The organism is Bacillus sp. EKM202B (assembly GCF_011066025.1).
Lineage (GTDB): Bacteria > Bacillota > Bacilli > Bacillales > Bacillaceae_G > Bacillus_A > Bacillus_A toyonensis.
This window is the reverse complement of record NZ_JAAMNK010000004.1, coordinates 57672-115342: the sequence shown is the minus strand read 5'-3', so window position 1 is coordinate 115342 and position 57671 is coordinate 57672. Positions and strand designations below refer to the sequence as shown.

Genomic DNA, 57671 nt, shown 5'->3' with positions numbered 1-57671 from the left:
ACGTCAGATGAATTATTAAGATTATTCCTTGATGAAATCGAACTATACTTCCAAAACTATTACGGTACAGGTGCAGATATGGTTGCGAAGAAAGAGAAAGAAATGTTTATTAAACAATTGTGGGATCGTTCGTATGCGAAAGGGTATGTGGATCCAAATAGCGCTCCTTATAAAAAGTGGCAAAATTTATTAAGTGTTCAAGATGAAGAAGAAACGCCAAAAACGAATGTATAATGAATGAAAAGGGAATCCTTAAAAGTGGCAATACAACTTTAGAAAAGAGGGATTCTGATGCCGTTTTTAGGAAGTGTATATCAAATATTTGGATTGTATCCAGAACTTTATTATGGAATGATTTCAGCTGATATAGAAGAAGAAGCTCAGAAAGAGAATCTTGAAAATAGTAGTGCAGAAGCTGAAATGAAAGAATAAAAAAAGTGCAGATGAAAATCTGCACTTTTTTATTCGCTTAAAAAGGTTGCATAACTTCAAATGAATTATTATTTAAAGATAGTATTTTGATTAAAGGTATGATGATTTCATTTGAATTCTATGTAATGAAAATTGTATGAAAATCAGTGAGGGAAAATGAATATGAACATGAAAACAGAAAAAAACAATGTTTTCGAGAAAATAATTATGTTTAAAAATAACATTTGATACATAATTAACCGTCTTTGTTTAATTAATTATATTGTTGACAATATAATTAATTGTATGATAAATTCAATCAGCATTCTTAGAGATGTATTTTCGCAATAATTATTTTTAAAATTTACTATGAGTTAAAAAGATTGATTTTTCTGTTTTTAAGATTGCTAAGTCTATAAGAGAAAAGGAGTAAATTGTGTATAATTTTATTTTCTAAACAGAACAGTAATAAAGATTGTAATTAGTAAGAGATAAACTTGAAAAAGAGGTTTCAATGAATGAATCTTTTAATAAAGAAAACAATGGATGAAGAAAAGAAAAAAGTATTGAATCAAACTTTAGGAGCGATTGATTTAACTCTTTTAGGAATTGGAGCGATTATTGGTACAGGGATTTTTGTATTAACTGGTATCGTAGCGGCGAAACATGCTGGTCCAGCGATTGTATTATCATTTATATTAGCGGCCATTGTATGTGCATGTGTAGCTTTCTGTTATGCTGAATTTGCATCTGCAGTCCCAGTTTCAGGAAGTGTATATTCGTATACATATATGACATTAGGTGAGATTTTTGCATTTATAGTTGGTTGGTGTGTGATGTTGGAGTACTTATTAGCAACTTCTGCGGTGGCAGCAGGATGGTCAGCTTATTTTCAGTCATTGCTACTAGGGTTTAATATTCACATCCCTACAATCTTTGCATCAGCACCTGGCATGGGGAAGGGTGGAATTATTGATTTACCAGCAGTTCTGATTATTTTAGTTGTAACATTTTTATTAAGTCGTGGTGTAAAAGAAAGTGCCCGAATTAATAATATAATGGTTATTATTAAACTGGCTGTTATTGTAGGATTTATTATTGTAGGGACACAATATGTAAAACCAGAAAATTGGCAACCATTTCTACCGTTTGGTTTTCACGGTGTGGTAGGAGGAGCAGCCACTGTATTCTTTGCTTTTTTAGGATTTGATGCAGTTGCAACAGCTGCAGAGGAAGTGAAGCGTCCACAGCGTAACGTACCGATTGGGCTACTTGTTTCTTTATTCATTTGTACCGTTCTATATGTAGGAGTTTCATTCGTGTTGACTGGAATGGTTCCGTTTACGGAATTGAATGTTGCTGATCCAGTTGCATATGCGTTGCGCACTGTAGGAGAAGATAGAATTGCTGGCTTGTTATCGGTGGGGGCAATAGCGGGGCTAACGACAGTTCTGTTAGTAGCTATGTTTGCATTTGTTCGTGTATCTTACTCGATGAGTCGAGATGGGTTGTTACCAAACAGACTTTCCAGTGTTCATAAACGTTTACAAACGCCATTTTTTAATACATGGGTTACAGGTATACTAGCAGCTTTATTAGCGGGATTAGTGGATTTGAACTTATTGGCTAATTTAGTGAATATGGGAACGATAACAGCATTTGTTTTTGTATCTATAGCTGTCATTGTACTAAGAAAGACACATCCTAATATGAAAAGACCATTCCGTGCTCCCCTAGTACCTTTTTTACCTATCGTTTCAATAGTAAGTTGTATATATTTAGCTTTGAACCTTTCTAAGCTTACTTTAATTAGTTTTGTGGCATGGATTATAATCGGTGTTTTTATATATTTTATATACGCAAAAAAACATAGTAATGTTAGAAACGGAAATAGAGTATAGTCTGTTGAAATAATACTTGTCATGTAAATGAAAACACGCTATCTGTTCTTTATACTTATAAGAACAGATAGCGTGTTTTTTATTTAATAATCCCATTTTCTAAAATTTTGATAGTCGGTGTTACTTTTGCGCTAGCTTTGGAAAAGGAATTAGGCCAATCGTCTTCAACCTTCTTCCATTCTTTATATTGAAAAGCCCTCGCATAATCACCAAATCCGAATGGATCCAGTTGCTGTTTTTGAATTTTGTGAATTAATTCGTTTAAATCTTTGTTTAGTTGTTTTGCGATAAATGAAGTTAATTTCTTTTTATCTTTATCTAAATCCATATTGAATGTAATCTCAGATATAGCAATTTTTAAATTCATTTTAATATTAAATTTGAAACGGTTATCGCTATAGCCTGAACGAATGTTACGATTCATGCTAAGAACATTTATAGTTACGAAATCGTTGCCTTCTGTATCTTTTAAATTACTATTACTTTCAACTCGAGTAGAAGGGATCTTCATTGTAAGAGAAACTGGTGTATTAGCCTTCTTTTGTAATAGAAGAAGAAGTGCGCTTTCATAACGATTTCACTGCAGCCTGTCCAATTACAATTCCTCCTACGACGCCGATCGTTTGTCCAACGGGACCCGGAAGCCGAACCGCAGCTTCACGGAGCATTTCAAGTACTAATTCCATCAAAAGTGCTTCTAATATAGGTGGAAAAGGAATTTTAGCACGAGACTCGCCGATTGTTAACAATAATTTAAGCGGAATCACTTCATAATGAAAGGAAATCATAGCAATATAAAGAGCAGGAGCAAAAATTGCAATAAATAACCCTGTGAAACGAAGGAGACGTATAAAAGATGGAATCATTGGCCTGAAGCTGTAATCATCTATTGTTTGAAAAAAAGCTGAAAAGGTCATAGGTCCAATTAATACGCCGGGTGAGCGATCTACAACAACAGCGATTCGCCCATTCAAAATGTGATGGGCCGTCGTATCAGGACGTTCGGTTATTGATAATTGTGGAAAGAGCGTGTATGAATTATCTTCAACAAAACCTTCTAATTCACCGGTAGTAAGAATAGCATCCACTTTTATTGATTCAATGCGGCATGTCATTTCTTGTATGACATCTTCGTTTGCGATGTCTGCTAGGTAAAGTAAAAAAACTTTAGAACTTGCTCGCTCGCCAACGGTGAATTCCTTCACCTTTAATTCGCGATTTGGGATATATCGGCGAATAAGAGCGAAACTGTCGCTCGCTACTTCATTAAATCCTTCATGTGAGCTTTTTATTGATGTCTCTGTTGTAGGTTCTTCAATGCTTCTTTTTGGTGCCGCTTGCGTATCTAGTTCTAAAGCTGATAGTTGCCCATCTATAAATAAAATACTTTTACCATGTAAAAGGGATTGTTCAATGTCTGTCCACTTCTGAACCTTTTTTATATTTCCGATAGAAACGGAAGATTCCCAAAAATCGTCCTCATTCCACTCTTTAAATAAAAGAGGACGAAGAATATCTACATTAATAACAGTTTTATCTACAAGTCCTTCCATATATATAAGAGCAACCTCTTGGCCGTTTTTTAACGGAAAAGTACGTGTAATTAATTCTGGAATACCACTAAATAACTTGGACAAGTGTTTTAAATTAAGTGGAAGAGAAGAAGAAATAGGCTTATGTAATGTATGATCAGCTTGCTCTTGTGCAGAAAAAGATTTTTCACCGCGTATCCATTTGTTAAAAGACCCCATTTGTTCACTTTCTCCTTGTTATGTTTTATCCCGGATTAACGGGCTGCCCGTAAAAGCCCGATTGGTTAAGGCTGATTAAAGTTTCACTTTATATGGGTTATTATGGATAGTTGCATGCAGACATATGCGTAGTTTAAATTACATATTGTATATTTTTAACTTTAACGCTATAATAATAGTGTTAAAGATGGAATCGTGATATGACCTGTTATGAATCTATCGTTTTATTTATGAATAAATGGATTGGTATTTTAGCAAGATGTGCTAATACACTACTCCACCATGATGATAACGTGCCCAAAATGTGGTGCGTATATTTTCGTGGTGGAGTTTTTTTATTCTCAAAAAGGGGGAAAGACCATGAATGACAACATGGTTCATATTACAATTGACGGAAAAAAGTATACAGCGGAGCCCGGTTCAACGATATTAGGCATCATTAATGACAACGGGATTGAACATCCGCAAATTTGTTATGTACCAGAAGTAGACCCTATTCAAACGTGTGACACTTGTATTGTAGAAGTTGATGGAAAGTTGATGAGATCTTGTTCGACAGTGGCGACGGAAGGTATGGACATTGAACTCGGTTCTGGTCGTGCGAAAGAAGCACAAACAGAGGCGATGGATCGATTATTAGAAAACCATTTATTATATTGTACGGTATGTGACAACAATAATGGGAACTGTAAACTGCATAATACTGCAGAATTAATGGAGATTGAACATCAAAAATATCCTTACGAACCAAAAATAGATGTAAGTGAAGTTGATATGACTCATCCGTTTTATCGCTACGACCCTAATCAATGTATCGCATGTGGTCAATGTGTAGAGGTGTGCCAAAACTTACAAGTAAATGAAACGATATCTATCGACTGGGAAGCCGAGCGTCCTCGTGTTATTTGGGATAATGGTGTAGATATCAATGATTCTTCATGCGTGAGCTGTGGGCAATGTGTAACGATTTGTCCTTGTAATGCTTTAATGGAGAAATCAATGCTTGGTGAAGCTGGATTTATGACGGGATTAAAGCCGGATATTCTTGAACCGATGGTAGATTTAATTAAAGAAGTTGAGCCTGGATATAGCGGTATTTTTGCGGTATCAGAAGTGGAAGCGGCCATGCGTGAGACTCGTACGAAGAAAACGAAAACAGTATGTACATTTTGCGGTGTCGGTTGTTCATTTGAAGTGTGGACGAAAGGGCGTAAAATCCTTAAAGTACAACCATCTTCAGATGCGCCAGTTAACGCAATTTCAACTTGTGTAAAAGGGAAATTTGGTTGGGACTTCGTAAATTCTAAAGAACGAATTACGAAACCATTAATTCGTAAAAATGGAACGTTTGTTGAATCTACATGGGAAGAAGCACTGAATGTAGTTGCAAATAAATTAGGCGCTATTAAAGAAGAGTACGGCAAAGGTTCTATCGGATTTATCTCTTCCTCTAAAATTACGAATGAAGACAATTATGCCATTCAAAAATTAGCTCGGCAAGTATTTGGAACGAATAATATTGATAATTGCTCACGTTATTGCCAATCACCAGCAACGGATGGTTTATTCCGTACAATTGGTATGGGCGGTGATGCAGGAACGATTAAAGATATTGCGCAATCTGGTCTTGTTATTATTGTAGGATGTAATCCGACAGAAGGTCATCCTGTTTTAGCTACACGTATTAAACGGGCACATAAATTACACGGACAAAAGTTAATTGTAGCGGATCTTCGTAAAACAGAAATGGCAGAGCGATCAGATGTCTTTATTAGTCCAAAACAAGGAACAGACCAAGTATGGTTAATGGCTGTTGCGAAATATATGATTGATCAAGGTTGGCATGATCAGGAGTTTATTAATGAAAATGTAAACTTCTTTGAAGATTTTAAAGAGAGCTTAAAAGAATATACACTTGAATATGCAGAAGAAGTAACAGGTATTTCAACAGAAACACTTATCCAAATGGCTGAAATGATTCGTGATGCAGATGGTACATGTATCCTTTGGGGTATGGGGGTAACGCAAAATACAGGTGGTTCTGATACTTCCGCTGCAATTTCAAACTTACTTCTTGCAACAGGGAATTATCGTCGTTCAGGTGCAGGTGCCTACCCACTTCGAGGTCATAATAACGTACAAGGTGCTTGTGATATGGGAACTTTACCAGGATGGCTTCCTGGATATCAGCACGTTACGAACGATATGGAACGTACGAAATTTGAAATGGCTTACGGAGTGGAAATTGATAGTGAACCAGGTCTTAATAATATTGAAATGCTTCACGCAATTGAAGAAGGAAAGATGAAAGCTATGTATCTTGTCGGAGAGGATATGGCTCTTGTAGACTCGAATGCAAATCATGTACATGAAGTGTTATCAAGCCTTGATTTCTTCGTTGTACAAGATGTTTTCCTTTCTAAAACTGCTCAATACGCAGATGTTGTATTACCGGCAGCACCATCTCTTGAGAAAGAAGGTACTTTCACAAATACAGAGAGACGTGTGCAAAGATTGTATCAAGTTCTTCCTACGCTTGGTGATGCGAAGCCAGACTGGTGGATCGTGCAGGAGATTGCGAATAAATTAGGTGCAAACTGGAATTATAGTCACCCAAGTGAAATTTTTGCTGAAATGGCAAGCTTATCACCGCTATTCTCACAAGCAAACTATGAAGTACTTGAAGGATGGAATAGTTTCCATTGGGGAAGTTTTGATGGAACGAATACACCGCTACTTTTCCAAGATGGATTTAATTTCCCAGATAAAAAAGCGCGTTTTGCGATTGCTGACTGGGTACGTCCAGCTGAATTCCCAGCGGAGTTCGACCTTCACATTAACAACGGTCGTATGTTAGAACATTTCCATGAAGGAAATATGACAAATAAATCAACAGGTATTCAAACGAAAGTACCTGGCGTTTTTGTTGAAGTTTCTCCAGAACTTGCAAAAGAACGTGGCGTGAAAACAGGTTCATTAGTGCGCCTTGTTTCTCCTTTTGGAGCACTAAAATTACGGGCACTTGTAACGGATCGTGTAAAAGCGAATGAGTTATATGTACCGATGAACTCTACAGATAATGAATCGGCAATTAATTTCTTAACAGGCCCTGCTGTTGACGTACGTACGAATACACCTGCTTATAAACAGACGAAAGTGCGCATGGAAGTGTTAGAAGTTAATGGCGAAAATCCGATGCCAAAAGCGAACCCGCGTAATAAAAAACGTCATCCTCAAGCTGGTATTGAGGTAGATCGTAAGTGGGCACGTCCAGGGTATGTACATTTAACGGATAAGTAGGGAGGAGAAAAAATATGGCTGCACCTATTAAAACGATTCAAAAACATGAATTAACTGAGGAAGAAATAAAACAGCAAAAGTTAGAGGATTTAAAGGAGCTTCTAGCTAATAATGAAGAAGCTTTAAATCAAATGTTTCATATTGTCGGGGAATTAAATGATATTGGCATGCTAGAAGCAGCAAATTCTATGCTGAAAGCGAAAGAACCAATCGCAAAGATCGTTCTCGGTCAAGTAACTCGTAAACCTGTTACAAATTTAATTAATAATATGATGGGTGCTGCAGGTGCTTTAACAGAACTTGACCCAGAACTTACGAAAAAACTTATAGGTAGTTTATTAGTAGGACTGGAAGAAGGTAATGAGCATCTAGAAAGTAATAAAAAAGTGGGGATATTCGATCTTATGAAAGTATTAAAAGATCCAAATATTAACCGTGCTATCGGGTTTGGTCTTCATTTCCTAAAAGGTATGGGTAAAGGATTAAAAGACGAATAAACTTCATGAAGTTAACCTTTTCGTCCAAATATTTGTACGAAATAGTTTGGGCGAAAAGATCATTTTGGTAAAATATATAATAAAGTAAAATGAGGCTTTTAGGAGGTATGATTTTATGACGAAAAAGGTACATGAATTTAATGATATGATACGAAAACTCCGAAAGGAACTATTCGGAAAAGGACCAGAACGAATTCATACTGTATTTGCTGAAAATATGGCGATTGCAACACTGTATGGGAACTTAACACCTACTGAGAAATTCATTTCAAGTACGATGGATGGCGCGGAAATGGTTCATATGGCTAGAACGAAAATGATTCAAGAAGTTTACGCTGCGAATTCTCGTGAACATTTGGAGGAACTTGTTGGAGCGAAATTAGTGAACTTATTTTCAGATATGAAAGTAGAAGAAGATATTGCTGTTTCGGTATTTGTTTTTGATAAAAATATAACGTGAGAGAAGGATGCTGATCGTGAAACCGATACAGGTAGAAAGAGAAGTTTTCCGTTATGAACAAGGGGTGTTTAAGCATATAGAGGACAGCATTGTAACAGAGTTTCCAGTCACAATTAAAATGAACGGACAGGAGTTTGTTACAATGGTTAGTACTCCAGAATATATAGAAGATATGGTAATAGGCTTCTTAGCATCTGAAGGAATTATTCGGAAGTATGAAGATATTGATCACATATGGGTACAGGAGAAAGAAGGATTTGTACATGTGACGACAACAAAAATAAACCCGTATTACGAACAAATGCAAAATAAACGTTATATTACTTCGTGCTGTGGTATGAGTAGGCAAGGGTTTGTTTTTGCAAATGATGCAATAAGCGTAAAGAAAATGAATGGTGTCCATGTAAAGGTTGCTGTCGAAGATTGTTTTCGTTTAATGAATGAAATGCAGCAATCTGCGGATGCATTTCGACATACTGGCGGAGTGCATAACGCAGCTTTATGTGATGTAAATGGTATTATTTTAGGCCGAATGGATATTGGTAGGCATAATGCGCTAGATAAAATTTACGGTTATTGTTTAAAAAATAATATTTCTATAAAAGATAAAATCATTGTTTTTAGTGGTCGTATTTCTTCAGAAATATTATTGAAAGTTGCAAAAATCGGCTGTGAAATTATACTGTCAAAATCAGCGCCAACTGAATTAGCTTTGCAGTTAGCGGAAGAGTTAGGGATTACTACGATAGGGTTTATTCGTAATCAGTCTTTAAATATATATACGCATCCAGAACGTGTTTTAAATATAAAATAAGTAAAAGTGAGGCAAGGAAGATGAAATCAATTACATTAGACAAATTGCATCGTCCGTTAAAGGATTTACGTATTTCAGTTACTGATCGCTGTAATTTTCGCTGTCGATATTGTATGCCAGAAGAAATATTTGGTCCTGATTATTCGTTTTTGTCTAATGATAAAATTTTATCTTTTGATGAGATTGAAAGGATAACACGTATTTTCGTTTCTTTAGGTGTGAGAAAGTTACGGATTACAGGCGGAGAGCCGTTACTTCGAAGAGGGCTTCCAGAGCTTATTGAGCGGCTTAATAAAATAGATGGTGTGGAGGATATCGGTTTAACAACAAATGGATCGTTACTTAAAAAGTTTGCACCTGATTTATATAAAGCGGGGTTATCACGTGCGACAGTTAGTCTGGATTCATTAGAAGAAGAGCGCTTTTTCTATTTAAATGGTAATAGAAGCAAAGTGCAAAGGGTTCTTGAAGGTATACAGGCTGCGGCTGAAGTTGGTATGAAAATTAAAATAAACATGGTCGTTCAAAAGGGGAAAAACGAACAGGACATCTTGCAGATGGCGCAATACTTTAAGGAAAATAAGCATATTCTTCGTTTTATTGAGTATATGGACGTTGGAAATTATAACGGTTGGGAGTTAGGTGAAGTTATTTCCAAACAAGAAATAGTAAATACAATTCGTGAGGTTATGCCGTTAGAACGGATAGAAGCAAATTATCCAGGTGAAGTAGCTACTAGGTACCGTTATATAGGCAGTGATGAGGAAATAGGTATCATTTCATCTGTAACTGATTCTTTCTGCTCATCATGTACGAGAGCTCGCATTTCTGCAGAAGGAAAATTGTATACTTGTTTATTTGCTTCTAAAGGAAATGATTTGAGAGCATTGCTTCGATCGGGGGATACGGATGAGGAAATTACAGCTGTAATTCACGACATTTGGAATAATCGAGAAGATCGATATTCAGACGAACGCTTAAGTCATACTAATAAGAAAACAATGCCTAAAATTGAAATGTCACATATCGGTGGTTAATATATAAGGCTGACATAATAGTGGAAAATGGAAAGTGTGCAAGAGATGTGGACTTTCTATTTCATAGTAAAAGTGATGATTGATCTCTCTGTAAAAGATGTGCAGAGACATTAAGCAGCATTCAAAAACCTTTATTTTCAGGAGGTTTTTTGAAGCTGCTTTTTTATTTGGAGAAAATGGAGGAATTGGTAATGGCATTTCATAAACCGGAACAAATTGCTGAACTCGTAATCGAGGCCGGTGTTCAAAAAGTAAGCCAGACGCTGCCAGCAATGCTTATTCTCGGTTTTTTAGGAGGAGCATTTATATCATTAGGATTTTTACTTAACATTCGAGTATTAGGTAATTTGCCGGAGCATTGGGGAAGTTTAGTGAATGTTTTAGGAGGAGCAGTGTTTCCTATTGGGCTTATGCTCGTAGTGTTAGCAGGAGGAGAATTGATTACAGGAAATATGATGTCACTGTCTATGGCGCTTTATGCAAAGAAAATTACATTGATAAGTGTACTGAATAATTGGGCTTGGATTACTGTAATGAACTTTGTTGGTGCAATTTTCGTTGCGTATTGCTTTGGACATCTTGGCGGATTAACAGAGGGAGATTATTTAAATAAAACGTTAGCGATAGCGGAAGGGAAGTTACACGAATCGTTTGGGAGAACTTTAATTTTGGCGATTGGTTGTAATTGGCTCGTTTGTCTTGCGCTTTGGCTTGCTTACGGCACGAGTGATTTTGTCGGAAAGATAATTGGGATTTGGATTCCAATTATGGCATTTGTAGTGATTGGATTTCAACAAGTAGTAGCAAATATGTTTGTCATATCAGCGGTTATTTTTGCAGGTCATCTGACGTGGCTGGACCTCGCTAAAAACTTTGTTCCTGTTTTTATCGGAAATGTCATTGGAGGAGCTGGATTTGTAGGGTTTGCTTACTTTGCTTGTTATCAAAAACAAGACTCTAATGTGAAATAGATTTCTTGAAAGGAAGGGTATGCAATGGAGGAGCGGTATTCTCGGCAACAGTTGTTCAAACCAATCGGGAGTAAAGGGCAAGAAAAAATTCGGAATAAGCATGTGTTAATTGTAGGAGCAGGTGCATTAGGAAGTACAAGTGCAGAAAGTCTCGTGCGTGCAGGTATTGGTAAGTTGACAATTATTGATCGTGATTACGTAGAGTGGAGTAATTTACAAAGACAACAACTTTACTCTGAAGAAGATGCAAGAGGGAAAATCCCGAAAGCAATTGCTGCTAAAAAACGGTTGGAACAAATTAATTCAGAAGTACAAATACATGCTTTCATAATGGATGCAAGTGTAGAAAACATGGAAGGGCCATTAGAAAATGTCGATGTAATCATTGATGCTACAGATAATTTTGATATTCGATTTATCATAAATGATTTATCACAAAAACATAATATTCCGTGGGTATATGGATCTTGTGTTGGATCGTACGGTATGAGTTATACGATTATTCCGCAAAAAATGCCGTGTTTACATTGTGTACTGAAGAATGTTCCTGTTATAGGTGTGACGTGCGACACGGCTGGGATTATTAGTCCAGCTGTTCAAATCGTTGCGGCATATCAAGTGGCAGAAGCACTCAAAATTTTAGTGGAAGATTACTCAGTAATTAGAAAGACGTTTTTCATGTTTGATATATGGAGTAATCAAAATCATTTTATAAAACTAGGAAAAATAAAAACGGACGATTGTCCATCGTGCGGTTTAAATCGAGCTTATCCTTATTTATCATACGAAAACCAAACGAAGGTAGCTGTTTTATGCGGAAGAAATACAGTTCAAATAAGATCAATAGAAAATAGGCAATACAATTTTGATGACGTAGAAAAAGTATTAAAAAAACTTGGGGAAGTAGAGCGGAATCCATATTTACTATCTTGTCAATTAGAGGATTATCGCGTCGTTATTTTTCAAGATGGTCGTGTGTTCATTCATGGTACAAACGAAATTCCAAAAGCGAAACAACTATATTATCGCTTATTCGGTTAATAGAAAGGATTGTCAATAATGGGAAGAAGAGTGCCAATTACGGTTGCAGAAGCTATTCGAAAAGTGATGGGATTTGCTAACAATGGCTTAAAAGAGCTACTACCTATTGAATTAGCTTACGGACGTATATTAGCGGAGGATTTAGTAGCTAATCATGACGTACCTTCATTCAATCGTTCACCGTATGATGGGTTTGCTATTAGAGCAGAAGATACGAATTTAGCAAGTTATGAAACGCCAATTGTATTTGAAGTAGTTGGTGAAATTGGTGCAGGATCACTATTCGATGAGAAAGTAGGTTCGTTTCAAGCAGTTCGAATTATGACAGGAGCACAAATTCCAAATGATTGTGATGCGGTTGTTATGTTAGAACTGACTCGTCAATATGAGGATAATGGGAACGATTATATGGAAGTGAAACGCTCATTCAAAACGGGTGATAATATTTCTTTTCAAGGTGAAGATGCTCGTAAAGGAACGGTGCTTGCAAAGAAAGGATCGTACATTAATCCAGGTATTTCAGCTCTTCTTGCTACATTCGGTTATAGTGAAGTGCCAGTTGCGAAAAAGCCAGTAATTGGACTATTAGCGACTGGTAGTGAATTACTTGATGTAAATGAGTCGTTAGAGCCAGGAAAAATTCGAAATAGTAATACGTACATGATACTGTCTCAAATTCGAAGAGTGGGCGGAAGAGTAAAATACTTTGGGAAGTTTAGTGATGATTTTGATACGTGTTTTACAGCTGTGAAAGATGCGTTAAGTCAAGTAGATATGCTCATTACAACGGGCGGTGTATCAGTAGGAGATTACGATTATTTACCAGCTATATATGGAAGGTTAGGTGCATCCGTTCTTTTCAATAAGGTTGCAATGCGACCAGGAAGTGTAACGACTGTAGCACAATTAAATGGCAAGCTATTATTTGGTTTATCAGGAAATCCATCAGCTTGTTACGTAGGGTTTGAATTATTCGTAAGACCGTGTATTCGGACGTATATGTTTAGTGAAAAAGTACATTTAAAAAGAGAAAAAGCGTTATTAGGAGAAGATTTTCTAAAACCGAATCCATTTACAAGATTTGTACGAGCAAAATTGCAATATGATGAGGGGAAATTAATCGCTTATCCATCAGGGTTTGATAAATCTAGCTCAGTTTCTTCATTGGCAGAATCCAACGCGTTTATCGTATTGCCGGGCGGGACGAGAGGATATAAAAAAGATATGTTTGTCGATGTTCTTTTATTAGAAGATAACGAAGGTAGTGAATGGCCTTGGACATTTCATAAAGTGAGAGGTGGTTTTAATGGGACAAGTGCTATTTGAGATTGTAGAAAAACCAATTTTAGTGGAAGAAGTAACGAATAAAGTCGCAAGAAGAGAAGCGGGTGCGATTACAACATTTATTGGTACGGTGAGAGAATTAACAAAAGGAAAACGAACGCTACATTTAAAGTATGAAGCATATAAACCGATGGCAGTAAAACAACTTACGAGAATTGGTGAGGAAATTAACGGGAAATGGCCGGATGCACAAGTAGCCATTACGCACCGTGTAGGGCGGCTGGAAATAATGGATATTGCGGTAGTTATTGCAGTTTCATCACCGCATCGTAAAGTAGCTTATGAAGCGAATGAGTACGCGATTGAACGCATAAAACGCATCGTTCCAATTTGGAAAAAAGAATTTTGGGAAGATGGAACGATGTGGATTGGAGATCAACTTGAAAATACATCATATCCAGAAGGAAAACCGAAGAAGAAAGAATGAGAAAATGATTACAATTTTACTGTTTGCAAATTTGCGTGAGGAAGTCGGATCGGATCAATTAATAATTTCAGAAAAAAAAGAAATGACTGTTGGACAATTAAATGAATGGTTGAAAGATAGTTATCATTTGCAATCTTTGGATACAGTAATGGTTGCAATTAATGAAGAGTTTGTAACGAATGAAGAGATGATAAAAGCTGGAGATATCGTCGCATTAATCCCGCCTGTAAGTGGGGGATAATAATGCTTTCTCGCAACGATGACTATTAAAGACATTAAAAAATAGATGGAAACTTTCATCAGTTGAAGTAATAAGAAGATGCTATATATAAATTAGAATAAGAGAAGGGATGAGCTCTATGCTTACTCAAGAACAAATAATGAACGCATTACAACATGTAGAGGATCCAGAGTTACACAAAAGTGTTGTAGAATTAAATATGGTTAGAAATGTACAAATACATGGAACAGAGGTTAAGCTTGAAGTAGTGTTAACCATTCAAGGTTGTCCGTTAAAGGCGAAAATTCAACAAGATGTGGAAGAGTCCCTTCACGCAATTGGTGCATCTAAAGTGGATGTAACATTTGGTTCGATGACACAAGAAGAAAGAGCTATGCTAACAGAAAAATTAAAGAAAAATAGTAGAACAGAAACAGGTATGCCAAGCATGCTCCGTCATGATTCAGGTGTACATTTTATTACTGTAACGAGTGGGAAAGGCGGAGTCGGAAAATCAACGGTGACAATTAATCTTGCTACTGCCTTAGCTAGAATGGGTAAAAAGGTTGGGATTTTAGATGCAGACATATATGGTTTTAGCATTCCGGCTATGATGGAAACGAATCAAAAACCAACAATGATTGATCAAACAGCAATTCCAGTCGTTAGTCATGGTGTTAAAATTATGTCAATGGGATTTTTTACAGAAGGAAATAATCCAGTCATGTGGCGTGGACCGATGTTAAATAAATGGATTCAAAACTTCCTTGCGAATACACACTGGGGAGATTTAGATTATTTACTTCTCGATTTACCACCTGGTACAGGAGATGTTGCCATTGATGTTGCAGCGATGATCCCACAAGCGAAAGAAATTATCGTTACAACGCCGCACAATGTAGCTTCATTTGTAGCTTCTAGAGTAGGCGTAATGGCAAAACATACAAAACACGAGATTGTAGGAATTGTGGAAAATATGGCTTATTACGAAGAGCAAGATGGATTTAAAAATTATCTCTTCGGAAAAGGGGGCGGCGAAATGTTAGCAGAACAATTGCAAACGGAAGTAATTGCACAAATACCTTTTGCAAAACGTGAAGAAAATAGCGATTCATCTGTATATGATGAAGACTCTCTCGTTGGAGAAGTATTTACTGCATTAGCAGAAGATATTATTTATAGAGGATAGAGGAGGAAGTTTAATATGGCATGTAATATTGATCATTCTATTGAAGATGTAATGAATAAGCTTGAAAGTCAAAAGGATTTTTTATCTGAAATTCTTTTCAAAGATTTGAATGGATTTTTGCAAAATAAACATTCACAGGAAATATTAAACGACATCTTTCATTTATTAAAAAAGTATGACTTAGTCAGTGAAGAAGAACGAGAGAAGAGAAATGCACAATTATTGCACATTATGAATTAAATACTCTCTGGCTTTAGAGTTTTTTCAGAAGGGGTGAATGTGATGGATATGAAAAAGATGATTGAAACGATAGAAACAACAAAAGTGACTGACGTAGAATTATCGATTTCTACTTTACATCAAATGCTTGTGAAACTGTATAGCGAAAAAAATGTTACAAATTATACAGAGCTCTTAAAATATATTTTGTCTTTATCTATAAATCTTAAGTTAAATCTTGTGTTGAAATATTTGGGTGTGCGTCCGATCGTTGCTTCTGATGAACGTATGCAATTTCAAGAGATATTTAAATGTTTAGCTAAGCAAGATGATAATGGGGAATGGTTTTTGAATTTCGTTTCTTTATATGTAGGGTTAATTGTTGTTCTTCATTTTGATGAGAAAGAGATTGAGAGAAGTTTTTTTGATGATGTGGTTGTGGTGGGTGAAGGGAGTGAAATATAAAGTTCTGTTCATAACATCTTTCTTTTTAATAGCTGTAATCGCGCTTTATATTGATTATATAAATGTAAAGATAATCAATTAAAATAAAGGAATGAAACTAATTTGCTAAAAAGTGTTCTTCAGTTGTTTCTATCGTTTTTTCATGTTACCATTAAGCGAATTTTTCATAGGGAGAGAAAGCGATGAAATGGATTTATTTTATTATTATTAATGTTATAGCTTTTAGCCTTATGGGGCTTGATAAACGAAAAGCAAAGAAGAAACAGTGGAGAACGCCAGAAAGCACGTTGTTTTTATCAGCGGCAGCTGGAGGAGCGGTTGGAGCTTGGATCGGTATGTATATGTTTCACCATAAAACGCATAAAAAGAAATTTGTTTTCGGCATACCGTTACTTGTTGTAATAACGGTATGTTTATTTTTCGCTATATGAGAAATGTCGAAAGAATTACAGATTGATTATTGGTAAAGTGAGCATAAGAAACCGTATAATGGAGAAAAAATGAGAAGAGGAGAAAAAGGAAGATGGGGAGTCAATCAGCACAGCAAAAAAAAGGGATTATATATGCGGCTGGTGCTTATACGATGTGGGGAATCCTACCGATTTATTGGAAATGGGTTGAGGAAGTTCCAGCAGATGAAATATTAGCACACCGCATTGTTTGGGCGTTCGTTTTTATGTTAATCGTATTAGCTGTTACGAAGAGGTTTCGCCAGTTTATTGGGGAATTTGTGAATCTTTTTAAACGACCTAAATTATTAATGTCATTAACAATTGCTTCAATTTTGATTAGCGGAAACTGGTTTGTCTACATATGGGCCGTTAATCATAATCATGTCATTGAAGCAAGTCTTGGCTATTATATTAATCCGCTTATTAGTATTTTACTTGGTACAGTCGTTTTAAAGGAAAAGTTAAACTTTTGGCAATATGTTGCAGTAGGTTTAGCTGGAGTAGGGGTTATCATTTTAACAGTACGTTTCGGGGCTATCCCGTGGGTTTCTTTATCACTTGCCTTTTCATTTGGATTATACGGATTAACAAAAAAATTGTTAAACTATGATGCGACGATTGGGCTTACGATGGAAACGATGTTAGTGACGCCGTTTGCGTTCATTTATCTCGTTATGACAGGGGTACATGGTTTCGGTTCATTTGGAGCTATTTCAATGCTATCGACGTTACTTTTAATAGGAGCAGGTATTGTTACAGCGCTACCACTATTTTATTTTGCAAAAGGAGCACAACTTATTCCGCTTTATATGGTAGGCTTTTTACAATATATTGCGCCAACGATTAGTTTAATTTTAGGTGTATTTGTATTTGGTGAACATTTTACAACTACTCATATGATGGCATTTTTCTGTATATGGGTTGCTTTATTTGTATTTTCAATAGCGAAGACAAAGTTTTTAGTGCAGAAACAACCGAAATTTATAAAAAATAAATCAGCAAAAGTATCATAATGCGTAGTATTTTCTACGCATTTTTCTTTATACTGATACTATATAGAATTTCCATTATAGCTAGTAGGGAGCTGAGAACATGGAAACAATTTTACATAATGATCCGCTGATGGCTGCTGTAATTTCGTGGTTTATAGCACAGTTAACAAAAGTAGTCTTTAAATTAGTTAAAACGGGTGAATTTGATTTTGCAAAATTTTTTGCTTCAGGTGGGATGCCAAGTTCTCATGCTTCAACTGTTACAGCGCTTGCGACAGGTGTTGGAGTTGTGGAAGGTGTGGAAAGTACCATATTTGCAGTGGCTGCAATCTTTGCAATCATTGTTATGTATGACGCTTCAGGAGTAAGGCTTGCGGTAAGTAAACAGGCGAAAATATTGAATGAATTTTTTCATGGTAAACAAACAGAATATAAGAAGTTAAATGAGCTTGTCGGACATACACCGTATGAAGTAGTAGTCGGTGCTTTATTAGGGGTTATTGTCGGAGTGGGATATTGCTTATGAGCAGAACATAATATGTGTTCTGCTTTTCTTTGTTTTTACACATATTCGGTTGCTTTTTTGAATATCGTTATACGGATTTCGAAAGGGTAGGTGAATGCCTTGTTATTATATGGAAAAGTGCATGGAGAAATAGCGAGAAGGACAACTGCACTTCAAACGATGCAAAGGCAAGATGGTACGTGGAGATTCTGTTTTGAAGGAGCACCATTAACTGATTGCCATATGATATTTTTATTAAAATTATTAGGTAGAGATAAAGAGGTAGAACCGTTTGTAAAAAGATTAGCTTCACTCCAAACGAATGAAGGGACATGGAAATTGTATGATGATGAAATGGGGGGCAATTTATCTGCTACCATTCAATCTTATGCTGCCCTACTTGCTTCGAAAAAGTATACAAAAGAAGATGCGAATATGAAGCGAGCGGAAATGTTTATTACAGAACGTGGGGGAGTGGCGCGTGCTCATTTTATGACGAAGTTTTTATTAGCAATTCATGGAGAGTATGAATATCCTTCGCTCTTTCATTTGCCAACACCGATTATGTTTCTGCAAAATGATTCCCCACTCAGTATATTTGAATTAAGTAGTTCGGCACGTATCCATTTAATTCCGATGATGTTGTGTTTAAATAAAAGGTTTCGTGTAGTGAAAAAGTTACTGCCTAATTTAAATCATATTGCGGGCGGGGGCGGAGAATGGTTTCGGGAGGACCAATCTCCAATGTTTCAAACATTATTAGGTAATGTGAAACAAATTATATCTTATCCGCTTTCCTTACATCATAAAGGAAATGAGGAAGTAGAACGTTTTATGAAAGAGCGTATCGATGAGAATGGAACGTTATATAGTTACGCAAGTGCTTCGTTTTATATGATTTATGCTTTACTTGCGCTAGGACATTCTATTCAATCGCCAATGATTCAAAAGGCTATAACGGGGATAACATCTTATATATGGAAGATGGAAAGAGGGAACCATTTACAAAATTCCCCGTCAACTGTATGGGATACAGCATTACTTAGTTATGCGTTGCAAGAGGCTCGTGTTTCGAAAGAAAGTAAAATGATTCAAAATGCGTCAGCATATTTATTAAAAAAACAACATAAGAAAAAAGCTGATTGGAGTGTGCATGCGCCCGCGCTTATTCCGGGCGGTTGGGGTTTTTCTGATGTGAATACGACAGTTCCTGATGTTGATGATACAACAGCTGTGTTAAGAGCATTGGCACAAAGTAGAGGGAACGGAAATGTGGATGATGCTTGGAAGAAAGGGACGAATTGGATTAAAGGATTACAAAATAATGATGGTGGTTGGGGAGCATTTGAAAAAGGCGTGACAAGCAAGTTATTAGCGAATTTACCAATCGAAAACGCAAGCGATATGATTACGGATCCTTCTACACCAGATATTACAGGCAGAGTGTTAGAGTTTTTCGGGACATATACGCAAAATGAATTGCCCGAGAAACAAAAACAAAGTGCAATCAACTGGTTAATGAATGAACAGGAGGAAAATGGATCGTGGTATGGAAAATGGGGCATTTGTTATATATATGGTACATGGGCAGTGATGACTGGCTTACGGGCGTTAGGAATTACTTCTGCTCACCCTTCTTTAAAACGAGCAACTTTATGGCTTGAACATATACAGCATGAAGATGGTGGCTGGGGAGAATCTTGTCAAAGTAGTGTGGAAAAAAGATTTGCTACTTTACCATTTAGTACACCATCGCAAACAGCATGGGCTTTAGATGCTCTTATTTCTTACTATGATAAAGAAACACCAGCTATTCGAAAAGGTATTTCATATTTGCTTGCGAATCCTTATGTAAATGAAAAATATCCTACTGGAACAGCTTTACCAGGTGGGTTTTATATTCATTACCATAGCTACGCTCATATATATCCGTTACTTACTTTGGCGCATTATGCAAAAAAATATAAAAAATAAACCGAGAGATGTTTCTCGGTTTATTTTGTTGGGTAGTAGGTCCCTGTTGAAAAGAATAAGGTTATGATTTCCCCTTATTTTTCTGTTGACTGGCGTTTTTGACGTGCATCAGCGGCATTTGCACGTGCGTTTGCTTCTAAGTCGTTGTGGTCAGCGAGTTCACGAGAGAACTCAACATCAATACCATCAGTGGCTTTGCTTTGTTTGAAATTTTTTTTGTTCATTCGACACAATCTCCTTGCACTTTATCCCGCATAGCGGGTAGTAAAACTCCCACCTCAAAATTCAGATGGAACAAAGAAGCTAGGTGGGAGATTAACTGCCCGTAAATGCCCGATTGGTGAGGGCTGATAATCAGTGGGGGATGAACAAACTTCCCACTGATTAAAGTTTCACTTTATGCGACGTTGCAAAGTTAGTTTGACACAAATAGACTTTTTTATACAAAGAGGATTTGGAAAGCAAAAAGCCGAAATATACAGTATAAGTAATAGAAATGGGGGATAGGGATGGGATTTTTAAATGGGAAAACAGCTGTTGTAACAGGTGGCGCCCAAGGAATTGGAAAAGAAATTGCACGAGTTTTTGCTAGGCTTGGGGCTAAAGTTTTAATTAGTGATGTAAATGAAGAAAAACTACAAAAAACGACACGTGAATTATCGGACGAAGGATATGAAGTAAGCTTATATCGATGTGATGTAAGTAATCAAAATGAAGCGAAATCATTAATTGAGTATGCAGTTCAAAAATTTGGGACACTGCATATTTTAGTAAATAACGCTGGAATTACAAAAGATGCAATGTTACATAAGATGGAGAAATCAGCTTGGGAACAAGTATTACAAGTAAACTTAACTGGCGTTTTTTATTGTATGCAGCCAGCTCTTCTTTATATGAGACAACAACAATATGGGCGCATTATTAATATTTCTTCAATAAGTAGAGAAGGGAATATTGGACAAGCAAATTATGCGGCAACGAAAGCTGGCGTTGTCGGTTTAACGAAAACAGCAGCGAAAGAAGTTGGAAGCTTCGGTATTACTTGTAATGCAATTTGTCCAGGATTTATGGATACGGATATGACAAAAACAATACCAGATAAAGTAAAAGAAAAAATGGTTGGAGCAATTCCGGTTGGTAGAATTGGAACGCCAGAAGATATTGCGAACGCGGCGGCCTTTTTAGCGTCAGAATACGCATCCTATATTACAGGGGAAGTATTAAATGTGAGCGGAGGGCTGCAAGTTTAAAGGAATACATAATGAAAAGAACCTGACCGAGTGGATCAGGTTCTTTCGATTTAATTTAAGTTTAACCAAACGCTCTTCACTTCTGTATAGTTATTTAATGCGTAAGATCCCATTTCACGGCCAAGACCAGATTGTTTAAATCCTCCAAATGGAGATGCTGCATCAAAGACGTTATAACAGTTTACCCATACTGTACCTGCGCGTACTTTACTTGCAACATAGTGTGCTGTCTTAACATTTTCTGTCCATACACCAGCTGCCAAGCCAAATTGTGATTTATTCGCACGTTCAATTACTTCATCAATATCGTTAAACGGTATTGCAGAAATAACTGGACCGAAAATTTCTTCTTTTGCGATTGTCATCTCATCATTGACGTCGGCGAATACTGTAGGAGAAACGAAGTAGCCTTGATCAAATGGATTACTTCCTCCACAAAGTACTTCAGCGCCTTCTTCAATCCCTTTTTCAATGAAGCCCATTACACGTTTTTGTTGTTCTTCGGAAACGAGAGGACCGATTGTAGTTTCTGGACTTAGACCAGCACCTTGATTTAATTTTTTAGAATAAAGGACGAGATCAGCCATGACATTATCATACATTTTCTTCGGAATAAATAAGCGTGATCCAGCAGAGCATACTTGTCCTTGGTTAAACATAACACCAGAAAGTGCACCAGGAATAGCGCGAGATAAGTCGGCGTCTGGTAAAATAATATTTGGTGATTTACCACCAAGTTCTAAAGTAACACGTTTTAATGATTCGGATGCTTGTCTCATAATTTGTTTGCCAACTGGAGTAGAACCAGTAAATGCAATTTTATCAACGAGTGGATGATTAACGAGAGCTTGTCCAGCTGATTCACCGAATCCAGGAACGATATTAATAACACCTTTCGGGAATCCAGCTTCTTCAATTAATTCAGCTAAGTATAGAGCGGATAGTGGAGTTTGTTCTGCAGGTTTTAAAACGATTGTACATCCTGTAGCAAGCGCCGCTCCCATTTTCCACATTGCCATAAGAAGCGGGAAGTTCCAAGGGATAATTTGACCAACGACACCAACAGCTTCATGGCGTGTATAGTTAAAGTAATCACCGGAAACAGGAATTGTTTGACCAACGATTTTCGTCGCCCAGCCAGCATAATAGCGCATATGCTCAATTGCAAGTGGTATGTCTGCTGCCATTGTTTCACGGATTGGCTTTCCGTTATCTAACGTTTCGAGCTGTGCAAGCTCTTCTTTATGTTCTTCCATTAAATCGGCAAGCTTGTACATAAGGCGGCTTCGTTCAGCAGTGCTCATGCGAGACCAAGGACCTTCGTCAAAAGCCATGCGAGCTGCGACTACAGCTTTATGAATATCTTCGCGACCAGCTTCAGAAACGATGGCAAGCGTTTCGCCAGTTGCAGGGTTAGGCGTTTTAAACGTTTTACCGGAAGCGCTTTCAACGAAAGATCCATTCACATATAACTTTTTCGTGCCTTGAAGAAACTTTTCTACCTTTTCATGAAGATTTACAGCTAGTTGACTCATTGTATAACCCCCTTGAAAATATAATGTAAACGCAGTACGAGACGGCGTTTATTCCGAAATCAAGGATGTAGGAACTAGATGGAAAGCCTCTAATTAAAATCATAATTAACAATTACTGAAAATTCAAATTTCATTTGTGTTACAATTGTAAAAAATATGTAATGTAAGAGAGTCTTCTATATAATTATAAAAAATCCTGCTTGTTTTTGCTTTCTAGTAGGAAAAACTAGAAGAACAATGGTACAATAATACATCGTGAGAGGAGGGAGAAAATGAAGAATTATCATGATGATCCACGCTTTCGAATCGCCCATAGAGAAGCGTTAATTGGTCTTGGACTTGCTATTATCAATTTTATAATATGGTACGGATTTGCTTATGGGCTTGGTAGTAAAAATCCAAGTGAATATACATATGTATTCGGTTTTCCAGCATGGTTTTTTTATAGTTGTATTGTTGGATTTGTCGTAATGGTTATTTTGCTTAGTTTAGTTGTTCGTTTTGTATTTCAAGATATTTCACTCGATGAGGAAGAAAAAAGTGAGGAATAATAGATGAATTGGTATGTAATCATTCCAATGATAATTTCGTTTATCGTTGTATTTTTAATTGGTATATATGCTTCAAGACGCGTGCAAGCGACTGCTCATAATAAATTTTTGCAAGAATATTTTCTTGGTGGACGTGAGCTTGGCGGTTTATTATTAGCGATGACAATGATTGCTACGTACGGTAGTGCAAGTAGTTTCATTGGTGGCCCTGGTATTGCTTACAATATGGGACTTGGATGGGTATTATTATCTGCGATTCAAGTTGTAACAGGGTATATCGTTTTAACGGTTATCGGTAAAAAGTTTGCAATTATTGCTAGGAAGATGGAAGCAATTACGCTTATCGATTATTTAAAAGGAAGATACAATAATAAAGCGGTTGTTATACTTTCGGCGTTATGTATTATTATCTTTTTATTTTCAGCAACAGTAGCCCAGTGGGTCGGCGGTGGACGATTAATTGAGTCGCTAACAGGTCTATCTTATACAACAGCACTATTTTTATTTACTTTTTCTGTACTTGTGTACGTATTAATTGGTGGGTTCCGCGCAGTTGCGTTATCAGATACGTTATTAGGTATCATTATGTTAGTTGGAACGACAATCATTTTAGTTGCTACTGTTATTGCTGGTGGTGGAATCGAAAAGATTATGCAGGAACTTGTTCAAATCAATCCGAATTTAATTACACCATTCGGAGCAGATGGTAGTTTAACGAAATCATATGTTACATCGTTTTGGATTTTAATTGGAATTGGCGTTGTCGGTTTACCACAAATTAGTGTGCGTGCTATGTCTTATAAAAATTCAAAAGCTATGCATCAAGCTCTAATCATTGGAACGGTTGTCGTTGGTACAATTATGATCGGGATGCATTTAACGGGTGTATTTGCACGAGTAGTACTTCCTGGTATAACGGTACCAGATAAAGTCATGCCGCTACTCGCGATGGAAGTGTTGCCGCCTTGGCTAGCTGGCGTTTTCTTAGCGGCACCAATGGCAGCGATTATGTCTACAGTAAATTCGCTATTGTTACTTGTAAGTTCATCGATTATTAAAGATATATATGTAAATTACATAAATAAAGATGCAGCAGACAGTACGATAAAAAAAGGAAGTTTGTGGATTACGGGTATTGTAGGACTGCTCGTTTATGCAGCGGCGATTAAACCACCAGATTTTTTAATATGGTTAAATTTATTTTCTTTCGGTGGATTAGAAGCAGCATTCATTTGGCCGATCGTCTTAGGGTTATATTGGAGAAAAGGGAATGCAACTGGAGCGCTTGCTTCCATTTTAGTTGGGGTAGGCTCATATATGTGTATTCATCTTTTCTACCCAAATCCGTTCGGTATACATACAGTTGTCTTCCCAATTTGCTTTGCGTTTATCGCTTACATAGTGGGAAGTATGATTGCTGTGAAAAAAACAGCATAGGCTAGATGAAGAACGTAGTCCGTATAGGACTGCGTTTTTTTTATATAAATTTCATCTTTTTTATTCTGTATATGTAGGGCTATTCATAAATTAATAACAACTGAGGGGATGGAGTTGAGGTCGATGAAAAAAGTGTTATTTTTAGGAGACCCGGGAATAGATGACTCTTTAGCAATTATGTATGGATTGTTGCATCCTGATATTGATATTGTTGGCGTAGTAACTGGATATGGGAATGTAACACAAGAAAAAGCGACAAGTAATGCAGCGTATTTATTACAGTTAGCAGGTAGGGAAGATATACCAGTTATTAATGGTGCGAAAATCCCTTTATCTGGAGATATTACAACGTATTATCCAGAAATTCACGGGACGGAAGGTTTAGGGCCAATTCGTCCTCCGAAAAACCTTTCTCCAAATATAAAGCCTTTTTGTGAGTTTTTCGATATTCTTGAAAAATATAAAGGAGAATTAATCATTGTTGATGCTGGTAGGTCAACGACATTAGCGACAGCGTTTATTTTAGAAAAGCCGATGATGAAATATGTAAAAGAATATTATATAATGGGCGGTGCTTTTTTAATGCCTGGCAATGTTACACTAGTGGCGGAGGCGAATTTTCATGGCGATCCGATTGCGTCACAGTTAGTTATGCAAAATGCGAAGAATGTAACATTAGTGCCGCTTAATGTTACATCCGAGGCAATTATAACGCCAGAGATGGTAAAATATATTACGAAACATTCTAAAACGAGTTTTAATAAGTTAATCGAGCCGATATTTACGTATTATTATAAAGCTTATAGAAAGTTAAATCCGAAAATAAAAGGAAGTCCAGTACATGACGTCGTTACAATGATGGTTGCGGCAAATCCATCCCTTTTAGATTATGTATATCGTCGTGTCGATGTAGATACAGCTGGAATTGCAAAAGGAGAAAGTATTGCAGATTTCCGTCCTCAACCTGATGCAAAAGCCTTGAAAAATTGGGTACGAATTGGTTGGTCATTACATTATAAAAAATTTCTTGAGGATTTTGTGAAAATCATGACGTAGACATAATAGGAGTATACAAGTTAAAATAATGGAGATGGTTATTTAAATGACCATCTCCATTATTTTGTTTTTTAAAGATAGAGAGAAGAGTTATACAATAGGAGAGGAATTTTACTTGAAAAAAACTATAGTATGCGCAGTAATTGTGGGTATTTTCGTTTTGCTAATATCGGGTAACTTTTTAGTGAAAAAAGTATGGAGTTCAAATAATGATGATGCACAGTATATTGCATCTTTTATTGAAGAACATAAAGATGAAAAAAATAGTGCGCTTCTAGTAAAGAGAAATGATAAAGTTGTTTATTCTGTAAATCCAAATGTTGTATTGCCAGTTGCTAGTACGATGAAATTAATTGTGGCGCTTGAATATACGAAACAAGTTACAGAAGGGAAAATTGACCCGGCTAGTTTCGTTTCAATTAATGATGTCAATCGATATTATGTACCGAATACAGATGGTGGTGCACAAGATAGATGGCAAAGGTATTTGGAGAAGACAGGCAAGATAACTGAAGGAGCCGTTACTTTAGAAGACGTGGCAAAAGGAATGGTTAAGTTTAGTTCGAATGCTAATGCGGAATATTTAATGGAAGTGTTAGGATTAGATAATATTAATCGAAATTTACAAAGTTTATCGCTCCCTGCACATCAACCACTATTTCCGATTGTTTCATCTTTATATATCCCAGGATATTTGCATAAAGAATTACATGTTCCAAAATATAAAATAGAGAAAAAATTAAAAGAAATGACTCAAGAGCAATATCGTGAATATGCGATGATTATTCATGAGCGCTTAAAAAAGAAGGGGTCATTATTACAGAAAGAAATTCCTCTTTATTTAGAGGAACGTTATGATAAAATTTGGTCAGATAGATTACCAGCTGCGTCCGCAAACGATTATATGGTATTGCTGCAAAAGGCAAACCATAAAGGTGGCCTGACAGAAGCTGAAGAAAAAGTGTGGGCGAGTATCGTTGAAACAGATATGAGTGCCAAGAAATATCGTAAAATATTCAGACACGCAGGACAAAAGAATGGGTATACGCCATGGACGGTTACAAAAGCGGTTTATGCTATGGATAAGCGCGGGAACTGTACAGAAATTGTATTCTTAGCGAATAATTTAAATGAAGATGACAGTGCAGAAATACGTAAACATTTAGCAAATTTACATTTCCAAGTGTTGCAAAGTGATAAGTATGATGCGACTTTTATTAAATAAACTCGGTGCATAAAGCACCGAGTTTATTTTTGTCCCGCTATTTGTGGACAGTAAGACTCCCATCTCAAAATTGGGCGAATGCGAGAGAGTTAGGTGGGAGTACAATTGCCTGTAAAAGGCCGATTGGTAAGGGCTAATTAAAGTTTCACTTTATGTATAAGCACTTTTTTACTATCTCTGGGTATGATGGGTAGTAATACTTAGGTGAAAGGGGAAAAGGTGATGAAACAGAGTAAAGAAGAATTTATAAAGAATGAAGGCGCTGATTTCCCTGGGAAAACATATGTGGATTGTGTATTACAACATGTATTTAATTTTCAGCATAACTACTTATTAAAAGATATGTTTCAAGTGCATAAAGCACATATTATGATGCTGACTGAAGAAAGTTTAATAAAAAAAGAAGAAGCTACAGTTATATTAAAAGCACTAAAAAAGGTAGAAGGAATGCCCAAAGATCAATTGCGATATACAGAACAACATGAAGATCTCTTTTTTTTAGTTGAACATTTAATTTCTCAGGAAGCAAAGTGTGATTTTGTAAGTAATATGCATATCGGTCGAAGTAGAAATGATATGGGAGTAACGATGTATCGTATGAGCTTAAGACGATATGTATTACGATTAATGGAACACCATTTATTATTGCAAGAAAGTATATTGCAACTTGCTGATGATCATAAGGGAACAATTATGCCAGCTTATACACATACACAACCAGCACAACCAACAACGTTTGGTCATTATATGTTAGCAATTTATGATACGATGCAAAGAGACTTAGAACGAATGAAAAAAACGTACCAAATTTTAAATCAGTCTCCGATGGGGGCAGCTGCACTTTCAACAACAAGTTTTCCGATTAAACGAGAACGAGTTTCTCATTTACTTGGGTTTACAAATGTAATTGAGAACTCATATGATGCTGTCGCTGGAGCGGATTATTTATTAGATGTTAGCTCGTTACTTATGATAATGATGACAAATACGAGTAGATGGATTCATGACTTCTTATTATTAGCGACGAAAGAATATGATGGTATTACTGTTGCGAAGCCATATGTGCAAATTAGTAGTATTATGCCACAAAAACGAAATCCAGTTTCAATTGAGCATGCTCGTGCTATTACGAGTAGCGCTTTAGGAGAAGCATTTACAGTATTTCAAATGATTCATAATACACCATTTGGGGATATTGTCGATACGGAAGATGACTTACAGCCGTATTTATATAAAGGAATCGAAAAGACGATTCGCGTATTTTCTATTATGAATGCAGTCATTCGAACGATGAAAGTAGAAGAAGAAACGTTAAAAAGTCGTTCCTATAAACATGCAATAACGATAACTGATTTTGCAGATGTTTTAACAAAAAACTATAAAATTCCATTTCGGCATGCTCATCATGCAGCAAGTACGATTGCTAATATGTCATTGGTGCAGAAAAAGGAGCTTCATGAATTACATTTCAAAGATGTAAATATATACTTACAAGAAAAATTTAAAATACATTTATTAGAAAAAGAGTGGAAAGAAATTATATCGCCAGAAGCTTTTATTCAAAAAAGAAATGTATACGGAGGACCGAGTAAAAAAGAGATGGAACGAATGATTCAAAAGCGTAAAGAGTCATTTGAAAATGAAGAAGAGCGATTTGAAACGGAAAAACGGAGAATATTACGAGCTGAATATAATTTGAACATATTAGTTTCAAATATTATCGAATCGTAAAAGAAGGATTTAATGAATTAATCGCCAATACTTAATTAAAATATAAATGGAGAGAAGAGATTGTCGATGATTCAATTACACGTATATAAAGAGATTCTTCATTTTAAAGAAGATGTTACACCATTTTTAGAAAAGAATGAGCAGGAAAATAATTTAATGTTAGGTATATTACAAGTAGCTCAAGAACCGACGTTTATGGGGGTAGCGAAACGAGGAGAAGAAATTACAGTTGTATTTCTTCAAACAGAAGAGAAGATACAAATGATTGTTGCAACTTCTGAAAATTCGGAAGTAGATATAGTGAAACTTGCAAAAGAGTTATCGAAAGTATATCCGGACATTCCTGGATTGATCGGTAATAAGGAAATTGTACAGAAATTAGCTGAAGAGCTTGCGGTGTTAGAAAATAAGAAAACGAATGTTGTAATGAAACAAGGTGTATATGCATTACAACAAATTAAGAAGAAGTGGAACGAGGATGGAATTTTTCGAGAAATAACTAATGATGAGTTGCCATTAATAGAAAAATGGATATATCAATTTTGTGAAGATGTGAAGCTCCCAACTACGAAAGAAGAAGCGGAACAAACCGCACATACATTAATCACTAATAATCGTCTATTTGGTCTAGAAGTAGATGGGAAACTCGTTTCTGTAGCTGCAAAAACGAGACCAACTACAAATAATATAACAGTAAATTTCGTTTATACCCCGAAAGAAGCACGAAAAAAAGGGTACGCATCTAATTGTGTAGCGGCACTCAGTCAACGTATGTTAGACGAAGGGTACAAGACGACTACACTATATACTGATTTAGCCAATCCGACATCTAATAAAATTTATCAAGAAATTGGTTATGAACAAATTGCGGAGTCTGTGCTCATATTTTTAGAGAAGTAGAATAAAAAGGCGTGCTATTTTAGCACGCCTTTTTATTATTCATCAATTCTAATAACTTCGCCTTGCGGGAAGTTCTCAGTTTCTAGTAAGTTACGAATAGCTTTTGCCACATATTCAGGTGATAATAGCTTTCCTTCTTCTTTTAGTGTGATGAATCGGTCTAAATTTGTGAAGTCTTCTTTATTTGTTTCACGAATTTGTACTTGCATATTTGTATCCACAACACCAGGTGCAAAAGCGACGATTTTTACTGGATATTCTTTTTCCTCTTCTTCAGTCGCTACGCATTGTGTAAACATATTCACACCAGCTTTCGTAGTACAATAAGCGCCCCAGCCAAAGTAAGGTTTTTTTCCTGCACCAGATGAAATGTTTACAACGCGTTTATCTACTTTCCAGTCTTTCGTATGTTTCATGAACATAGATGTAAGAATCATAGGGGCAAGTAAATTAATGTGAACGTTCGTAATGAATTGTTCGCTTTCTGCTTTTTCAATCGGCTTCATAGGTGCAACTGTACCCGCATTATTAATTAAATGAATAGAAGATACATTGTCTTCTTTAATGGATGAAATGATTTCGTTAAAGTTAGTTTCTAAATGATGTACATCTTGAAGATCTAAGGAATGGAAAATACAATTGCTGTTATATTGTTCTGCAAGTTTAGTAAGCTCTTTATTTTCTCTTCTAGAAATAGAGATGATGGTTGTGCTTTCTTCTAATAATTGCGCGGCAATTGCCTCACCTAAACCTTGTGAAGTTCCTGTTATGATAACGTAGCGCATAGTTTTATAAACTCCTCTCGTATGTGCGGAATTTTGTTGGACAACGTACACTCTATAGTTTGTCTACATTTTATAGTATAGAGCACTTTTTACTATAAATGAAATGAGATGATTACGTGCCTTTTATGAATCGCTTTACAACGACAGTTACTGGTGCCGTCACGTTCACTGGGAACACGTTGGGACTCAGTCCTACATCTCCTGCACCAGGCAATAATTTCGGTACGATTGATGTATTTACTACGGTAAATACATCGCTTCAAGTGCCAGGATTCCCAGCAGGAACGACAAATGATTGGCGATTAAATTCTGCAAGTGCAATTTTGAACCTTCCAGCAGGGAGTAGTGTCTTATACGCAGAACTTGTGTGGGCTGGCACATACCGGACTGATACGGAGGATGTTACTGCGTTTTTAAATGATAATATTACCTTTACAACACCAGCGGGGACATTTTCTGTTACACCAGACCCAGCAACTGCCCAGCAAGGTTCAGTAGGGAAGCAGTTTTATTATAGTCGTTCTGCTAACGTAACGAACCTTGTTAGTGCAGGTGGGGCTGGCACATATACAACAGGTGCCGTGCCAGCTGCAAGAACTTCAGCTGATTCAACAATTAGTCGTTCGGTTGGCTGGACGCTTGAGGTAGTTTATCAAAATGTGAGTTTACCACTAAGGAATTTATCGGTGTATGCAGGACAAGAAATTATTGAGGCATCATCACCACCAGTAGATGCTGTTATTTCAGGTTTTGCAACGCCGTCTACGGGAACAGTTACAGGAAGAGTACTTGTAACTGCCCAAGAAGGTGATGCTAACATTGTTGGAGATCAACTTCGTTTTGGGCCGAATGCAAATGCTACAGTTACTTTATTCGGACCGAGAAATCCTGCAAATAATTTCTTTCAGTCACAAATTTGTAATGACAATGGAAATTTAGATACGAGCGGAACATTTGGAAATCTGAATCAGCCGTTAGGAATAGCTTTAGCGATCCGAAGACAAGGGTGGGATATTACGAATGTAGATGCCTCCTCATCTTTAGTAAACAATCAGACGTCAGCAACTGTTCGCTTTGTCACAAATGGAGATGGATACGCTGCAGCTGGTTTTGGTGTTCAAATTGATGCAACAGGTCCAATCATTAATCCTGTTAAATCGGTAAATAGAACCGTTGCAGGGGTAGGGGATACTCTCACCTATACGATTACGGTCCCGAATACAGGAACAGGAAGTGCAGAAAACGTTGTATTACAAGATAGTATTCCGAACGGAACTACATTCGTAGCAGGTAGTGTAACGGTAGGTGGAGTAACGCAACCGAGTGCGAATCCCGCGAATGGAATTAATTTAGGTACAATCCCAAATAACACGCAAAGAATTGTTACATTTCAAGTTCGAATAACATCGTTCCCGAACCCAAATCCTATTCCAAATCGTGCAATGGTGTCATATCAATTCCGTCCTTTTGTCGGTAGTGCCCCTATTACAAGTACGTCTTCTTCAAACACAGTACAAACGACAGTGAATCAAGCGACTATAAGTATGCAAAAATCTGTAGATCTACAGACGGCAACTCTTAATGATGTATTAACGTACACAGTTAATGTGACGAATAATGGGAATGTTGCTGCAAACAATGTTATTTTTGTTGATAGTATCCCTGCAGGAACAACATTTGTAGCTAATAGTGTTACGGTTAATGGAGTAGCACGTCCAGGAGCGAATCCATCAAGTAGTATTAATCTTGGAAGTATTAATGCATCGCAAACGACTGTAGTACGCTTTCAAGTACGAGTGACATCGAACCCTCTTGTCAATCCAATACCGAACCGTGCAAGTGCAACCTTTACCTTTACCCCAGTGCCTGGTCAACAACCAATTTCAGGTCAAGCGACGAGTAATACCGTAGTTACTACAATTAATATAGCTGATATAAGAACGAGAAAAACAGTGGATAGAGCTTTTGCGACAGTGAATGACGTTCTTACGTACACCGTTACAATTGAGAATACAGGAAATGTACTTGCGACGAATGTTGTTTTTCAAGATCCAATCCCAATTGGAACGACTTTTATTGCAAATAGTGTGACTGTAGATGGGGTTTCGCAACCTGGGGCAAATCCAGCGACTGGGTTTGCGGTAGCAAATATATCTCCCGGCGGAAGTAGGACAGTGACTTTTCAAGTACGAGTGACATCTACGCCATCAGGAGGTACGATTGCGAATCGTGGAAATGTATCTGCTAATTTCGTCGTTAAACCAAATCAGCCGCCAGTAACGATTAATAGACAAACGAATACTGTAGTGACACAAGTTAATACGGGTGGTTTAAATGTAATAAAAGAAGCGAATACAACGCAAGCGGCAGTAGGGGACACTTTAACATACACAATTGCCGTCCAAAATACAGGAAATGTTCCGTTAACAAATGTGTTTTTCCAAGACACTATTTCTTCCGCTGTTTCTTTCGTTGCAAATTCTGTAACAATTAATGGAGTACCGCAAAGTGGATTGAATCCGAATACAGGATTTTCTCTTCCAAATATTCCTGCGGCTCAAACCGTTGTAGTCACATTTGACGTATTAATTGTACAGGATCCAGAAAATGAAGATATTTTAAATCAAGCAAATGTAACAGCAAGTTTTCAAGTGAATCCGAGCGAACCGCCAGTAACAATCAATGTACCGAGTAATATTGTGAATACAACTGTACAATCAGGGAATTTTGAAGTTGTGAAAGCAGTGAATACAGATGTTGCAACGGTAGGGGATGTTTTAGTATATACAATCGAAGTTATAAATGCAGGTAGTGTACCAGCTACAAATGTATTTTTCCAAGATTCAATTCCACAAGGGACATTATTTATTGAAAATAGTGTAGTTGTTAATGGTGTTTTACAAGAAGGGGCAGATCCAGAACTTGGATTCCCATTAAATAATTTGCCTACTGGTGCGAGTGTAATTGTTACTTTTGAAGTATTAATTGATGAAATTCCCCAAGGAAATAATGTCGTAAATAATGCGAATGTAACTGGAGATTTCCTTGTAAATCCGACAGAGCCACCGATTACTGTAACAGTACCAAGTAATACTGTTATGACAGTCGTGAATTCTTCAGGGTTAAATGTAATGAAAAGTGTAAGTGCTACTGAAGCAGGTGTAGGAGATACGTTAACGTATACAGTTCGTATACAAAATAGTGGAACAGTAGCAGCGACAAATGTATCATTCCTTGATCCAATTCCATCTGGAACAACGTTTGTAGCAAATAGTGTAACAATAAATGGAACGCCTCAGCCAGGTTTAAACCCAACAACTGGATTTCCACTTGCTAATATTCCAGTAGGAGGGATGGTAACAGTTACTTTTCAAGTGACGATCACGAGTGTACCACCAAATAGAGTTCTTCCGAATAATGCGAATGTAACTGCTGATTTCCAAGTAAGTCCTCTGCAGCCACCAATTACAATTGTAACGATTAGTAATATTGTTGTGACGCGAGTAAATGTAGGATCAATTAATGTAATAAAGAGTGTAAACACACCGCAAGCAGGCGTAGGAGATACGTTAACGTATACAATTCTTATTCAAAATACAGGAACTGTTCCTGCAACGAATATTATTTTTCAAGATCCGATTCCTGTTGGAACTGCGTTTGTAGCAAATAGTGTGACGATAAATGGAGTTGTTCAGCAAGGCGCGGATCCTATGGCAGGTTTCCCAGTACCAAATATTCCGGTCGGACAAACGGCTACGATTACGTTTCAAGTTACAGTGACGAGTGTTCCGAGCGGTGGAAATATTAGAAACCAATCGAACGTTACTGCAAGTTTTCTTATAAATCCAGCAAACCCTCCAATAACGACTGTTACGAATAGCAATTTTGTCGTGACACAAGTAAACACAGCACAGTTAAATATACAAAAATCTTCATCTGTACAACAAGCGGCATTTGGAGAAACTTATACGTATTCTGTTGTCATTCGAAATAACGGCACAGTACCAGCGACGAATGTTTCTTTCATCGATCCAATTGCTCCAGAAACAGCATTTGTCGCAAACAGTGTGACGATAAATGGAATTTCACAGCTTGGTTTAGATCCGAATATTGGTTTCCCGCTTCCTAATATTGCAGCTGGGGCATCAGTGACAGTAACGTTCCAAGTTACAGTAGTTACGCCATCCCCACGCGGAGCAGTATTAAATACGGCATCTGCTACAGCCACTTTCTTATTAAATCCTTTACAACCACCTGTAACAACGACAAATTCAAGTAATACGACAGTAGTTACAATACCGTTACCTCCTCCTGGTGAAGTAACAGCAACAAAAGCAGTTGACGTTGCGACTGGGGCTGTTGGAGATGTATTAACGTATAGCGTGCTAATTACGAACGTAGGAATTATACCTGTTACAGATGTACTCTTCCAAGATGTCATTCCGGAAGGAACGACATTTGTCGAAAATAGTGTAACGATAGGTGGGGTTCAGCAATTTGGTTTAAATCCAGAAATAGGATTTACTGTTACTCCATTATTAATTGCTGGTGGAAGTATTACGGTAACATTCCAAGTGACAATTACAGAGATTCCAGATAATGAAGTCATATTAAACGATGCTGACGTTACATTTACTTCACAACCGAATCCCCAGGAACCACCGATTACGGAAACGATATTAACGAATTTAGTCGTTACGACAATTAATATAGCGTTTATTTTTCCGTTAAAACTAGTAGATAAAGAAGTAGCGACTGTAGGAGAAATTTTAACGTATGATGTATTGATTTTTAATTTTGGAACAGTGGCAGCGACGAATGTTCAATTTATAGATACTACTTCCGCGGGTGTAGCATTTGTACCAGGAAGTGTGAGCATAAACGGGGTACCGGCACCAGGATTAGATCCTTTCATTGGTTTTACAGTTCCAGATATACCTGTAGATGATTTTGTACTTGTCACATATCAGGAGACGGTAACGAGCATACCAGAAGGTGGTACAGTTATTAACTTTGTAGACGTTACCGCGACATTTGCTGTAAGTGAAACAGAACCACCTATTACTGAAACGACGACAAGTAACACGACATTAACAGAAATAAATGAATCTGGTTTGAATGTATTAAAATCAGTGAGTCAGCCGATTGTTGCAGTAGGGGATACAATCACCTATACAACAGTAGTTCAAAATACAGGGACAGTGACAGCAACGAATGTTCAATATAGTGATGTATTACCTTCTTCTATAGCATTCGTGCCGAACAGTGTAACGATAGACGGTGTGTTACAACCTGGATTCAATCCGAATAATAGATTCCCGCTTCCAGATATAAATCCAGGTGAAAGTGTAGAAGTAACATTTCAAGTAACAGTTGTTAGTGTTCCATCAAACGGAACAATTGTCAATACGGCAAATGTAACAGGTAGCTTTGTATTAGTACCAGGAGAACCACCAGTTATAGTAAACCAACCGAGCAATACAACACTCACAACTGTCAATAGAGGACAATTTAATGTTATTAAACAAGTAAATAGAGCGGCTACTCTCGTTGGAGATGTATTAACGTATACGGTTCAAATAACGAATACAGGAACAGTAATAGCTAACGATGTTCAGTTTGTTGATACGATTTCAGCAGGAGCGTCATTTGTACCAAATAGTGTAACGGTAAATGGAGTTTCGCAACCAAACTTAAATCCGATTACTGGCTTTGGAGTTGGAGATATACCAGTTGGTGAAACGGTTATAGTGACGTTTCAAGCGACAGTTACAACCATCCCGTCATCAGGAACAATTACGAACGTTGCAAATATAACAGGAAGTTTTACTTTAGTGCCAGGAGAACCACCGGTTATAGTGACAGATCCGAGTAATACGACTATAACAAGAATAAATAGAGGACGTTTCAGCATTATAAAATCTGTAAATAAAGAAGCGACACGTTTAGGAGATACGTTAACGTATAGTGTGCAAGTTACAAATACGGGAACGGTAACAGCGACGAATGTTCAGTTTATCGATGTTCCATCACCTAGTTTAGAATTTGTTCCTGGAAGTGTACAAATAAATGGGATTCCGCAAGTAGGTTTAGATCCTTTTGTAGGCTTTTCATTACCGGATCTTGCAGTAGGGGATAGCGTATTAATCACATTTGAAGTAAATGTAATTTCAATTCCGCCTTCTAGTAGCATTATGAATACAGCGAGAGTAACTGGTGATTTCGAATTGATTCCAGGAGAACCACCGTTTACAATTACCAATTCAAGTAATACGACAGTCACACCAGTAAATAGAGGCAGTTTAGATATGCTGAAAGAAGTAGATCATTCAATTGTTGGAGTAGGAGAAACGGTAACGTATCGTGTTCGTATATTAAATACTGGTACGGCTGACGCAATGAATGTTCAATTTATTGATGTGCTATCTCCGGAAGCTGTTTTTGTACCAAATAGTGTAACGGTAAATGGAGTAGCGCGTCCGGGAGTAAATCCGCAGGTTGGATTTACGATTTTGGACATTCCAGTCGGTGAGACGGCGATTGTAACATATGAAGCTACGATTACGAGTTTTCCAGATGGTGGTACAGTAGTGAACGTTGCTGGGGCATCAGCAGAATATATTTTAGTACCAGGTGAACCGCCAGTTACAGTGATGGACACGAGTAATACAGTTATTGTAACGGTAAATACTGCAATCTTATTTGTTGCAAAAGGAGCAAACTTTGAAGTAGCAATGGTAGGAGATGTTGTCACTTACGGCATTGCCGTCATAAATGATAGTACAGTTCCTGTGACGAATATTGTTTTAACAGATATCATTGATCCAAATACGTTATTTATAAATGGCACGGTAACGGTAAATGATGTACCTCTTCCATTTGCCAATCCGAATACGGGTATTCCGTTAGGTGATTTTCAGCCAAATGATGCGGCAATTATTAATTTCCAAGTTGTAATAACGGGAGGACAAATAAATAATTTAGTTACAAATACTGCTACAGCGACTGGGCTCGCAACTGTAAATCCGAATGAGCCGCCTGTAGTAGTTGAAGGTGATAGTAATACAGTTGTTATCCCGTTTATCCCTCAAAATGTCTCAACGACAGTCGTAAAAACGGCAAATCTTCAAACAGCAACAATTGGAGATGTCATTACGTTTACGACAGTCATTACAAATACAGGTGATACTGTCATGCAAAATATTCGTTTTCAAGACATGTTAGATAGTAGTGTTCGATTTATCCCTGGAAGCGTAATAGTCGATAGTGTTCCATTACGAAATGTAAGTCCAGTATCAGGGTTTCTTATAGGAAATTTAAATCCGGGTGAAGCGCGGACAGTTTCGTTTCAAGTAGTAGTTCAGAGCGCACCAAGTGGTTCAGGAAATTATATTAACCAAGCGAGTATTCGCTTTGAACATCAAGTAGGTACAGTATTGCCACCTGTTACACAAATAATAGAAAGTAACATGGTAGTCATCCCATTTGTTCCAACGATAGAACAAATTTGCGAAACGAACTTTAATTGCTTAGATAAAATTCCATTTCAATGTTCTCCATGTAATCACTTACAAATAAATAAAAAATAAATACCAAAAGAGCATCCTGTAAGAATAGGATGCTCTTTTTTATGTGTATCAATCATATAGATTCTTTTTCGGGTGAGGTGAAAAATTCATTGGTTTTGTTGGAGAGTAGAAATGGAATAGCTCCTTTTATGACAGAAATATCCCAGTCCCACCATGCAAGTTTTTCTAGTTTTTCAATGGTTTCTTGTGAAAAACGATAGCGAACTAGTTTGGCAGGGTTCCCAGCTACAATTGCATATGGAGGTACGTCTTTTGTAACTACACTCTTTGCGCCGATAATGGCCCCGTTACCAATTGTAACACCAGATAAAACGCAGGATTGATAACCAATCCATACATCATTGCCGACTACGATATCACCTTTTGATGAAGGATGACCAGTAATATGTGCTCCTTCATCGAAGAGAGCATTAAATGGGTAAGTCGTTATCCAATCAGCACGATGCTCGCCGCCAAGTATGAAAACGACTTCTTCTCCTAATGAACAAAACTTACCTATTTTCAATTTCGTTTCATCATTCCAAGAAAAAATAGTTGGACCTACTTTACTATAAGTATAATCACCAATATCATATTTACTATATTCAGGTTTTTGATTTAAATATAACATAACAAATTTAGCATCCTTTCTAAAGCAAGTAATGGATATGGAACATTATATGCAAGGTGGAGTAAGGCGAACTGTGTTGTATGAATTAGTAAGATGTAAGTATGTTAGTAGAGAAAATGAATAACGGGGAGTGGAGTGGATGAGATACGAAATGGGGTTATATAATAAACCTTTTCAGTCAATTCAATCAGGAAAAAAGGTATATGAAGTACGCTTATACGATAAAAAACGTCAACTTATAAAACAAGGCGATGAAATTGTATTTACGAACCTTACGACAGCAGAAACGATGGTTGTAAAAGTAACGGAAGTAAAGCGATACGAAAGCTTTAAAGAAATGTACGAGCAAATTGATAAAAAGTTATTGGATTGTGAAAATGATAGTTTAGAGGAAATGTTAGAAAGTACATACAAAATATATACGAAAGAACAAGAAGAAAAGTGGGGAACAGTTGCGGTTCGTATTGAGGTAATAAAATGATGAGAAATCGCGGCGTGGCTATTATTGTACAGGATGGAAAAATTGCTCTAATAAAACGTGTTCGAGACGATGAAGTATATTACGTTTTTCCAGGCGGTGGAATAGAAGAAGGAGAAACATCGGAAGAGGCAACGAAGCGAGAGATATACGAAGAATTAGGGGTACATATAGAAGTAAAGCACCTTATTACAAAGATAAAGTATAAAGGTACCGAATATTATTATGAAGCCTATATTACGGACGGAGTATTCGGAAGCGGAAAAGGTGAGGAGTTTAAGCAGAAAGATAGAGGTTGTTATATTCCGTTATGGATACCGATAAATGAGTTGAAAAATGTGAATATAAAACCTTACGAAGTGGTCGAAAGTATATTCGATTATTATAAGATGCAAGGTCTGACAACATACAAAAAAAACCATTGACATAGCCTGCTGATTTAAGTATTGTATTCGAGTATGTTTATAATCAGGAGGTTTATATGAGCAATCAAACTACTACACATCATGTGAAAATGACAACAGCAGATCCATCTGGAATCGGTCTATTTGGATTAGCAATGGTAACACTTGTAGCATCATCTCAAAAGTTAGGTTTAACAGATGGCGTTTCACTTGTATTACCATGGGCAATCTTTTTAGGGGGATTTGCACAAATCTTTGCATGCATTCACGATGCAAAGCATAACAACACGTTCGGTACGACAGCATTTGGTGCGTACGGCCTGTTTTGGTTAGGTGTTGGAATGACTTGGTTAATTCAACTTGGAGTATTCGGCGAAAAATTAGCCCAAACTGCAGATTCAAAACAGCTTGGTGTAGCCTTTATCGGATATTTAATTTTCACAATCTTTATGACGATTGGTGCAATGGAAACACATAAAGTATTATTTATGATTTTCGTACTTATTGATTTCTTATTTATTGGTCTTTCATTAAGTACTTTAGGTGTTATGCCGCACGCAATGCATAATTTAGCAGCATATTCTGAACTATGTATTTCATTATTATCTTTCTATGGTTCAGCCGCAGCAGTGTTAAATACACACTTCGGAAAAGTTGTTTTACCAGTTGGAAAGCCATTTGGTATTTTTAAAAAGTAATAAAAAAGCACAGGTGATTGTATAGTCATCTGTGCTTTTTTGTATGGAATAAATAAAAATGAAAAATATAATTGAAATTGATTCTCATTATTAATATAATGAGAATGAGAATCATTCATTGCAAGAGGGGGATGCCAAAGTGGCGAAAATTTTAATTGCGTATGCGAGTATGTCAGGAAATACAGAGAGTATTGCTGATTTAATAAAAGTAAGTTTGGATGCTTTTGATCATGAAGTAGTATTGCAAGAGATGGAAGGCATGGATGCTGAAGAATTGCTAGCTTATGATGGAATTATTTTAGGATCTTATACGTGGGGCGATGGTGAATTGCCGTTTGAGGCAGAAGATTTCCACGAGGATTTAGAAAATATAGATTTGTCAGGAAAAAAAGCAGCTGTATTTGGATCAGGTGATACGGCATATGAACTGTTTTGTGAAGCGGTGACGATATTTGAAGAACGTCTTGTAGAACGCGGTGCAGAACTTGTACAAGAAGGATTGAAAATTGAATTATCTCCAGAAGATGAAGAGGATATTGAAAAATGCAGTAATTTTGCAATTGCATTTGCTGAGAAGTTCTAAGAATGGGAGTGTCAACGTGGAGACAATGTTAAGTGCAACTGCTATTACAAAATTAAGAGATGGAAAACTTATGTTAGCTACTACATATGATGGCTTATTTATTGAACAAGACGGAGAATGGAAACAAATTTTAAATGGCTTTCAAAAACGAATTCGGGATTTACATAGCGTAGATAATATAGTTTATGGTGTAGGCGACGAAGGGATTTTTATTCGTAGCATGAATGGTGGAGAGAACTGGACAATTCAGCGTTTTCCAACAAAAGCAACGAGTTGGAATGTGTGTAGTAATGTACAAGGAACTGTCATTGCTCATGGAGATAAAACATTGTATCTTTCTAATAATTTCGGTTCTACATGGGAGACCATTCATCCATTTCTTGATTATGGCAGTGATGCACCGTCTATTCGTTCGTTATTCTTATATAAACATTACTTATTTATTGGTACGAAAATACATGCGAAATATGGTGGTGTTTGGCTTTTTGATTTAGAGAAACGTAAATTAAAAAGAATTAAAATAGCGATGAATCAAATGATTTCTGCGTTGACTCTACATAATTCTTATCTAGTAGCAGCAAGTGGATCGTGTAAAGGAATTGGTGGTAATATTTCTTTTTGTAAAATAGATGAAAGTATTGAGAATGAAAAACTATATTGGCATACATGTCAAAGTGAGCAGAAAGCTAGTAGCTATTTAGACTTAAGTGTAGATCAACATGTGCTATATACGACTTCAACGCAAAATAAGGCGGGCGTTAGCACGGTTTGCCGTGTGCATCTTAATGAAGGGATTGTTACAGTATGTGACTCGGTTAAAGGGCATGGTTGGCGCATTGTTAATCAAAAAGAAGGCTATGTTGTAGCTGGATCAGGTGAATCAAAAGCGATGCAGTGGAAGAAAAAAGTTGTTTAGCAAAAAAAACTTTGCTTTTATTATATTGATATGATATAGTATGTTTAAACCATTTTACTTTTAATAATATAGAGATTTAAATGAGCTGTAACTTCCGAGGAGGATAGCAATGTTAAATCTCCTCAGGGGTTGCAGTTTTTTAATGTCTGGTTTATTATTGTAAGGTGGTTGAAAATGAATATGTACATATAGGTACATTGTAGGAGGATTTTTTTCATGCAAAACGGTAAAGTAAAATGGTTTAACTCAGAAAAAGGTTTCGGTTTCATCGAAGTTGAAGGCGGAGAAGACGTATTCGTTCATTTCTCAGCTATCCAAGGCGACGGCTTCAAAACTTTAGAAGAAGGTCAAGAAGTTACTTTCGAAGTAGAACAAGGTAACCGTGGACCACAAGCTACTAACGTTAACAAGAAGTAATTTTTGAAAAAAAGAAGGGCTCGCCCTTCTTTTTTTTGCGTTCTTATTGAATATCCTCCAATGTACATATGATAATAAGACTGAATTTTTGTTTTTTATACGAGGTATTTCATGCATAAAGTGTATGAATAAATAGATACTGAAAATAAAGTATGTGTGTGAAAAGGATTTTAGAAAGAGGTAAATAAATTGAAAAACGCTACACATTTTATTGTGTTTGATATAGAGAGAAATTTTAGGCCGTATAAATCAGAAGATCCGTCAGAGATAGTTGATATCGGAGCTGTAAAAATAGAAGCAAGTACAATGAAGGTAATTGGAGAATTTTCGGAGTTAGTAAAACCGGGTGCACGACTTACTCGTCATACGACAAAATTAACGGGAATTACAAAAAAAGATTTAATTGGTGTAGAGAAATTCCCTCAAATTATAGAGAAATTTATTCAGTTCATTGGAGAAGATTCTGTATTTATTTCATGGGGAAAAGAAGATTATCATTTTCTATCTCATGATTGTACATTACATGGCCTAGAATGCCCGTGTATGGAAAAAGACAGTAGATTTGATTTGCAAAAATTTGTTTTCCAAGCGTATGAAGAATTATTTGAGCATACACCAAGTTTACAATCTGCAGTAGAACAACTCGGTTTAACGTGGGAAGGAAAGCAGCACCGCGCTTTAGCAGATGCTGAGAATACAGCAAATATACTTCTTAAAATATATAGCGAGAGAGATATTAATAAGCGATACAAGAGACATGGTGAGCTTGAACTTGTAAAGAACGGAAAACTAACAGAAAAAGCGAAAAAAAAGATGCGAAAATGGGTGTTTAAAGAACTGAGGAAACATGCAGAACGACCATTTGTGTGGAGTACATTTGAAAGTAGTGAAACGTGGGAAAGTATAACGGAAAGGTATTATATAAGTGAAAATACAGTAGAACTTCTGAAAAAACATTTCCCTACAGCGGTGAGAAAAGCGGAGCGGCAGCTTAAATATTTGGCTGAGATGGAGGAGAATGCACAGTCTAGGTGACATTCTCCTCCATTTCTAGCTATATAAATTTAAAGTCATCGTATTGACGGATGAGTAAAGTATTCAAATTTAATTAGGAACCAATTTGTTGTTGTAATTTGGCTATTATAATTGCTTTGAAAATTAAGGCGTCGTAAGAATTTTAAAATATATTAATAAAATAAGAGCTCATAAAAATGAAAGAGGGTACAGTTAAATGGAAGCAATCTTTAACATTTTAACTGTTTTATTTTTTATATTATATTCACATCACTTTTTATTTTTATTACACTTCCTCTTATAGTAAAAAGGAGTTAGAAAAAGCTTAATATATCTTTAAACCGCGGTGGATTAAAGATTAAAATTGAAGAGTAAGATAAGCGTTATATATATGGGAGATGCGATGATGATAAATTTGGATATCAAAGATATTAACGTAAAGATGGAATTAAACGGTGTCTTTTGGAATGAGGATAGGATTGCTGAAATGATGGTAACTACAACAGCAGAACATTCTCTTATTCTTCATATATTAGTTGACTTAGAAAATAAAACTATTTGTGCGATGAGTGCCACGATAGTGAATGGGTTCTGCCCTCTGTGCAAACAGAAAAGGGACGAATGCAGTGAACTTAATGACCTACAAAATAAAATGGATATTTTAGAAGAAGCCTACGATTGGGTGAGAGAGCATCCAGAATATCGTTTTCAATTATCTTTTTACGAGTACAATAAATTTGAGGTAGTAAAGTGAAATTTTTATTTTAATAACATACATAGTGACTATAAGGAAAAACATCAAAAACTTATAGAAGGACTGGGTCTATTAGTAAAAAGTGAAAAAATTGTAGTACGTTGTATACAAGAACATATTGAAAAGGATATTTCAACTGGAAATGTGTTTGTACAACAAGGAACGAATTTATTTAGATACTGCAACAAATTTTATCTTAAATCAAAAAAATTTAATAAATAAGCACATCTTGTTATAAAGCAGAGAAACCGATTCTTAGTAGAGTCGGTTTTTAAAGTAAACGTCAAGTAAGTCCAAAATAAAAGAGCGCTTTGTTAATAGCGCTCAGTAAAAAAATAGTTATAGGGAAGCATTTATTCAATGTTAGAATCGAAATTTTTAGTATTGTGTGGTCTCATTTGTAGACACATAGTTGTTATTTAAAACATGTTTATTGGTTACTTGATTTTCTTTATTCAACCCCGTTCGGATCATATGAAAACTGTTGCTTATTCTCAATCCGCTCAATCACATCTTGCAACTCATCTGGCTTCAGAAACTCAATAGGAGAGAAGCCTTTTTCAAACGTAAGTGTATCAGCCTCAATCATTAATACGTATCGGTCATTTACCTTCGCGATATGTATTTGATCTCCGAAATCAGCAAGCAGGGCCTTCACAGAGATATGATCTGCTTTTAGCTTTAATTCCACTTCTGGGGCGTGCTCGACGATTTGAGCGGTAGCTTCCATTACTTCTTCGGTTGAAAATTGTTCCATAATTTCTCGCTTCGGACTGGCAGCCCATACTTCCATTGCTTGGTCGAATTGTTCGCGTTCTTCCGTACCTTCTTCAAATACATCTTCAATTTGGTCGTATACCATGTCCATTACTTGTGTTTTCATAATTTCAGGCATAGAGCGTTCGTATTCGACGAATTTTAAGAAGTCCTCGAAGTAGCGGGCGTGTGATGCTTGGTGAATTTTTAGCTCACCCACTTCGACCATACCTTCTTCAGGCATGTACGGATATTGGATAGATTTCATATTCTTCGTTGTGATGGCCATTTCAACGTTACGAATAAGCGTTGATTCATCTGAAATAGAGGCAACTTTCGGTTCAAAGTCACATTTCATAACGAATACGAACGGGTCATCAAAGTATTTACGTAGTTTTGCTTGAGCAATTAAAAATACACCACCACGAACAGCGCTTGTGTCAAGATATGTATAAACGAGAGGCTCGCTCATATCTTTGAAGTTTTCTTTTGTTTCTGCAAAACGAATACGATTAAATAGGTTGTAATGAGGGTTTGAATCGAGTTCGTGCCCTTCTTCTACAATAAAGCGCCCAATCTTTGTTGGGGCTTGTTCCGTTTTAGCATGACGTTCTACTTTTCGCTTTGAAATTTTTAATAATTCACCATTCAAAAATTCTTTTAAAGAGCTATCTTCATATTCTTCAGCGTCTAATGTTTGAAAATGTTTATAGCGTTTATCAACTGCTTCGCCTTTTCCTTCTACTTGTACAACATAAAAGGAAAGAAAATTTATTTCAAAATCCATATTTATCACCTTGTTTCATTTCATTAACTCTTATCAGTATAGAGATGGAGAAAACTTTCGTCAATTTATATAAGGAAGGGGAGACCCTTCCTTATATATTTTTTATTTTCAAAATTAAAATCCGTCTTCTAACGCTGCAAATGGAATGTTAAGTCTGTTTTCTATTGTACGTAAACGTTGGTTTAAGCGATTTAGCCTACGTGTATGGCGCTCAACAGTATTTTCTAATTGACGTACTCTTTGCTCAAGCTCATTTACTCGTCGTTCTAGTTGACGGTTTCCAGTACCAGGGAAAGAGATTGGAAGTTGAAATTGTCTATTTTGGTCATATGGATTAACTTGTTCTGTTTGATCTATATATTGTTGGTATTGTGCTTGTAAATCATATTGAGGCTGATAACCGTATTGGTTATATGAATCATATGGATTGTAGGGGTACATAAAAACATCCTCCATTTCTTTAAAATAGGTTAAATACACGATACTGTATGTGTAAAAGCGGAGCTGTGGCACGGCAAATACCTAATTATATTTACGTGATTTACTTTTATACATAAGAACAGGGAGTTGTTACATTTGTTTTTCATTTATTTAATGGTATATAATGGATAGAAGGGGAGAGGTTACATAAAGGTTACAAATTTGCTAAACTTACATTTTCATAAAAATATGTATAGACATTTACAAAAGAAAAGAGTAATTTAAATAGAGTAAAAAATAACTTGTAACATTTTATAAACATATTGTAAAATGATTGTAACAAAACATACATAAAAATGAAATAATACATAAAAGCAGTGTTGGGGAAAAGGAGAGAGTATATTGTTCCGTAAAATAAAGGGTATTTTAGTTGGGGTGCTATGCGTAGCTGTAGTGAGTGGTTGTGGTACAAAAGTAAGTGATGTTGCATTAGTAAGTGATATTGGTGGACACACTGTCGCGGCTAAAGCAGAAGTGCAGGATTCTATTAGTTTAGTTGATAGTCGAACAGGTACTGAAGTGAAAAAAATAGATTTGTCTAGTTTAGGCTATTTTGAAGACGAAGCAAAATTTAAAAAATCGGTAACGAAGGTTGCTAGTGAGGTTGGGAAAACCGTTGATAAAAAGATGGTTCCATCACGTATAGCACCTGATGGAAGTTGGCAAGAAGGAAAACCTTCTTATGAATTAATGGAAAAAGAATTAGTAGATAAATTGTTAAATGTTGGTATGTGGGATTCTTCATATCAGTTACCAATCACAGAGAAAAAGCCTACGGCAACATTAAGTGATGCGCAAGGAAGTGGTACGGTAATTGGTAGATATGAAACGAATTTAGGTGGATCAACAGGTGGCCGTATTGAGAATATTCGTTTGTCAGCGGCGAGCATAAATGGAGTTGTATTAGCAAAAGGAGACCGCTTCTCTTTTAATGCATTAATCGGTGATACAACGCCAGATAAAGGATATCAATTAGGAAAAGAAATTGTAGATGGTAAATTAGTAGATGGATATGGTGGAGGTGTTTGTCAAACATCTTCGACTTTATACAATGCAGCAGATCAAGCTGGTTTGAAAATGGTAGAGAGAACGACGCATTCTAAAACAGTAGGTTATGTGCCACAAGGAAGAGATGCTACAATTGCATATCCATACTTAGACTTAGTATTTGAAAATACGAACGACGCACCTGTGAAGCTTTATATGGGCATTCAGGGCGGAAAGTTAGTTGCTGAAGTACATAAAATGAGATAAGAGTTATAAAGTCACTTTTTCTGAAAGTTAGAAGAGGTGGCTTTTTTATTAAGAAAATAAAAATATGCATAAATTCTGACTTTTCTTATTTACATAGGGTGATTTTGGTTGTATTCTTCATAGTAACGGTTATATGTAATGGAAAAATATTGGGATAAGGAGATGGAGTTATTCATGGTACAAATTCATCCGAAAACACGTATTGGTCATGTTGCATTTAAAGTGAAAGATTTAGAACGTCAAATTGCTTTTTATGAGAATGTAGTAGGCTTAGAAGTAATTAAACAAGAGGGGAATAAAGCGTATTTATCTGGAAAGGGTGGTAAGAATACGCTGCTTGTTCTTGAAAAGTTGGAGGATGGGGCACTACAAGAACCACGTACGACTGGTATATATCATGTTGCTTTTTTAGTTCCGACTCGTGAAGCTTTTGCTTCGGCACTATTTGGGGTTCTTCGTAATAAGAATGTAATTGATAGCCCGGCTGAACAAGAAGGGCGTTATACATATTCAAATGAAATTTTACCAATTTCAAGGTTTAATAGTGCAAGTGATCATACGTATAGCGAAGCGTTTTATTTACAAGACTTAGAGGGTAATGGAATTGAAATATATGCAGACCGCCCGCGCGATCAATGGGGAGAAGGACCAGGAGGAAGTACGCCGCTTGATTTAAAAGCATTGGCAACGCTCGTTGATTATGAGTTTGCTGGTTTACCTGCTGATACTGTCGTTGGACACGTACATTTACGAATAGCTGATGTAGAAAAGTCACATGAGTTTTATGTAAAGACGGTAGGCTTTGAGGTACAACAGCGTGAAGAGGATTGCTTATTTATTTCGGCAGGAGGCTATCATCACCATATCGGTGCAAATACGTGGAACGGAGTAAATAATCCGCACCCACCAACACATGCAACTGGACTAAAGGTATATACGATTGTACTACCGCATAAAGAAGCGTTAGATGAAGTGAAAGAAAGATTAATAGAAAAACAACATGAAATAAATGAAACTACAAATGGATTTACAGTAGTAGATCCAAGTGGTATTACAGTACAGTTTGAAATAGAAGTAGCATAAAACAAGCCAGAAAGTGTGTAATCACTTTCTGGCTTGTTTTTAATTATTCATAGTTCAATCCAATACCTTCTTACAATATTTCCATCTTCCTCAATGAAATCATCATCACGAAGCCCGCCGTTATGTAAGATTGTTTTTTCTGATCCTGTATTCACTTCGTCACAAACGACAAGTACTTTCTCGATGTTTAATTCCTTCGTTTTTTCTAGCGATAACTCTAATAACTTCGTAGCATAACCTTTTCTTCTTTCAGAAGGGCGAATGCCATAACCGACATGACCTCCAGTGTTAAATAAATGTTCGGTTAAACTATGACGTATATTTACAACTCCTACAATTTTATTTTCATCTGTAACGAGCCAATACGTAGAGTCTGGTACCCAAGATTCAGGAAGGTTTACTCCGTTATGTGCATCGAGTAATTCTTGAATCATAGCTGGAAAGTTAGAAGGGTCCTTTGAAATAACCCACGGAATCATCGTTTCACCGCTATCTTTCCATTCGTTATAAAAATCTAAGTATTCTTCTTGTAAATCAGTAGTGGGTGTAATCAAAAAGACATTCATTGCTAGTAAGCTCCTTTTATTTATGTTTTATTTCACAAAAATCAAGGCAGAAAATGAAAGCGTTTTCTAACTTTCTCAACCTCATTTCTTGCACTTCATATGCAATTTTTAACTGAAGATAAGTAAGGTGTTGAACTTAAAGGTTTTTTTGTATGAGAAATAGGTTATCTTGTTTGTGCTAATATTTAAAATATTAGCATAAAAGCGTTGGGATAGTAAGTGAATTTTGATGAAATGTTTTTATATCGATAAATGGATGTGTGTGATAATTTTTGTTTTATCCATCTATAATGAATGAAAGGGGGAAGTGTTCGTGAGCTTACATATTGATTTTATTTTACGAATTGGTATTGCTGGTTTATTAGGAGCAATGATTGGTATTGAAAGGGAAATTCGATCAAAAGAAGCTGGATTAAAGACTCATTTCCTCGTAGCGGTAGGGAGCGCTTTAATAATGGTTGTTTCGAAATATGCCTTTTCAGATATTATGTTTGAAAATCATATGTCCCTTGATCCAAGTCGTATTGCAGCGCAAGTTGTTAGTGGAGTAGGTTTTTTAGGTGCAGGTACAATTATTATTCAAAAACAGGTAGTGAAAGGATTAACGACAGCGGCTGGTTTATGGGCTACAGCAGGAATTGGATTAGCAATTGGAGCGGGTATGTATGTAGTAGGGATTGGAGCTACGATTCTCGTTTTAATTGGGTTAGAGATTGTAAGTCGTATTTTTAAAGTGCGATTTTTATTTCCGCAAAATATAACAGTGCAAATTTGTATGAATAAACATGAAACGGTACAACAAATATTAGAGAAGCTTCATATGAAAGGTATTCCAATACTTTCATATGAAGTGGAATCTTTACAGCAAGATACAGGTGTAGTTTATAAGGTAGGAATGCAGCTGAAAAATATATCACCTGAAGAAAAGAATGCATTCATTCAATATATACAAACATTACCAGAAATAACGTTTGTAAAGTTAAATTCATAGCGTTGAAAAAGAGGTTAGATGTAGCAGAAATTTTGCTATTATCTATCCTTTTTTGACACAACTCGCATGGAGAGTCAAGCGTTAATTTTGCTATGAATGGATACATATGTGAACGTTACCTTATATTTTCTCAATACAGAATGAATAGTCAGAATAGTAAGATATTAATGTAGGACACTAAAAAATGTAAGGTAGGGGAGAGTATGAAAGGCTATTCAAAAAAAGTTTTAGTAGGGGTAAGTTTTGCTAGTTTACTGTTAGGGAGTTTTCAAGGGAGCATATCGGCGGAAAATACTAAGGAAGAGAAAGTTTCTTATCGAAATGTGCTCAAAATGGAGCCAGTTGGTGTACAATTGCCAGTGCAAGAATTAGCTCATTCATCAAAAGTGCTAGAAAATAAGTCTTTTGAGAAAAGGCTACAATTTGCTGATTTATCGCAAAGACCGCCAGAAGTAAAAAAAGAAAGTAAACAATTAGCTGTAGCGAAAACTTATACAATTGCTGAATTAAATCAATTAAGCAATCAGCAATTAGTAGATTTACTTGTAACAATCGACTGGGAGCAAATTACGGGGCTATTTCAGTTTAATAAAGACAGTCTAGCATTCTATCAAAATGATAGTAGGATGCAGGCGATTATTGATAAATTGAAGCAGCAAGGGCAAACTTATACGCAAGATGATTCAAAAGGGATTGAGACATTAGTAGAGGTATTGCGATCTGGGTTTTATTTAGGATTTTATAATACAGAATTAAGTAAACTGAATGAACGAAGCTATCATGATAAATGCTTACCTGCATTAAAAACGATTGCGAGCAACCCGAATTTTAAGCTCGGTACATTAGAACAAAATAGAGTTGTATCATCATACGGAAAATTAATAGGAAACGCTTCGAGTGATGTGGAAACGATAACATCGGCTGCGAAGATTTTTAAACAATATAATGATAGTTTTTCTACATTGGTAGATAATCTTTCAGCTGGAAATGCGATTTACGATATTATGCAAGGTGTGGATTACGATATTCAATCATATTTGTACGATACGAGAAAAGTACCGAAAGATACAGTATGGTATCAGAAAATAGATAGTTATATTAATGAGCTAAGTCGTTTTGCATTAATGGGAACGATTACAGCGAAAAACGGATGGCTTATTAACAATGGCATTTATTATACAGGTAGACTCGGTACGTTCCATAGTACAGGGACGAAAGGGTTACAAGTTGTAACAGATGCGATGAACATATACCCGTACTTAGGGGAGCAATATTTCGTAGCAGCTGAGCAAATCGCGACAAATTATGGCGGAAAAGATGCAAATGGAAATATGGTTAATTTAGATCAAATACGAGAAGATGGTAAGAAAAAATATTTACCGAAAACGTATACGTTTGATGATGGTGCAATTGTTTTAAAAGCTGGAGATAAAGTGACTGAGGAAAAAGTAAAACGTCTATATTGGGCAGCGAAAGAAGTGAAGGCACAATTCCATCGTACCGTTGAAAGTGACCAGCCATTAGAAAAAGGGAATCCAGATGATGTATTGACGATGGTTATTTATAATAGTCCAGCAGAATATCAATTTAATCGTCAATTGTACGGGTATGAAACGAATAATGGTGGTCTTTATATAGAAGGAACAGGTACATTCTTTACTTATGAACGTACACCACAAGAAAGTATTTATAGTTTAGAAGAGTTATTTCGACATGAGTTCACGCATTATTTACAAGGTAGATATGAAGTGCCAGGACTATGGGGACAAGGTAAGATGTATGAAAATGAAAGATTATCTTGGTTTGAAGAAGGAAATGCTGAATTTTTTGCAGGAGCAACGAGAACGGATAATGTTGTACCGAGAAAAAGCATTATAGGAGGATTATCTTCAAATCCAGCAGAGCGTTATACGGCCGAGCGAACGTTAAATGCAAAGTATGGAACGTGGGATTTCTATAATTATTCCTTCGCTTTACAATCGTACATGTACAATAAGAGGTATGATATATTTGATAAAGTTCATGACCTTATTAGGAAAAATGATGTTACAGCATATGATGCATATCGCTCTGCGTTAAGTAAAGATGCGAATTTAAATAAAGAGTATCAAGACTATATGCAAATGTTAGTTGATAATCGTGATAAATATAATGTTCCGTTAGTATCAGACGATTATTTAGCAACGCACGCACCGAAACCAGTTTCAGATATTGCAGCAGAAATTACGGCGGAAGCAAATGTAAAAAATGTATCTGTAAAGAAACATAAATCACAGTTCTTTAATACATTTACACTACAAGGAACATATACAGGTACTGCTGCAAAAGGAGAATATGAAGACTGGAAAACAATTACACAAAAGGTGAATGATACGTTAAAACGTTTAAGTGCAAAAGAATGGACAGGCTATAAAACAGTAACAGCTTATTTTGTGAATTATCGTGTGAATGCATCAGGACAATTTGAGTATGACGTTGTGTTCCATGGTATGAATACAGAAGAAGGAGCTGTGAATAAAGCGCCGGTCGCAGTTATAAATGGTCCGTATAGCGGAAATGTGAACGAAGCAATCTCTTTTAAAAGCGATGGATCAAAAGATGAAGATGGAAAAATCGCTTCTTATAAATGGGAGTTTGGAGACGGTACTGTAAGTAATGAACAAAACTCAACGCACATTTATACAAAAGAAGGAACATATACAGCGAAATTAACAGTAACAGACGATAAAGGAGCAACTAATACTGCTACAACGAGTGTGACAGTTAAAAAGAAAGAAGATAACAGTGTAGAAAAAGAGCCAAACAATTCATTCCAAACAGCAAATAAACTGCAGTTGAATCAAATTTTACGTGCTAGTTTAGGAAATGGTGATACAAGTGATTTCTTTGAAATAAATGTAGAAACAGCTAAAAACCTTCAAATCAATGTAACGAAAGAAAATAATATTGGAGTAAACTGGGTTCTTTATTCAGAAGCAGATTTAAATAATTATGTTACGTATGCCCAGCAACAAGGAAATCAACTAGTAGGTAGCTACTATACGTATCCAGGGAAATATTATTTACATGTGTATCAGTATGGTGGGGGAACAGGGAATTATACGGTAGAAGTGAAGTAGTAAAAGGGAATTTGTTTTTTTCGATGAATAGCAAAAAGATCTATGCTTTTAATGAAAAAACAACTGTAGACAATGACTCTAATGACATTAACAAATTAAGTGTCGAGAGATCTTATATTTAAATTAAACAGATTTGAACAGTAAATGAGATGAAATCGATAAATTATTAGTTCATCAAAATGTAAGAAAAGTAGTGAATTTTAAGTACGTTTAATTAAAGGATCAGAGTTTATCTATTTTTACAGATAAACTCTGATCCTTATTATTTGAAAGTAAGATAATTGATACGTAAGGTAGCGGAATTTTTAAAATTCATTTATTTAAAAAGTTAAGTAGAAAATTTTTATTATCTAAATAACTTTCATTACATTAGCAGGGGATACTAATAGAAAAGCGTGTCCCTTTACCTAATTCACTCTCTATCTCTATATCTCCGTTTAATTCTTTAATAATACTGTAAGCAATCATAGTACCAAGTCCAGTCCCTTTTTCTGTTGTTGAATAAAACGGCAAAGCAATTCGTTTTATTTGTTGAGATGACATTCCAATACCTGAATCAATAATGTTAATTATAATATTTCCTTTTATTTTTTGTATATTTATTTGTAAAACTCCACCATTTTTCATAGCCTCAATTCCATTTTGTATGATGTTGTTTAGACAGAGTCTGAATTTTTCGGGATCCCCATTTATATAAAAGGAATCTGTACTATTTTGTTTTATTTCAACTTTGTATGATAGAGCAAGTGGTGAAATAGTGTCTTTCACCTGATTTAAAATGTAATTAATATCTATTTTCTCTTTTAGGGTATTCTGTGGTTTGGTTAAAGATAAATAGTTATTGATAGTAGATTGTATTTGCTGCATTTCAATTAACATGATTTCTAAGTACTGATCCTGAGATAGCTTAGAGGCATGTTTTTCATTTAATAATTGAGTGAATCCATGTACCGTGGTTAGTGGATTGTGGATTTCGTGTGCAATTGACGCCGCTAGTTCGCTAGCTATATAAAATTTTTCAGCCCGTTGCAGTTTTTCTTTCATTTTATATTTCTCAATCATTCCCTCTATTAAATAAACTGATAATAATAATGTGAAAATATTAATGATTATATAATTTAATAAAAATTCTATGAGAGTAGCGTCTATTTTACCTCCTGTATTTATTTGAGTTACAATACCGCAGATAGAAAGTGAAGCTGTACATACTAAAATAAGGAGTAAGCTTAATAATATCTTTTTTTCTTTAAAATGCATAGGTAATAAGTAACGGAAGAGCATTGTTATACCAGAAATAATTGTAAAGATAATAAATGATGGAAGAACGCCATTTCCACCTAAGTAAAAGCGATAAGAAAGATATAAAATTCCTATAAGAACAATGTTTTTTGTATTTCCATACAGAAAAACTAATATGATAGGAATAAAACGTAAATCATAAATAAAGCCAGCATGTAAATGAAAAGGAAAAGTCATACAAAAAATAATAGCAATAGAGGAGAGAGTAGAAATTAACATATTATTACATGTTATTTTTTCTTTAAATTCTAGCCAAAATACGTGATAGCTAAGGATACAAATTATTATAATAAAGGTATTTAATAAGAGAGTAGAAATTCCCATAGTTTTGCATCTCCGATAGTTTGTAAGTAGTATTATGTATAAGTTGGACCTAGATGTTTAGTATTAGTAGACTTTCTATCTAAAAAAGGAAGGGTACTTGAAAAAATGTTATTATATTACTCGTATTAGAATTGATGAGGAAGATAGAAAAAATAATAGATAAAAAATCTACTTGAATTTATGTACATATGAAATTAGAAACTAACTTTTGTATAGGTAAAATTGGGATTGAATTACTGGTAAAATAATGGGTTTATGAGTGTGAATATTCTGTGAAAATAATATATATGACGACCATTGTTTTGTAGCTTTCGTTATATTAACATGGAATTTACCGAATTACAAAGTGAAAATTTTAAATTTTTTTATTCATATAATTTATCTGAAATGAAAACACTGTTCACTCGAGTATTGTTGTAATGAATCGTATACATTTTGTGTGAAAAAACCTTTGAAATTAACATGTTCTTTTTTATAAAACATAATACTGTAGCTTTATCTATGTGAGTTACTCAATAAATGTTAATACGTAAAGTTATTATATATATATTTAAGGATATGAATTATTACATAAAAACGCACTTAAAAAAGAATGTATGATGGTAATAGAATACAAACATCAAGGGGGAACTTAAAATGAAGTTAAATAAACTAATGCTTAGTTGTGGAGTGATTTCGGCATTAACACTTGGTGTGTTAGGGAATAATACTTATGCTGAAGAAGTGCACAAAACGAATGATGCAATTAATATAGTTGAACACGTTCCTGCAGACATATTATTAACTCAAACAATGGATTATAGTGGAGAGGCTGTCACTTCTTTTGTATATAATGGGAGTACTGATTTAAGCTTCTTTATGAAAAATAATGGCCAAAATACAATGGGGTATAGTGTAAAAGGCCCAAATACGGAGTTAATTGCTGGTGGTTATATAAGGCCTGGAGAACAACAAATTAATGTTACAAATGTACGGAATGCTTTATCTCCATTACCGATTGGAGCATATAAAATTTACGTTTCAAATGATGATGGTTCTAAGGGACAATTCCAAGTTGCAGTAAGATCTATGAATTAAATTTAAAAAACCTTGTTTATGAGCTGATTTGATTTTTACTTTCTGGAAAGAGATGATATTGACCCGAGAGTCCCCCATAAAAGTAAAAACGAGCATCCTTATGTAATTGTGAGAGGGTGCTCGTTTTTTGTTATGAAACAGAAAAGAATTACTTCCAACCACTTATAAAGACATTTTGATATTTTCTTCGCTAATCTACTAGTTTGTGTAAACGAGAGAATGTCCATTATGAAAGATTTCAAAATAAAGGTGACTTAACATGCAGCTAAATTATATTGGGAAATAGAAAAACCACTCTTATAGGAGTGGTTTCTAATCATTATTTTTAGGCTATACATTTAAAATTAGGCTAAGTTATAGAAATAATAAATATTTTATTCGTTGTTATTATTTTGGTTCTGGATAATGATTGTAGTATGAGATTCTAATAAATTCTTGGTAGACATTTGTTAATTTAGCATTTCTAAGAGCATCGTTGAATTTTTGCATACGTACACTACCTTGAGCGTAGCCCCCACCAGGAGTATAAGGATTTCTAGCTTCAAAGTCATCCATAAATACTTTTAATTTTTTATAGTCTTGAGATTGATAGAAAGCCGCGACCTCTTCAGGAGTGACATCAAAGTAAGAGGATGATGTTGAGTTATAAGAAGCTGCTTGAGCAGTAGGTGCCTCTAGCATAGTTGTAGCTCCACCGAACATAGTAAGCGCCATAGAAGATACAATAATTTTTTTGAACATAATAAAACCTCCATGTAGAATATTTGGATTAATAGTAACCCTGTAATCATTATAGTTACAATGAAAATGATTATCAAATGCAATGTTGCATAATTTATTCTTTGAATGAGAAGTTCCCCTTATATCTAAATGGAGGAGTGTAATAAGGAATTAATAGATTAAAAGAGGGGTACAGATTATTCGAGGTAACAAGAAAATGAAATGAAAAGGCTATTTTTTAATTGGGGAAAGTTAAAAGTCCCTGTTATTAAAGAGAGGGACTTTCACAAAGGAATGAGAATTAACAGCTGAAGGTATCGTTATTGGGAATTTAATTTCGTTTATTTGTGTTGAGAAATAAATAGTATAAGTTGTATAAGGCGAAATGAAGGAAGATTTCTTATAGATTTTTCGCTTAACAAAGTATGTTAAACCTTGCTCAAAATCATGTAATAGACTATGAAATAATCTTTCTAAAATATAGTTTGGCTGAAAATTAGAGGACATTAATTCATTGAAGTAGTAATTACTGTTTTTCAGGATAGGGGTCTTTTTTTTATTTAATAAAGAGAATATATTTTCTCAACAGGACAAATGGTAATCATCTATAAGTACTACTTATAAGGATAATAGGAAAATAGAAATAAATAATAAAGGAGAATGTGAAATGACAACATTACTATCTAATAGAAATCGAGTTAAAATCAGTGAAGAAGATGTAGATGTATTAAAGGTAATGGCACATCCCGTTCGATTACAAATTGTAAATGAATTAATGCACCATAAAATGTGTAATGTTACACAGTTAACGAAAATATTAAAACTCCCGCAATCCACTGTTTCACAGCATCTATCAAAATTAAAGGGAACCGTACTCCGTGCAGAAAGACGAGGATTAGAGATGCATTATTATATTGATAATGCTAAGGCCCGCCAGATTATAGGGATTTTAGGTTTTTAGGTTCATACTACGTAAAAAGTTTCCTCATATAAAATAGGGAACTTTTTTTGTTGAACAAATTGTACATATTTATAAATAAAATGGAAAGAAGTAAACTAGTAATTTAAATAGTGGCCTCTTTTAAAGATAATTAAATATGCCAAAATATATGATTACAAAGCGAAACTTTTGATGCCTTTTTTTATTTATTAGGTAAAAGCAATTGGGTGGATTTTCTTACAGTAATGGCTGGATAAAATAGAAGATTACTAACTTGAACAAAAGAACTACTAGTTACATATTTAACATACATATTTATCTGGTTAATTGCAGTCGTGTTTTGGAATCTGTATATAGTAAACTCATTTAAAA

51 protein-coding genes and 2 pseudogenes (1 of these 53 only partly in view) are annotated in these 57671 nt (G+C 35.7%); 42 read left to right on the top strand and 11 right to left on the bottom strand.

Annotated features, from left to right (window positions below; translation table 11 throughout):
* From G9F74_RS07445 to G9F74_RS07435, 3 genes are all read left to right on the top strand, one after another.
* Positions 1 to 234, top strand: partial view of a tubulin-like doman-containing protein gene (locus tag G9F74_RS07445; RefSeq protein WP_000175115.1) — the 3' end only. Its footprint begins 3129 nt before the window's first position; only the last 234 of its 3363 coding nucleotides appear in the window; its start codon lies beyond the left edge, outside the window; the stop codon is at positions 232 to 234.
* A 57-nt stretch (positions 235 to 291) separates the two neighbouring features.
* Positions 292 to 432, top strand: coding sequence for a hypothetical protein (locus tag G9F74_RS07440; RefSeq protein WP_016108895.1), 141 nt, complete (start codon positions 292 to 294; stop codon positions 430 to 432).
* Positions 433 to 929: 497 nt separating this feature from the next.
* A complete protein-coding gene (locus G9F74_RS07435; RefSeq protein WP_016108894.1) occupies positions 930 to 2312 on the top strand; it encodes an APC family permease in 1383 nt (460 codons plus the stop codon).
* 79 nt (positions 2313 to 2391) lie between these two features.
* On the opposite strand, the pseudogene G9F74_RS07430 reads toward G9F74_RS07435, so the two are convergent.
* Positions 2392 to 2889, bottom strand: a pseudogene (locus tag G9F74_RS07430) (Ger(x)C family spore germination C-terminal domain-containing protein); the annotation flags it as partial.
* Positions 2885 to 4063 (bottom strand): annotated as a pseudogene (locus tag G9F74_RS07425) (spore germination protein); the annotation flags it as partial. The pseudogenes G9F74_RS07425 and G9F74_RS07430, both read right to left, overlap by 5 nt.
* A 360-nt stretch (positions 4064 to 4423) precedes the next feature.
* Here G9F74_RS07425 and fdhF point away from each other — a divergent pair.
* The 17 genes from fdhF (at position 4424) to G9F74_RS07340 (ending at position 19970) form a co-directional block, all read left to right on the top strand.
* Entirely contained in the window at positions 4424 to 7363 is a 2940-nt protein-coding gene (fdhF, locus tag G9F74_RS07420; protein ID WP_000999391.1) for a formate dehydrogenase subunit alpha, read from the top strand.
* Between the two features lie 14 nt (positions 7364 to 7377).
* Positions 7378 to 7860: a helical membrane plugin domain-containing protein gene (locus G9F74_RS07415; protein ID WP_000729912.1), complete on the top strand. Its 483-nt coding sequence runs from the start codon at positions 7378 to 7380 to the stop codon at positions 7858 to 7860.
* 115 nt (positions 7861 to 7975) lie between these two features.
* A complete protein-coding gene (locus G9F74_RS07410; protein ID WP_000163331.1) occupies positions 7976 to 8320 on the top strand; it encodes a Na-translocating system protein MpsC family protein in 345 nt (114 codons plus the stop codon).
* A 16-nt stretch (positions 8321 to 8336) separates the two neighbouring features.
* Positions 8337 to 9134, top strand: coding sequence for a formate dehydrogenase accessory sulfurtransferase FdhD (gene fdhD, locus G9F74_RS07405; protein ID WP_016108892.1), 798 nt, complete (start codon positions 8337 to 8339; stop codon positions 9132 to 9134).
* A 20-nt stretch (positions 9135 to 9154) separates the two neighbouring features.
* Positions 9155 to 10171 (top strand): GTP 3',8-cyclase MoaA, encoded by a 1017-nt coding sequence (gene moaA, locus G9F74_RS07400; protein ID WP_016108891.1) that lies wholly within the window; start codon positions 9155 to 9157, stop codon positions 10169 to 10171.
* A gap of 191 nt (positions 10172 to 10362) precedes the next feature.
* Entirely contained in the window at positions 10363 to 11142 is a 780-nt protein-coding gene (locus tag G9F74_RS07395) for a formate channel (protein ID WP_000863999.1), read from the top strand.
* A gap of 24 nt (positions 11143 to 11166) precedes the next feature.
* Positions 11167 to 12183 (top strand): molybdopterin-synthase adenylyltransferase MoeB, encoded by a 1017-nt coding sequence (locus tag G9F74_RS07390; protein ID WP_000392759.1) that lies wholly within the window; start codon positions 11167 to 11169, stop codon positions 12181 to 12183.
* An 18-nt stretch (positions 12184 to 12201) separates the two neighbouring features.
* The gene (locus tag G9F74_RS07385) at positions 12202 to 13509 is read left to right on the top strand and encodes a molybdopterin molybdotransferase MoeA (RefSeq protein WP_016108890.1); all 1308 of its coding nucleotides are present in this window, start codon (positions 12202 to 12204) and stop codon (positions 13507 to 13509) included.
* Positions 13490 to 13954, top strand: coding sequence for a molybdopterin synthase catalytic subunit MoaE (gene moaE, locus G9F74_RS07380; RefSeq protein ID WP_016108889.1), 465 nt, complete (start codon positions 13490 to 13492; stop codon positions 13952 to 13954). Before G9F74_RS07385 ends, moaE begins: the two co-directional genes overlap by 20 nt.
* A 4-nt stretch (positions 13955 to 13958) precedes the next feature.
* The gene (moaD, locus tag G9F74_RS07375; protein ID WP_000628491.1) at positions 13959 to 14195 is read left to right on the top strand and encodes a molybdopterin converting factor subunit 1; all 237 of its coding nucleotides are present in this window, start codon (positions 13959 to 13961) and stop codon (positions 14193 to 14195) included.
* Between the two features lie 118 nt (positions 14196 to 14313).
* Entirely contained in the window at positions 14314 to 15363 is a 1050-nt protein-coding gene (locus tag G9F74_RS07370; RefSeq protein WP_016108887.1) for a P-loop NTPase, read from the top strand.
* Between the two features lie 15 nt (positions 15364 to 15378).
* Positions 15379 to 15603, top strand: coding sequence for a hypothetical protein (locus G9F74_RS07365; protein ID WP_000752368.1), 225 nt, complete (start codon positions 15379 to 15381; stop codon positions 15601 to 15603).
* Positions 15604 to 15645: 42 nt separating this feature from the next.
* On the top strand, positions 15646 to 16047 hold the full coding sequence (locus G9F74_RS07360; protein ID WP_016108886.1) for a hypothetical protein: 402 nt from the start codon (positions 15646 to 15648) through the stop codon (positions 16045 to 16047).
* A 182-nt stretch (positions 16048 to 16229) separates the two neighbouring features.
* Positions 16230 to 16478 (top strand): DUF1294 domain-containing protein, encoded by a 249-nt coding sequence (locus G9F74_RS07355; RefSeq protein ID WP_000871326.1) that lies wholly within the window; start codon positions 16230 to 16232, stop codon positions 16476 to 16478.
* A gap of 92 nt (positions 16479 to 16570) precedes the next feature.
* A complete protein-coding gene (gene rarD / locus G9F74_RS07350; protein WP_000535544.1) occupies positions 16571 to 17512 on the top strand; it encodes an EamA family transporter RarD in 942 nt (313 codons plus the stop codon).
* Between the two features lie 79 nt (positions 17513 to 17591).
* Entirely contained in the window at positions 17592 to 18017 is a 426-nt protein-coding gene (locus G9F74_RS07345) for a divergent PAP2 family protein (protein ID WP_000447810.1), read from the top strand.
* A gap of 99 nt (positions 18018 to 18116) precedes the next feature.
* Positions 18117 to 19970: a terpene cyclase/mutase family protein gene (locus tag G9F74_RS07340; protein WP_016108885.1), complete on the top strand. Its 1854-nt coding sequence runs from the start codon at positions 18117 to 18119 to the stop codon at positions 19968 to 19970.
* 74 nt (positions 19971 to 20044) lie between these two features.
* Here G9F74_RS07340 and G9F74_RS07335 read toward each other — a convergent pair whose 3' ends face one another.
* Positions 20045 to 20194 (bottom strand): YfhD family protein, encoded by a 150-nt coding sequence (locus tag G9F74_RS07335; protein WP_001035815.1) that lies wholly within the window; start codon positions 20192 to 20194, stop codon positions 20045 to 20047.
* Positions 20195 to 20479: 285 nt separating this feature from the next.
* Between G9F74_RS07335 and fabG the strand changes: the two genes are divergently transcribed.
* On the top strand, positions 20480 to 21220 hold the full coding sequence (gene fabG, locus G9F74_RS07330; RefSeq protein WP_000506443.1) for a 3-oxoacyl-ACP reductase FabG: 741 nt from the start codon (positions 20480 to 20482) through the stop codon (positions 21218 to 21220).
* A 50-nt stretch (positions 21221 to 21270) separates the two neighbouring features.
* Here the strand turns inward: fabG and dhaS are convergent, their stop codons facing one another.
* Positions 21271 to 22755 carry an aldehyde dehydrogenase DhaS gene (gene dhaS, locus G9F74_RS07325; protein ID WP_000080298.1) on the bottom strand — a complete coding sequence of 495 codons (1485 nt, stop codon included), beginning with the start codon at positions 22753 to 22755 and terminating at the stop codon, positions 21271 to 21273.
* A 272-nt stretch (positions 22756 to 23027) separates the two neighbouring features.
* Here dhaS and G9F74_RS07320 point away from each other — a divergent pair, with 272 nt between their 5' ends.
* From G9F74_RS07320 to G9F74_RS07295, 6 genes are all read left to right on the top strand, one after another.
* On the top strand, positions 23028 to 23306 hold the full coding sequence (locus G9F74_RS07320) for a YhdT family protein (RefSeq protein WP_000800723.1): 279 nt from the start codon (positions 23028 to 23030) through the stop codon (positions 23304 to 23306).
* A gap of 3 nt (positions 23307 to 23309) precedes the next feature.
* The gene (gene panF / locus G9F74_RS07315) at positions 23310 to 24743 is read left to right on the top strand and encodes a sodium/pantothenate symporter (protein WP_001104810.1); all 1434 of its coding nucleotides are present in this window, start codon (positions 23310 to 23312) and stop codon (positions 24741 to 24743) included.
* Between the two features lie 108 nt (positions 24744 to 24851).
* Positions 24852 to 25799: a nucleoside hydrolase gene (locus tag G9F74_RS07310; protein ID WP_131202347.1), complete on the top strand. Its 948-nt coding sequence runs from the start codon at positions 24852 to 24854 to the stop codon at positions 25797 to 25799.
* A 115-nt stretch (positions 25800 to 25914) separates the two neighbouring features.
* Positions 25915 to 27024 (top strand): serine hydrolase, encoded by a 1110-nt coding sequence (locus G9F74_RS07305; RefSeq protein WP_033668548.1) that lies wholly within the window; start codon positions 25915 to 25917, stop codon positions 27022 to 27024.
* Positions 27025 to 27246: 222 nt separating this feature from the next.
* Positions 27247 to 28755, top strand: a complete 1509-nt coding sequence (gene argH, locus G9F74_RS07300) for an argininosuccinate lyase (protein ID WP_016108882.1) — start codon at positions 27247 to 27249, stop codon at positions 28753 to 28755.
* A gap of 60 nt (positions 28756 to 28815) precedes the next feature.
* Positions 28816 to 29655: a GNAT family N-acetyltransferase gene (locus tag G9F74_RS07295; protein WP_002093485.1), complete on the top strand. Its 840-nt coding sequence runs from the start codon at positions 28816 to 28818 to the stop codon at positions 29653 to 29655.
* A 35-nt stretch (positions 29656 to 29690) separates the two neighbouring features.
* On the opposite strand, the gene G9F74_RS07290 is transcribed toward G9F74_RS07295, so the two are convergent.
* Positions 29691 to 30440 (bottom strand): (S)-benzoin forming benzil reductase, encoded by a 750-nt coding sequence (locus G9F74_RS07290; protein ID WP_001271043.1) that lies wholly within the window; start codon positions 30438 to 30440, stop codon positions 29691 to 29693.
* Positions 30441 to 30556: 116 nt separating this feature from the next.
* Here G9F74_RS07290 and G9F74_RS07285 point away from each other — a divergent pair, with 116 nt between their 5' ends.
* Complete coding sequence (locus tag G9F74_RS07285) at positions 30557 to 38029, top strand: DUF7507 domain-containing protein (RefSeq protein WP_016108881.1); 7473 nt, start codon at positions 30557 to 30559, stop codon at positions 38027 to 38029.
* Positions 38030 to 38081: 52 nt separating this feature from the next.
* On the opposite strand, the gene G9F74_RS07280 is transcribed toward G9F74_RS07285, so the two are convergent.
* Positions 38082 to 38639, bottom strand: coding sequence for a CatB-related O-acetyltransferase (locus G9F74_RS07280; RefSeq protein ID WP_131202348.1), 558 nt, complete (start codon positions 38637 to 38639; stop codon positions 38082 to 38084).
* A gap of 139 nt (positions 38640 to 38778) precedes the next feature.
* Here G9F74_RS07280 and G9F74_RS07275 point away from each other — a divergent pair, with 139 nt between their 5' ends.
* From G9F74_RS07275 to G9F74_RS07240, 8 genes are all read left to right on the top strand, one after another.
* Entirely contained in the window at positions 38779 to 39120 is a 342-nt protein-coding gene (locus tag G9F74_RS07275) for an ASCH domain-containing protein (protein ID WP_001268354.1), read from the top strand.
* Positions 39117 to 39542: an NUDIX hydrolase gene (locus G9F74_RS07270; RefSeq protein ID WP_016108879.1), complete on the top strand. Its 426-nt coding sequence runs from the start codon at positions 39117 to 39119 to the stop codon at positions 39540 to 39542. The genes G9F74_RS07275 and G9F74_RS07270 overlap by 4 nt, the downstream gene beginning before the upstream one ends.
* Positions 39543 to 39598: 56 nt before the next feature.
* Entirely contained in the window at positions 39599 to 40219 is a 621-nt protein-coding gene (locus G9F74_RS07265) for an acetate uptake transporter (protein ID WP_000070943.1), read from the top strand.
* Positions 40220 to 40358: 139 nt separating this feature from the next.
* Positions 40359 to 40802 (top strand): flavodoxin, encoded by a 444-nt coding sequence (locus G9F74_RS07260; RefSeq protein WP_001062761.1) that lies wholly within the window; start codon positions 40359 to 40361, stop codon positions 40800 to 40802.
* A 16-nt stretch (positions 40803 to 40818) separates the two neighbouring features.
* Complete coding sequence (locus G9F74_RS07255) at positions 40819 to 41718, top strand: WD40/YVTN/BNR-like repeat-containing protein (protein ID WP_000449501.1); 900 nt, start codon at positions 40819 to 40821, stop codon at positions 41716 to 41718.
* A 216-nt stretch (positions 41719 to 41934) separates the two neighbouring features.
* Entirely contained in the window at positions 41935 to 42135 is a 201-nt protein-coding gene (gene cspB / locus G9F74_RS07250; RefSeq protein ID WP_001179148.1) for a cold shock-like protein CspB, read from the top strand.
* A gap of 189 nt (positions 42136 to 42324) precedes the next feature.
* The gene (locus tag G9F74_RS07245) at positions 42325 to 43170 is read left to right on the top strand and encodes an exonuclease (RefSeq protein ID WP_165406215.1); all 846 of its coding nucleotides are present in this window, start codon (positions 42325 to 42327) and stop codon (positions 43168 to 43170) included.
* A gap of 385 nt (positions 43171 to 43555) precedes the next feature.
* Positions 43556 to 43903, top strand: coding sequence for a hypothetical protein (locus G9F74_RS07240; RefSeq protein WP_000609016.1), 348 nt, complete (start codon positions 43556 to 43558; stop codon positions 43901 to 43903).
* Between the two features lie 451 nt (positions 43904 to 44354).
* Here the strand turns inward: G9F74_RS07240 and G9F74_RS07235 are convergent, their stop codons facing one another.
* Positions 44355 to 45446 carry a DUF3900 domain-containing protein gene (locus G9F74_RS07235; protein WP_000345023.1) on the bottom strand — a complete coding sequence of 364 codons (1092 nt, stop codon included), beginning with the start codon at positions 45444 to 45446 and terminating at the stop codon, positions 44355 to 44357.
* A gap of 114 nt (positions 45447 to 45560) precedes the next feature.
* On the bottom strand, positions 45561 to 45887 hold the full coding sequence (locus tag G9F74_RS07230; RefSeq protein ID WP_016108878.1) for a hypothetical protein: 327 nt from the start codon (positions 45885 to 45887) through the stop codon (positions 45561 to 45563).
* 381 nt (positions 45888 to 46268) lie between these two features.
* Between G9F74_RS07230 and G9F74_RS07225 the strand changes: the two genes are divergently transcribed.
* Entirely contained in the window at positions 46269 to 47180 is a 912-nt protein-coding gene (locus tag G9F74_RS07225) for a VanW family protein (RefSeq protein WP_000488650.1), read from the top strand.
* 174 nt (positions 47181 to 47354) lie between these two features.
* Positions 47355 to 48263, top strand: a complete 909-nt coding sequence (locus G9F74_RS07220) for a VOC family protein (RefSeq protein ID WP_000249862.1) — start codon at positions 47355 to 47357, stop codon at positions 48261 to 48263.
* Positions 48264 to 48310: 47 nt separating this feature from the next.
* On the opposite strand, the gene G9F74_RS07215 is transcribed toward G9F74_RS07220, so the two are convergent.
* Complete coding sequence (locus G9F74_RS07215) at positions 48311 to 48829, bottom strand: GNAT family N-acetyltransferase (protein WP_016108877.1); 519 nt, start codon at positions 48827 to 48829, stop codon at positions 48311 to 48313.
* A gap of 313 nt (positions 48830 to 49142) precedes the next feature.
* Between G9F74_RS07215 and G9F74_RS07210 the strand changes: the two genes are divergently transcribed.
* Entirely contained in the window at positions 49143 to 49820 is a 678-nt protein-coding gene (locus G9F74_RS07210) for an MgtC/SapB family protein (RefSeq protein WP_000052096.1), read from the top strand.
* A gap of 203 nt (positions 49821 to 50023) precedes the next feature.
* Positions 50024 to 52939, top strand: a complete 2916-nt coding sequence (gene colA, locus G9F74_RS07205; protein ID WP_016108876.1) for a collagenase ColA — start codon at positions 50024 to 50026, stop codon at positions 52937 to 52939.
* 369 nt (positions 52940 to 53308) lie between these two features.
* Here the strand turns inward: colA and G9F74_RS07200 are convergent, their stop codons facing one another.
* The gene (locus tag G9F74_RS07200; protein ID WP_000513020.1) at positions 53309 to 54562 is read right to left on the bottom strand and encodes a sensor histidine kinase; all 1254 of its coding nucleotides are present in this window, start codon (positions 54560 to 54562) and stop codon (positions 53309 to 53311) included.
* A gap of 636 nt (positions 54563 to 55198) precedes the next feature.
* Here G9F74_RS07200 and G9F74_RS07195 point away from each other — a divergent pair.
* Positions 55199 to 55639 (top strand): hypothetical protein, encoded by a 441-nt coding sequence (locus G9F74_RS07195; protein ID WP_016108875.1) that lies wholly within the window; start codon positions 55199 to 55201, stop codon positions 55637 to 55639.
* Positions 55640 to 56026: 387 nt separating this feature from the next.
* Here G9F74_RS07195 and G9F74_RS07190 read toward each other — a convergent pair whose 3' ends face one another.
* Positions 56027 to 56380 carry a hypothetical protein gene (locus G9F74_RS07190; RefSeq protein WP_016108874.1) on the bottom strand — a complete coding sequence of 118 codons (354 nt, stop codon included), beginning with the start codon at positions 56378 to 56380 and terminating at the stop codon, positions 56027 to 56029.
* A gap of 646 nt (positions 56381 to 57026) precedes the next feature.
* Here G9F74_RS07190 and G9F74_RS07185 point away from each other — a divergent pair.
* Complete coding sequence (locus G9F74_RS07185) at positions 57027 to 57320, top strand: ArsR/SmtB family transcription factor (protein WP_000209596.1); 294 nt, start codon at positions 57027 to 57029, stop codon at positions 57318 to 57320.
* Positions 57321 to 57671 lie beyond the last annotated feature (351 nt).

Coding starts and splice junctions, on each gene's coding strand:
- G9F74_RS07440 (WP_016108895.1), top strand. CDS start 292: ATGCCGTTTTTAGGAAGTGTATATCAAATATTTGGATTGTATCCAGAA.
- G9F74_RS07435 (WP_016108894.1), top strand. CDS start 930: ATGAATCTTTTAATAAAGAAAACAATGGATGAAGAAAAGAAAAAAGTA.
- fdhF (WP_000999391.1), top strand. CDS start 4,424: ATGAATGACAACATGGTTCATATTACAATTGACGGAAAAAAGTATACA.
- G9F74_RS07415 (WP_000729912.1), top strand. CDS start 7,378: ATGGCTGCACCTATTAAAACGATTCAAAAACATGAATTAACTGAGGAA.
- G9F74_RS07410 (WP_000163331.1), top strand. CDS start 7,976: ATGACGAAAAAGGTACATGAATTTAATGATATGATACGAAAACTCCGA.
- moaA (WP_016108891.1), top strand. CDS start 9,155: ATGAAATCAATTACATTAGACAAATTGCATCGTCCGTTAAAGGATTTA.
- G9F74_RS07395 (WP_000863999.1), top strand. CDS start 10,363: ATGGCATTTCATAAACCGGAACAAATTGCTGAACTCGTAATCGAGGCC.
- G9F74_RS07390 (WP_000392759.1), top strand. CDS start 11,167: ATGGAGGAGCGGTATTCTCGGCAACAGTTGTTCAAACCAATCGGGAGT.
- G9F74_RS07385 (WP_016108890.1), top strand. CDS start 12,202: ATGGGAAGAAGAGTGCCAATTACGGTTGCAGAAGCTATTCGAAAAGTG.
- moaE (WP_016108889.1), top strand. CDS start 13,490: ATGGGACAAGTGCTATTTGAGATTGTAGAAAAACCAATTTTAGTGGAA.
- moaD (WP_000628491.1), top strand. CDS start 13,959: ATGATTACAATTTTACTGTTTGCAAATTTGCGTGAGGAAGTCGGATCG.
- G9F74_RS07370 (WP_016108887.1), top strand. CDS start 14,314: ATGCTTACTCAAGAACAAATAATGAACGCATTACAACATGTAGAGGAT.
- G9F74_RS07365 (WP_000752368.1), top strand. CDS start 15,379: ATGGCATGTAATATTGATCATTCTATTGAAGATGTAATGAATAAGCTT.
- G9F74_RS07360 (WP_016108886.1), top strand. CDS start 15,646: ATGGATATGAAAAAGATGATTGAAACGATAGAAACAACAAAAGTGACT.
- G9F74_RS07355 (WP_000871326.1), top strand. CDS start 16,230: ATGAAATGGATTTATTTTATTATTATTAATGTTATAGCTTTTAGCCTT.
- rarD (WP_000535544.1), top strand. CDS start 16,571: ATGGGGAGTCAATCAGCACAGCAAAAAAAAGGGATTATATATGCGGCT.
- G9F74_RS07345 (WP_000447810.1), top strand. CDS start 17,592: ATGGAAACAATTTTACATAATGATCCGCTGATGGCTGCTGTAATTTCG.
- G9F74_RS07335 (WP_001035815.1), bottom strand. CDS start 20,194: ATGAACAAAAAAAATTTCAAACAAAGCAAAGCCACTGATGGTATTGAT.
- fabG (WP_000506443.1), top strand. CDS start 20,480: ATGGGATTTTTAAATGGGAAAACAGCTGTTGTAACAGGTGGCGCCCAA.
- dhaS (WP_000080298.1), bottom strand. CDS start 22,755: ATGAGTCAACTAGCTGTAAATCTTCATGAAAAGGTAGAAAAGTTTCTT.
- G9F74_RS07320 (WP_000800723.1), top strand. CDS start 23,028: ATGAAGAATTATCATGATGATCCACGCTTTCGAATCGCCCATAGAGAA.
- panF (WP_001104810.1), top strand. CDS start 23,310: ATGAATTGGTATGTAATCATTCCAATGATAATTTCGTTTATCGTTGTA.
- G9F74_RS07310 (WP_131202347.1), top strand. CDS start 24,852: ATGGAGTTGAGGTCGATGAAAAAAGTGTTATTTTTAGGAGACCCGGGA.
- argH (WP_016108882.1), top strand. CDS start 27,247: ATGAAACAGAGTAAAGAAGAATTTATAAAGAATGAAGGCGCTGATTTC.
- G9F74_RS07290 (WP_001271043.1), bottom strand. CDS start 30,440: ATGCGCTACGTTATCATAACAGGAACTTCACAAGGTTTAGGTGAGGCA.
- G9F74_RS07280 (WP_131202348.1), bottom strand. CDS start 38,639: ATGTTATATTTAAATCAAAAACCTGAATATAGTAAATATGATATTGGT.
- G9F74_RS07275 (WP_001268354.1), top strand. CDS start 38,779: ATGAGATACGAAATGGGGTTATATAATAAACCTTTTCAGTCAATTCAA.
- G9F74_RS07270 (WP_016108879.1), top strand. CDS start 39,117: ATGATGAGAAATCGCGGCGTGGCTATTATTGTACAGGATGGAAAAATT.
- G9F74_RS07265 (WP_000070943.1), top strand. CDS start 39,599: ATGAGCAATCAAACTACTACACATCATGTGAAAATGACAACAGCAGAT.
- cspB (WP_001179148.1), top strand. CDS start 41,935: ATGCAAAACGGTAAAGTAAAATGGTTTAACTCAGAAAAAGGTTTCGGT.
- G9F74_RS07240 (WP_000609016.1), top strand. CDS start 43,556: ATGATAAATTTGGATATCAAAGATATTAACGTAAAGATGGAATTAAAC.
- G9F74_RS07235 (WP_000345023.1), bottom strand. CDS start 45,446: ATGGATTTTGAAATAAATTTTCTTTCCTTTTATGTTGTACAAGTAGAA.
- G9F74_RS07230 (WP_016108878.1), bottom strand. CDS start 45,887: ATGTACCCCTACAATCCATATGATTCATATAACCAATACGGTTATCAG.
- G9F74_RS07220 (WP_000249862.1), top strand. CDS start 47,355: ATGGTACAAATTCATCCGAAAACACGTATTGGTCATGTTGCATTTAAA.
- G9F74_RS07215 (WP_016108877.1), bottom strand. CDS start 48,829: ATGAATGTCTTTTTGATTACACCCACTACTGATTTACAAGAAGAATAC.
- colA (WP_016108876.1), top strand. CDS start 50,024: ATGAAAGGCTATTCAAAAAAAGTTTTAGTAGGGGTAAGTTTTGCTAGT.
- G9F74_RS07200 (WP_000513020.1), bottom strand. CDS start 54,562: ATGGGAATTTCTACTCTCTTATTAAATACCTTTATTATAATAATTTGT.
- G9F74_RS07195 (WP_016108875.1), top strand. CDS start 55,199: ATGAAGTTAAATAAACTAATGCTTAGTTGTGGAGTGATTTCGGCATTA.
- G9F74_RS07190 (WP_016108874.1), bottom strand. CDS start 56,380: ATGTTCAAAAAAATTATTGTATCTTCTATGGCGCTTACTATGTTCGGT.
- G9F74_RS07185 (WP_000209596.1), top strand. CDS start 57,027: ATGACAACATTACTATCTAATAGAAATCGAGTTAAAATCAGTGAAGAA.